The 57,671-nt window shown below is 64.0% G+C and carries 48 protein-coding genes (2 of these 48 only partly in view); 35 read left to right on the top strand and 13 right to left on the bottom strand.

The window, feature by feature from the left end; genetic code table 11:
* The 3 genes in view from AC5P74_RS14040 to AC5P74_RS14030 are tightly spaced (each overlapping or abutting the next) and all read left to right on the top strand, a layout consistent with a single transcriptional unit that may run on beyond the window.
* A protein-coding gene (locus AC5P74_RS14040; RefSeq protein ID WP_049411461.1) for an efflux RND transporter periplasmic adaptor subunit crosses the window boundary here: on the top strand, positions 1-971 show its 3' portion. It extends 175 nt beyond the left edge of the window; only the last 971 of its 1,146 coding nucleotides appear in the window; its start codon lies beyond the left edge, outside the window; its stop codon occupies positions 969-971.
* A complete protein-coding gene (locus tag AC5P74_RS14035; RefSeq protein WP_053499673.1) occupies positions 968-4,489 on the top strand; it encodes an efflux RND transporter permease subunit in 3,522 nt (1,173 codons plus the stop codon). The genes AC5P74_RS14040 and AC5P74_RS14035 overlap by 4 nt, the downstream gene beginning before the upstream one ends.
* Positions 4,486-7,566, top strand: coding sequence for an efflux RND transporter permease subunit (locus AC5P74_RS14030; RefSeq protein WP_495204980.1), 3,081 nt, complete (start codon positions 4,486-4,488; stop codon positions 7,564-7,566). The genes AC5P74_RS14035 and AC5P74_RS14030 overlap by 4 nt, the downstream gene beginning before the upstream one ends.
* Before the next feature lie 95 nt (positions 7,567-7,661).
* Here AC5P74_RS14030 and AC5P74_RS14025 read toward each other — a convergent pair whose 3' ends face one another.
* The 7 genes from AC5P74_RS14025 to ykgO form a co-directional block, all read right to left on the bottom strand.
* Positions 7,662-8,507 (bottom strand): phytanoyl-CoA dioxygenase family protein, encoded by an 846-nt coding sequence (locus tag AC5P74_RS14025; RefSeq protein ID WP_372486138.1) that lies wholly within the window; start codon positions 8,505-8,507, stop codon positions 7,662-7,664.
* A 49-nt stretch (positions 8,508-8,556) separates the two neighbouring features.
* Positions 8,557-9,777: a TraB/GumN family protein gene (locus AC5P74_RS14020; RefSeq protein WP_088123866.1), complete on the bottom strand. Its 1,221-nt coding sequence runs from the start codon at positions 9,775-9,777 to the stop codon at positions 8,557-8,559.
* Between the two features lie 4 nt (positions 9,778-9,781).
* Entirely contained in the window at positions 9,782-10,312 is a 531-nt protein-coding gene (locus AC5P74_RS14015; RefSeq protein WP_495204979.1) for a GNAT family N-acetyltransferase, read from the bottom strand.
* A 14-nt stretch (positions 10,313-10,326) separates the two neighbouring features.
* Positions 10,327-11,214 carry a carbon-nitrogen hydrolase gene (locus AC5P74_RS14010; protein WP_053499677.1) on the bottom strand — a complete coding sequence of 296 codons (888 nt, stop codon included), beginning with the start codon at positions 11,212-11,214 and terminating at the stop codon, positions 10,327-10,329.
* Between the two features lie 223 nt (positions 11,215-11,437).
* Entirely contained in the window at positions 11,438-12,475 is a 1,038-nt protein-coding gene (locus AC5P74_RS14005; RefSeq protein WP_053499679.1) for an agmatine deiminase family protein, read from the bottom strand.
* Between the two features lie 39 nt (positions 12,476-12,514).
* Positions 12,515-12,814, bottom strand: coding sequence for a hypothetical protein (locus AC5P74_RS14000; protein ID WP_227837998.1), 300 nt, complete (start codon positions 12,812-12,814; stop codon positions 12,515-12,517).
* Positions 12,815-12,989: 175 nt separating this feature from the next.
* Positions 12,990-13,115 carry a type B 50S ribosomal protein L36 gene (gene ykgO / locus AC5P74_RS13995; RefSeq protein WP_005409283.1) on the bottom strand — a complete coding sequence of 42 codons (126 nt, stop codon included), beginning with the start codon at positions 13,113-13,115 and terminating at the stop codon, positions 12,990-12,992.
* 197 nt (positions 13,116-13,312) lie between these two features.
* Here ykgO and cmk point away from each other — a divergent pair, with 197 nt between their 5' ends.
* The 8 genes from cmk to galU all read left to right on the top strand — a co-directional run bounded on the left by cmk (position 13,313) and on the right by galU (position 21,599).
* Positions 13,313-13,990, top strand: coding sequence for a (d)CMP kinase (gene cmk / locus AC5P74_RS13990; protein ID WP_206620125.1), 678 nt, complete (start codon positions 13,313-13,315; stop codon positions 13,988-13,990).
* 198 nt (positions 13,991-14,188) lie between these two features.
* Positions 14,189-15,874 (top strand): 30S ribosomal protein S1, encoded by a 1,686-nt coding sequence (rpsA, locus tag AC5P74_RS13985; RefSeq protein WP_005416230.1) that lies wholly within the window; start codon positions 14,189-14,191, stop codon positions 15,872-15,874.
* 87 nt (positions 15,875-15,961) lie between these two features.
* Positions 15,962-16,267, top strand: coding sequence for an integration host factor subunit beta (locus tag AC5P74_RS13980; protein WP_495222491.1), 306 nt, complete (start codon positions 15,962-15,964; stop codon positions 16,265-16,267).
* Positions 16,268-16,344: 77 nt separating this feature from the next.
* Entirely contained in the window at positions 16,345-16,629 is a 285-nt protein-coding gene (locus AC5P74_RS13975) for a lipopolysaccharide assembly protein LapA domain-containing protein (protein ID WP_005416231.1), read from the top strand.
* Between the two features lie 6 nt (positions 16,630-16,635).
* Positions 16,636-17,814: a lipopolysaccharide assembly protein LapB gene (gene lapB / locus AC5P74_RS13970; protein ID WP_005416232.1), complete on the top strand. Its 1,179-nt coding sequence runs from the start codon at positions 16,636-16,638 to the stop codon at positions 17,812-17,814.
* A 3-nt stretch (positions 17,815-17,817) separates the two neighbouring features.
* Positions 17,818-18,807 (top strand): MraY family glycosyltransferase, encoded by a 990-nt coding sequence (locus AC5P74_RS13965; protein ID WP_032954119.1) that lies wholly within the window; start codon positions 17,818-17,820, stop codon positions 18,805-18,807.
* Positions 18,808-18,810: 3 nt separating this feature from the next.
* A complete protein-coding gene (locus tag AC5P74_RS13960) occupies positions 18,811-20,724 on the top strand; it encodes a polysaccharide biosynthesis protein (RefSeq protein WP_032954120.1) in 1,914 nt (637 codons plus the stop codon).
* Positions 20,721-21,599 carry a UTP--glucose-1-phosphate uridylyltransferase GalU gene (galU, locus tag AC5P74_RS13955; protein WP_032954121.1) on the top strand — a complete coding sequence of 293 codons (879 nt, stop codon included), beginning with the start codon at positions 20,721-20,723 and terminating at the stop codon, positions 21,597-21,599. The genes AC5P74_RS13960 and galU overlap by 4 nt, the downstream gene beginning before the upstream one ends.
* A gap of 479 nt (positions 21,600-22,078) precedes the next feature.
* Here the strand turns inward: galU and AC5P74_RS13950 are convergent, their stop codons facing one another.
* The 3 genes from AC5P74_RS13950 to AC5P74_RS13940 all read right to left on the bottom strand — a co-directional run bounded on the left by AC5P74_RS13950 (position 22,079) and on the right by AC5P74_RS13940 (position 26,422).
* On the bottom strand, positions 22,079-23,287 hold the full coding sequence (locus AC5P74_RS13950; protein WP_053500881.1) for an acetyl-CoA C-acyltransferase: 1,209 nt from the start codon (positions 23,285-23,287) through the stop codon (positions 22,079-22,081).
* 69 nt (positions 23,288-23,356) lie between these two features.
* Positions 23,357-25,729, bottom strand: a complete 2,373-nt coding sequence (locus tag AC5P74_RS13945; RefSeq protein WP_206620124.1) for a 3-hydroxyacyl-CoA dehydrogenase/enoyl-CoA hydratase family protein — start codon at positions 25,727-25,729, stop codon at positions 23,357-23,359.
* 39 nt (positions 25,730-25,768) lie between these two features.
* Positions 25,769-26,422, bottom strand: a complete 654-nt coding sequence (locus AC5P74_RS13940) for a TetR/AcrR family transcriptional regulator (RefSeq protein ID WP_005409294.1) — start codon at positions 26,420-26,422, stop codon at positions 25,769-25,771.
* A 368-nt stretch (positions 26,423-26,790) separates the two neighbouring features.
* On the opposite strand from AC5P74_RS13940, the gene ndk reads away from it, so the two are divergent.
* The 19 genes from ndk to AC5P74_RS13845 all read left to right on the top strand — a co-directional run bounded on the left by ndk (position 26,791) and on the right by AC5P74_RS13845 (position 50,390).
* Positions 26,791-27,216: a nucleoside-diphosphate kinase gene (gene ndk, locus AC5P74_RS13935; RefSeq protein WP_005409295.1), complete on the top strand. Its 426-nt coding sequence runs from the start codon at positions 26,791-26,793 to the stop codon at positions 27,214-27,216.
* Between the two features lie 10 nt (positions 27,217-27,226).
* A complete protein-coding gene (gene rlmN / locus AC5P74_RS13930; protein WP_005409296.1) occupies positions 27,227-28,432 on the top strand; it encodes a dual-specificity RNA methyltransferase RlmN in 1,206 nt (401 codons plus the stop codon).
* Entirely contained in the window at positions 28,419-29,204 is a 786-nt protein-coding gene (gene pilW / locus AC5P74_RS13925) for a type IV pilus biogenesis/stability protein PilW (protein WP_069139968.1), read from the top strand. The genes rlmN and pilW overlap by 14 nt, the downstream gene beginning before the upstream one ends.
* 18 nt (positions 29,205-29,222) lie before the next feature.
* The gene (locus AC5P74_RS13920) at positions 29,223-30,092 is read left to right on the top strand and encodes a RodZ domain-containing protein (RefSeq protein WP_346608118.1); all 870 of its coding nucleotides are present in this window, start codon (positions 29,223-29,225) and stop codon (positions 30,090-30,092) included.
* A gap of 65 nt (positions 30,093-30,157) precedes the next feature.
* On the top strand, positions 30,158-30,796 hold the full coding sequence (locus AC5P74_RS13915) for a YfgM family protein (RefSeq protein WP_014036903.1): 639 nt from the start codon (positions 30,158-30,160) through the stop codon (positions 30,794-30,796).
* Positions 30,796-32,004 carry an outer membrane protein assembly factor BamB gene (bamB, locus tag AC5P74_RS13910; RefSeq protein ID WP_346608119.1) on the top strand — a complete coding sequence of 403 codons (1,209 nt, stop codon included), beginning with the start codon at positions 30,796-30,798 and terminating at the stop codon, positions 32,002-32,004. Before AC5P74_RS13915 ends, bamB begins: the two co-directional genes overlap by 1 nt.
* An 18-nt stretch (positions 32,005-32,022) precedes the next feature.
* Complete coding sequence (der, locus tag AC5P74_RS13905) at positions 32,023-33,420, top strand: ribosome biogenesis GTPase Der (RefSeq protein WP_005413118.1); 1,398 nt, start codon at positions 32,023-32,025, stop codon at positions 33,418-33,420.
* 185 nt (positions 33,421-33,605) lie between these two features.
* A complete protein-coding gene (gene moeB, locus AC5P74_RS13900) occupies positions 33,606-34,742 on the top strand; it encodes a molybdopterin-synthase adenylyltransferase MoeB (RefSeq protein WP_346608120.1) in 1,137 nt (378 codons plus the stop codon).
* Between the two features lie 275 nt (positions 34,743-35,017).
* Positions 35,018-36,850, top strand: coding sequence for a monovalent cation:proton antiporter-2 (CPA2) family protein (locus AC5P74_RS13895; protein ID WP_346608121.1), 1,833 nt, complete (start codon positions 35,018-35,020; stop codon positions 36,848-36,850).
* A gap of 168 nt (positions 36,851-37,018) precedes the next feature.
* On the top strand, positions 37,019-37,894 hold the full coding sequence (folD, locus tag AC5P74_RS13890; RefSeq protein ID WP_346607526.1) for a bifunctional methylenetetrahydrofolate dehydrogenase/methenyltetrahydrofolate cyclohydrolase FolD: 876 nt from the start codon (positions 37,019-37,021) through the stop codon (positions 37,892-37,894).
* 327 nt (positions 37,895-38,221) lie between these two features.
* Positions 38,222-39,679, top strand: a complete 1,458-nt coding sequence (gene guaB, locus AC5P74_RS13885) for an IMP dehydrogenase (protein ID WP_014036909.1) — start codon at positions 38,222-38,224, stop codon at positions 39,677-39,679.
* A gap of 161 nt (positions 39,680-39,840) precedes the next feature.
* Positions 39,841-40,269 (top strand): hypothetical protein, encoded by a 429-nt coding sequence (locus tag AC5P74_RS13880; protein WP_495204978.1) that lies wholly within the window; start codon positions 39,841-39,843, stop codon positions 40,267-40,269.
* Positions 40,266-41,831, top strand: coding sequence for a glutamine-hydrolyzing GMP synthase (gene guaA / locus AC5P74_RS13875; protein WP_188238470.1), 1,566 nt, complete (start codon positions 40,266-40,268; stop codon positions 41,829-41,831). The genes AC5P74_RS13880 and guaA overlap by 4 nt, the downstream gene beginning before the upstream one ends.
* 194 nt (positions 41,832-42,025) lie before the next feature.
* Positions 42,026-42,205: a helix-turn-helix domain-containing protein gene (locus AC5P74_RS13870; protein ID WP_346607524.1), complete on the top strand. Its 180-nt coding sequence runs from the start codon at positions 42,026-42,028 to the stop codon at positions 42,203-42,205.
* Between the two features lie 29 nt (positions 42,206-42,234).
* Positions 42,235-43,794, top strand: a complete 1,560-nt coding sequence (locus tag AC5P74_RS13865; protein WP_346607523.1) for a type I restriction-modification system subunit M — start codon at positions 42,235-42,237, stop codon at positions 43,792-43,794.
* The gene (locus AC5P74_RS13860) at positions 43,791-45,065 is read left to right on the top strand and encodes a restriction endonuclease subunit S (protein ID WP_346607522.1); all 1,275 of its coding nucleotides are present in this window, start codon (positions 43,791-43,793) and stop codon (positions 45,063-45,065) included. The genes AC5P74_RS13865 and AC5P74_RS13860 overlap by 4 nt, the downstream gene beginning before the upstream one ends.
* Position 45,066: 1 nt before the next feature.
* Positions 45,067-46,185, top strand: a complete 1,119-nt coding sequence (locus tag AC5P74_RS13855) for an ATP-binding protein (protein WP_154263290.1) — start codon at positions 45,067-45,069, stop codon at positions 46,183-46,185.
* 3 nt (positions 46,186-46,188) lie between these two features.
* Positions 46,189-49,287 carry a type I restriction endonuclease subunit R gene (locus AC5P74_RS13850; RefSeq protein ID WP_346607521.1) on the top strand — a complete coding sequence of 1,033 codons (3,099 nt, stop codon included), beginning with the start codon at positions 46,189-46,191 and terminating at the stop codon, positions 49,285-49,287.
* 182 nt (positions 49,288-49,469) lie between these two features.
* Positions 49,470-50,390, top strand: a complete 921-nt coding sequence (locus tag AC5P74_RS13845) for a restriction endonuclease (protein WP_346607520.1) — start codon at positions 49,470-49,472, stop codon at positions 50,388-50,390.
* 81 nt (positions 50,391-50,471) lie between these two features.
* Here AC5P74_RS13845 and AC5P74_RS13840 read toward each other — a convergent pair whose 3' ends face one another.
* Both AC5P74_RS13840 and AC5P74_RS13835 read right to left on the bottom strand, forming a co-directional pair.
* Positions 50,472-50,828, bottom strand: coding sequence for a hypothetical protein (locus AC5P74_RS13840; RefSeq protein ID WP_346607519.1), 357 nt, complete (start codon positions 50,826-50,828; stop codon positions 50,472-50,474).
* A gap of 543 nt (positions 50,829-51,371) precedes the next feature.
* Positions 51,372-52,289 carry a LysR family transcriptional regulator gene (locus AC5P74_RS13835; RefSeq protein ID WP_495204977.1) on the bottom strand — a complete coding sequence of 306 codons (918 nt, stop codon included), beginning with the start codon at positions 52,287-52,289 and terminating at the stop codon, positions 51,372-51,374.
* Between the two features lie 96 nt (positions 52,290-52,385).
* Here AC5P74_RS13835 and AC5P74_RS13830 point away from each other — a divergent pair, with 96 nt between their 5' ends.
* Entirely contained in the window at positions 52,386-53,225 is an 840-nt protein-coding gene (locus AC5P74_RS13830; RefSeq protein ID WP_495204976.1) for a type 1 glutamine amidotransferase domain-containing protein, read from the top strand.
* Between the two features lie 95 nt (positions 53,226-53,320).
* Here AC5P74_RS13830 and AC5P74_RS13825 read toward each other — a convergent pair whose 3' ends face one another.
* Positions 53,321-53,896, bottom strand: coding sequence for a 5' nucleotidase, NT5C type (locus tag AC5P74_RS13825; RefSeq protein WP_346607516.1), 576 nt, complete (start codon positions 53,894-53,896; stop codon positions 53,321-53,323).
* A 377-nt stretch (positions 53,897-54,273) separates the two neighbouring features.
* Between AC5P74_RS13825 and AC5P74_RS13820 the strand changes: the two genes are divergently transcribed.
* The 4 genes from AC5P74_RS13820 to AC5P74_RS13805 form a co-directional block, all read left to right on the top strand.
* The gene (locus tag AC5P74_RS13820; protein WP_346607515.1) at positions 54,274-55,647 is read left to right on the top strand and encodes a DUF1963 domain-containing protein; all 1,374 of its coding nucleotides are present in this window, start codon (positions 54,274-54,276) and stop codon (positions 55,645-55,647) included.
* 91 nt (positions 55,648-55,738) lie between these two features.
* Positions 55,739-56,470 (top strand): hypothetical protein, encoded by a 732-nt coding sequence (locus AC5P74_RS13815; protein WP_346607514.1) that lies wholly within the window; start codon positions 55,739-55,741, stop codon positions 56,468-56,470.
* Positions 56,471-56,548: 78 nt separating this feature from the next.
* On the top strand, positions 56,549-57,028 hold the full coding sequence (locus AC5P74_RS13810) for a hypothetical protein (protein ID WP_346607513.1): 480 nt from the start codon (positions 56,549-56,551) through the stop codon (positions 57,026-57,028).
* Positions 57,029-57,592: 564 nt separating this feature from the next.
* Positions 57,593-57,671, top strand: partial view of an alpha/beta hydrolase gene (locus AC5P74_RS13805; RefSeq protein WP_229766020.1) — the beginning only. Its footprint extends 1,208 nt past the window's final position; only the first 79 of its 1,287 coding nucleotides appear in the window; the start codon lies at positions 57,593-57,595; its stop codon lies off the right edge, out of view.

Raw genomic sequence — 57,671 nt, 5'->3', positions numbered from 1 at the left:
CCAGCCATCGTGCCGTCGCAGCCAGCTACACCGGCACCGCGGCGCTGGAGCCACGTGCAGAGTCGCAGGTGGTCGCCAAAACCTCCGGCGTGGCCTTGGCGGTGCTGGTCGAGGAAGGGCAGCGGGTCACCGCCGGCCAGCCGCTGGTGCGGCTGGACCCGGACCGTGCACGCCTGGCCGTGGCGCAGAGCGAAGCGCAGATGCGCAAGCTGGAAAACAACTACCAGCGCGCACAGAAGCTGGTCGGCCAGCAGATGGTCAGCGCTGCCGATGTCGACCAGCTGCGCTACGACCTGGAGAACGTCCGTGCGCAGTACCGCCTGGCTACGCTGGAGCTGTCCTACACCACGGTCGTGGCACCGATCTCGGGTGTGATCGCCTCACGCTCGATCAAGACCGGCAACTTCGTGCAGATCAATACACCGATCTTCCGCATCGTCGACAACTCGCGGCTGGAGGCCACGCTCAACGTACCCGAACGTGAGCTGGCCACCCTGCGTGCCGGCCAGCCGGTGACGCTGGCGGCCGACGCACTGCCGGGCCAGAGCTTCACCGGCACCGTTGACCGCATCGCGCCGGTGGTGGACTCGGGCAGCGGCACGTTTCGCGTGGTCAGTGCCTTCGATGGTGCCGCGCACGCGCTGCAGCCCGGCATGTTCGGGCGCATCCGCATCGATTACGACCAGCGTGCCGATGCGCTGGTGGTACCGCGCCTGGCGTTGCTCGACGACGGTGAGCCGGCGGTGTTCCGCGTGCGCGAAGGCAAGGTCGCACGCGTTCCGGTCAAGCTGGGTTACGCCGAGGGCCCGTGGGTGGAGATCCGTGATGGCCTGGCGGCCGGTGATCAGGTGGTCACCGCCGGCAAGGTCGCCCTGCGCGACGGCACCACGGTGCAGGTGATCGCCGATCCGAAGGCGAAGGCGGTCGCGGCGGCCGCCAAGCCCGCAGACAAGGCCGGGAGCAAGCAATGACTGCCCCGGGCCACGACCACGGTGCCTCGCCGGCGAGCGACGGCGCCGCCGCCGGCATGCGCGGCGGCCTGGTGGAATTCGCCACGCGTCGCCGTGTGACCATCGCCATGTGCACGGTCACGCTGCTGCTGTTCGGCCTGATCGCGCTCGGCAACCTCAAGGTCAACCTGCTGCCCGACCTGAGCTACCCGACGCTGACCGTGCGCACCGAATACACCGGTGCGGCGCCGACCGAAATCGAAACCCTGATCACCCAGCCGGTTGAAGAAGCGGTGGGCGTGGTCAAGAACCTGCGCAAGCTGAAGTCGGTCTCGCGCACCGGCCAGAGCGATGTGGTGCTGGAGTTCGCCTGGGGCACCAACATGGACCAGGCCAGCCTGGAGGTGCGTGACAAGATGGAAGCGCTGAACCTGCCGCTGGAGGCCAAGGCCCCGGTGCTGCTGCGCTTCAATCCGTCCACCGAGCCGATCATGCGCCTGGTGCTGTCGAACAAGACGGCGCCGACCAGCGATGCCGATGCGGTCCGCGAGCTGACCGGCCTGCGCCGCTATGCCGATGAAGACCTGAAGAAGAAGCTGGAGCCGGTCACCGGCGTGGCAGCAGTGAAGGTGGGCGGTGGCCTGGAAGATGAGATCCAGGTCGACATCGACCAGCAGAAGCTGGCGCAGCTGAACCTGCCGATCGACACCGTCATCAAGCGCCTCAAGGACGAGAACATCAACATCTCCGGCGGCCGCCTGGAGGAGGGCTCCCAGCGCTTCCTGGTGCGTACTGTCAACCAGTTCGCCGACCTCGAGGAAATCCGCAACCTGCTGGTGACCACCCAGGCCGCCAATGGCAGCGCAGCCGACTCGGCGTTGCAGCAGATGTTCAACATCGCCGCGTCGACCGGTTCGGCGGCAGCCATCGCCGCCGCGTCGGCGGCACAGAGCGCATCGTCCGGTGGTGGCTCCAGCGTGGTCGCCAATGGCGTGCCGGTACGCCTGAAGGACGTGGCCACGGTGCGGCAGGGCTACAAGGAGCGTGAAGCGATCATCCGCCTGGGCGGCAAGGAATCGGTCGAGCTGGCCATCTACAAGGAAGGCGACGCCAACACCGTGTCCACCGCCGAAGCGCTGCGCAAGCGCCTGGAGCAGATCAAGGGCACGTTCCCGTCCGATGTCGAGCTGACCACCATCGAGGACCAGTCGCGCTTCATCGAGCACGCCATCGCCGACGTCAAGAAGGACGCGGTGATCGGTGGCCTGCTGGCAATCCTGATCATCTTCCTGTTCCTGCGCGATGGCTGGAGCACGTTCGTGATCAGCCTGTCGTTGCCTGTATCGATCATCGCCACGTTCTTCTTCATGGGCCAGCTCGGCCTGAGCCTGAACGTGATGTCGCTGGGCGGCCTGGCATTGGCCACTGGCCTGGTGGTGGATGACTCGATCGTGGTGCTGGAGAGCATCGCCAAGGCCCGCGAGCGTGGCCTGGGCATCCTGCAGGCGGCGATTGCCGGCACCCGCGAAGTGAGCATGGCGGTGGTCGCCTCGACCCTGACCACCATCGCCGTGTTCCTGCCGCTGGTGTTCGTCGATGGCATCGCCGGGCAGCTGTTCCGCGACCAGGCGCTGACCGTGGCGATCGCCATCGCGATCTCGCTGCTGGTGTCGATGACCCTGATCCCGATGTTGAGCTCGCTGAAGGGGCGGCCGCCGCTGGCGTTCCCGGAAGAGGCGCCGAACGAAGCATGGCAGCCGCAGAAGCGCTGGCAGAAGCCGGTCGCGCTGGGCCGCCGTGGCGTGGTTGCCAGCGTGCGCTGGAGCTTCTATGCGCTGGCCTGGCTTGTCGTGCGCGTGTGGCGTGGCGTGGTGGCAGTGGTCGGCCCGGTGATGCGCAAGGCCAGCGACCTGGCGATGAAGCCCTATGCAGGCGCCGAGCGAGGCTACCTGCGCCTGCTGCCGAGTGCGCTGGCGCATCCCGGCAAGGTGCTGGGCGTGGCAGCCATCATCTTCGTGGCGACCATGGCGCTGGTACCGATGCTTGGCGCGGACCTGATTCCGCAGCTGGCGCAGGACCGGTTCGAAATGACGGTGAAGCTGCCGGCCGGCACGCCGCTGAAGCAGACCGATGCGCTGGTGCGCGAGCTGCAGCTGGCGCACGGCAAGGGGGAGGGCGTGGCCTCGCTGTATGGCGTCAGTGGCAGCGGCACCCGGCTGGATGCCAGTCCGACCGAAAGCGGCGAGAACATCGGCAAGCTGACTGTGGTGATGGAAGGCGGTGGCAACGCGCGCACTGAAGCGGCAATCACCGAACGCCTGCGCGGCACCATGAGCCAGCACCCGGGCGCCCAGGTCGACTTCGCGCGGCCGGCGTTGTTCAGCTTCTCCACGCCGTTGGAAATCGAACTGCGCGGGCAGGACATGGCGACCCTGGAAGTGGCCGGCCAGCGCTTGGCGGCGATGCTGCGCGGCAATGCGCACTACGCCGACGTGAAGTCGACGGTGGAAGAGGGCTTCCCGGAAATCCAGATCCGCTTCGACCAGGAGCGCGCGGGTGCGCTGGGCCTGACCACCCGCCAGATCGCCGACGTGGTGGTGAAGAAGGTGCGCGGCGACGTCGCCACCCGCTACAGCTTCCGTGATCGCAAGATCGACGTGCTGGTGCGTGCCCAGGAAGGTGACCGCGCCAGCGTCGAGAGCATCCGCCGGCTGATCGTCAATCCGGGCAGCACCCGCCCGGTCACCCTGGACGCGGTGGCCGACGTGGTCGCCACCACCGGCCCCAGCGAGATCCATCGTGCCGACCAGACCCGGGTGGCGGTGGTATCGGCCAACCTGCGCGACATCGACCTCGGCGCAGCCATGCGCGAAGTGCAGCAGATGGTGGCCGAGCAGCCGCTGGGTGCGGGCGTTGGCCTGCACATCGGTGGCCAGGGCGAAGAGCTGGCGCAGGCGGCGAAGTCGCTGATCTTCGCCTTTGGACTGGCGATCTTCCTGGTCTACCTGGTGATGGCCTCGCAGTTCGAGTCGCTGCTGCACCCGTTCGTGATCCTGTTCACCATCCCGCTGGCGCTGGTCGGCGCGATCCTGGCGCTGATGCTGACCGGCAAGCCCATCTCGGTGGTGGTGTTCATCGGCCTGATCCTGCTGGTCGGCCTGGTCACCAAGAACGCGATCATCCTGATCGACAAGGTCAACCAGCTGCGCGAAGCCGGCGTGGCCAAGCATGAGGCGCTGGTGGAAGGTGCGCGTTCGCGCCTGCGCCCGATCATCATGACCACGCTGTGCACGCTGTTCGGCTTCCTGCCGCTGGCGGTGGCCATGGGCGAGGGCGCCGAAGTGCGTGCACCGATGGCGATCACCGTGATCGGTGGCCTGCTGGTGTCGACGCTGCTGACGCTGCTGGTGATCCCGGTGGTGTACGACCTGATGGATCGTCGCGGCGACGCCTATTACCGTGAGCGCGGCCGCAAGCATGCCGGTGAAGGCCTGCATGGCGACGAGGGCGGCACGGCAGGTGTGGAGGAGCCGGCATGAGCGTTGCCGAGTTCTCCATCCGCCGCCCGGTCACCACCATCATGTGCTTCGTGTCGCTGGTGGTGATCGGCCTGATCGCTTCGTTCCGGCTGCCGTTGGAGGCGCTGCCGGACATCTCCGCGCCGTTCCTGTTCGTGCAGATCCCATACACCGGTTCGACGCCCGAGGAAGTGGAGCGGACCATCATCCGCCCGGTCGAGGAGTCGCTGGCGACGATGACCGGCATCAAGCGCATGCGCTCATCGGCCACCTCCGAGGCGGCGCTGATCTACATCGAGTTCAGCGACTGGGACCGCGACATCGCCATTGCCGCGTCCGACGCGCGCGAGCGTATCGATGCGATCCGCAGCGACCTGCCCGACGACCTGCAGCGCTACAACGTGTTCAAGTGGTCCAGCAGTGACCAGCCGGTACTGAAGGTACGCCTGGCCAGTACCACCGACCTGACCACTGCCTATGACATGCTCGACCGTGAGTTCAAACGGCGCATCGAGCGTATTCCCGGTGTGGCCCGCGTCGACATCACCGGTGCACCGCCGAACGAGGTGGAGATCGCCATCGATCCGAACCGGCTCAACGCGCATGGGTTGAGCATCAACGAGCTGAGCGAGCGCCTGCGCACGCTGAACTTCTCGATCTCGGCCGGGCAGATCGACGACAACGGCCAGCGCGTGCGCGTGCAGCCGGTGGGCGAGATCACCGACCTTCAGGAGATGCGCGACCTGGTGATCAACGCCAAGGGCCTGCGCCTGGGCGATATCGCCGACGTCCGCCTGAAGCCTGCACGGATGAACTACGGGCGTCGCCTGGACGGCAACCCGGCGGTCGGCCTGGACATCTTCAAGGAGCGCAGCGCCAATCTGGTGGACGTGTCGCGCGCGGCGCTGGCCGAGGTCGAGGCGATCCGTGCGCAGCCGTCGATGCGCGACGTGCAGATCAAGGTGATCGACAACCAGGGCAAGGCGGTGACCTCGTCGCTGCTGGAGCTGGCCGAAGCCGGTGCGGTCGGCCTGATCCTGTCGGTGACGGTGCTGTTCTTCTTCCTGCGCCATTGGCCGTCGACGCTGATGGTGACCCTGGCCATTCCTATCTGCTTCACCATCACCCTGGGCTTCATGTACTTCGTCGGGGTGACGCTGAACATCCTGACCATGATGGGCCTGCTGCTGGCCGTGGGCATGCTGGTCGACAACGCCGTGGTGGTGGTGGAGAGCATCTACCAGGAGCGCGAGCGCATGCCGGGGCAGCCACGGCTGGCCTCGATCATCGGCACCCGCAACGTGGCCATCGCGCTCAGCGCCGGTACGCTGTGCCACTGCATCGTGTTCGTGCCGAACCTGTTCGGCGAGACCAACAACATCAGCATCTTCATGGCGCAGATCGCGATCACCATCTCGGTCTCGCTGCTGGCCTCGTGGCTGGTCGCGGTCAGCCTGATTCCGATGCTGTCCGCACGCATGGCCACACCCAAGCTGGTGCACTCGCAGACCGGCCTGATCGCGCGCCTGCAGCGGCGCTATGCACAGCTGCTGGACTGGTCGCTGCACCACCGCGGCTGGAGCCTGCTCGGCATCCTGCTGGTGGTACTGGTCAGCCTGGTGCCGATGAAGCTGACCAAGGTCGACATGTTCGGGGGCGAGGGCGGCAAGGACATCTTCATCGGCTACATGTGGAAGGGCGCCTACACCTACCGGCAGATGTCCGAGGAAGTGGCGCGCGTGGAGAGCTGGATCGACCAGAACCGCGAGCGCCTGCACGTGAAGCAGGTGTACTCCTGGTACAGCGAGCAGGAAGGCAGCTCCACGGTGGTCACCCTGGACGAGAAGTACGCCAAGGACATCAAGGCGCTGCAGGAAGAGTTGCGCAAGGGCCTGCCGAAGTCCGCCCGCACCGACTATTTCGTCGGCAACCAGGGCGGCGATGGCGGGGGTGGCGGCAACCAGGGCGTGCAGGTGCAGCTGGTGGGCGATTCCAGCTCGATGCTGCAGGAGATCGGCCAGGAAGTGGTGCCGTTGCTGGCGCAGCGTGCCGAACTGCGGGACGTGCGCATCGACAACGGCGAGAAGGGCGGCGAGCTGAAGGTACGCGTCGACCGTGAGCGTGCCGCAGCGTTCGGCTTCAACGCCGAACAGGTGGCCAGCTTCGTCGGCCTGGCGCTGCGCGGCGCACCGATGCGCGAGTTCCGTCGCGGTGACAATGAAGTGCCGGTGTGGGTGCGCTTTGCCGGCGCCGAGCAGAGCAGCCCGGAAGACCTGGCCGGTTTCAGCGTGCGTACCGGCGATGGCCGCAGCGTGCCGCTGCTGAGCCTGGTCACCGTGGACGTTGGTTCGTCGGCCACCCAGATCGGCCGTACCAATCGTCAGACGACATTGACCATCAAGGCCAACCTGGCCGGGAAGGTCACCGCACCGGACGGGCGCAAGGCGATAGAGGCCGTGCTCAAGCCGATGAACTTCCCGGCCGGCTACGGCTTCACCTTCGATGGCGGCGACTACGGCAACGATGATGAAGCCATGCAGCAGATGGTGTTCAACCTGCTGATCGCGCTGGTGATGATCTACGTGGTGATGGCGGCGGTATTCGAGTCGCTGCTGTTCCCGGCGGCGATCATGAGCGGCGTGCTGTTCTCGATCTTCGGCGTGTTCTGGCTTTTCTGGATCACTGGCACCTCGTTCGGGATCATGTCCTTCATTGGCATCCTGGTGCTGATGGGCGTGGTGGTGAACAACGGCATCGTGATGATCGAGCACATCAACAACCTGCGGCGCAGCGGCATGGGCCGTACCCAGGCGCTGGTGGAAGGCTCACGCGAACGCCTGCGCCCGATCATGATGACCATGGGCACGGCGATCCTGGCGATGGTGCCGATCTCGCTGACCGACACGCAGATGTTCGGCAATGGCCCGGAGTACTCGCCGATGGCGCGCGCGATTGCCGGCGGCCTGGCGTTCTCGACCGTGGTCAGCCTGCTGTTCCTGCCGACGATCTACGCGGTGCTCGATGACCTGCGCAATACCGTGACGCGGCTGATCCGTCGCGCGCGAGGTGTGGAGGTCGTGGCGGGGACCGCGGTGTAGTGGTCGAGCTTGCTCGACCGTAATACGCGCCAACGTGTTGTGGTGTGGGGGAGGCCGGTCGTAGTGGGGCGGCCTCCCCCTTTTTTCGGCTTGGGTCAGGCCTTGCGCAGGAACCAGGTCCGGCGCGTGTACTCGTGACCGAAATCCACCTGCCCGAACCGTGCGATCTCACGCTGGCCACGCCGGTAATAACGCCACGGTGCTTTGGACAGCGGAGGAGTTTGCCCGTAGAAAACATCCATGTGGCCCACCGGCATCGACTTCGGCGTTACGTGCATGACCACGCTGCGACGCGTTCCGGCAGAGGGATGTGGCGCGCCGCCGTGGAACAGCTGCGGGTGCCAGACGATCACATCGCCAGGCTGCACGTGCACCGACTGCGGCTTCAGGCCAGCGTCTTCGCATTGACGCGCCACCGCATCCTGATAGGCGGTCCAGCCTTCCGGCGACATGGCGCTGATCGGGCCGTCGCCGAAGACAGTGCGTCGCAGCGCCTGCACGTCAATCGGCGGCAACAGGTGGCTGCCCGGAACCACGCGAAGGGGGCCATTGCTTTCATCAACCGCATCCAGTGCGGTCCACACTCCCATGTAGCGCTCGCCCGGAGAGGTGCAGAACACTGGCGTATCGCGATGCAAAGACTGTTCCGATCCGCGCTCGTAGTAGAGGCTGGTGTAGAGCGTGGTCGGTTCACCGAGGAAACGATCGCAGACGTCGATGGCCGGGTTGTCAGTGAGCAGGCGGGTCATCGCATCCACCGCCAGGTGCAGGTTGACGACCCGATACATGCGCTTGTGTTCGTCCAGGTTGCGCGCCACTGCCTTTGGATTGCGCTGCTTGAAGCGCACGATGCGCGCGTTGATGTCCTGGACCAGTGCGGGTGCAATCGCCTGGCGCACCACCACGAAACCATCGCGCATCAGCGCATCGTATGCATCCATTGAAGTGTTCCTTCCTAAAACGCTGAGTATAGGCACGAGCGCTGGGACGTCATCCCGCCACCTTTCCCCACACCTTGAACGTGGTCAGCCACAGGCCAAGCATGCTGCCGATGTTGGTCAGCATGAAGGTCAGCACCACGCGGGTAACGCGATTGCGGTACCAGCCCTTCAGGCTCTGCGCATCGTCGCGCAGCTTCAGGAAGTCCTCGTAGGCTGGCTTGCGCACACGCGCTTCCACCAGTGCCGAGAAGGCGCCGGTCGGGATGCTCAGGCGGAACGGCTTGAACGGGGCTACCGCGATCGCGGTGAGGATGCTCAGCGGGTGACCACCGGCCAGCAGGCAGCCCAGGCCGGCCAGGCCGCCGGTATACATCGCCCAGGTTGCCAGCAGCTCGGTGCCTACGCCCAGGCCGCCGCGGTAGAAGCCTACGCCGATGCCGGTCGCCACGATCGCCAGGATGCCCAGCGTGAACCATGGGATATTGCGCTTCTTCGGCACCGCCTCCAGCTCGGCGCGCAGCGGCGCCGGTGCCTCGGTGTCGGTTTCCAGGTGGCGTGCCAGACCCGCCAGGTGGCCGGCTCCGACCACTGCCAGCACTTCGCGCTGGCGCGGGTCGTGTTCTTCGCGCAGGCGGGTGGCCATGTAGCGGTCGCGCTCGCCGATGATGGTTTCGTACAGCGCCGGGCTCTCGCTTGCGAACTCACCGAAGCTCGATTCCAGCATGTCGCCCTGCTTGAGCTTCTCGATCTCGTTCTCGCCCACTTCCTCGGACGAGAACAGGCCGGCGCCGAGGCCGGCAACCAGCTTCAGCTTGCCGAAGAAGCCCAGCCGTTGCGACGCGCGGCGGAAGGTCAGGCCAACCTCGCGGTCGATCAGGTGCACCGGCAGGTTGCGTTCGCGGGCGAGTTCCACCGCACGTTTCAGCTCGGCGCCGGGCTCGATGTCGAGTTGCTCGGCCAGGCGGCGCTGATAGGCGGACAGAGCGAGGTTGGCGGCGAACAGGGCGACGCGGCCCTTGCGGATCACCTCGACCAGGTCGAGCTTGGCGAGCGTGTCGGGGTCGCTCAGCGCCTGCAGGCGCTGCGGGTCCAGCTCGACGGCAACGGCATCGAAGCGGCCGCTGTCGATGGCTTTTTCAACGGCCTCGACGCTGGCGCGGGAGACGTGGGCGGTGCCCAGCAGGGTATAGCGCACGCCGTCGCGTTCGACGACGCGCACCGGCTGGCCGGCGAACAGGTCGTCGCCGGTCTCGGGAAGGGTTTCGGTCATGGGTTCATTCATTGGAGGGTGCGGTGTCGGCGCCATCGCCGAGCGCGCGCTGCATCTGTACGGTGTCCAGCCAGCGGCCATGCTTGCGGCCGAGGCCACGGAACACGCCCACCAGCTCGAAGCCGAAGCGTTCGTGCAGCTTGATCGAGGCGGTGTTGGTCGGTTCGCCGATCACCGCCACCATCTGCCGGTAGCCACGTGCCACGCAGGCGTCGATCAAGGCCTTCAGCAGGCCGGTGCCGACACCCTTGCCCTGGAACGCGGCATCGACGTAGACCGAGTTCTCCACGGTCCACTGGTAGGCAATGCGGGTGCGATAGGTGTTGGCATAGGCATAGCCAGCCACCTGGCCGTCGATCTCGGCGACCAGGTAGGGGAAGCCACGATCAATGATGTCGCGCATGCGGCGCAGCATCTCGGTCGCGTCCGGGATGTCGTACTCGTAGGTGTTGACGAAATCGGTCACTTCCACCGCGTAGATGGCGGTGATTGCGTCGATGTCGGCCGGACCGGCATCACGGATGAGGACGGCCATGCGCGGGCTCCGGCTCAGTCGATGTAGCGCTTGAGCAGGTCGCCGTATGCATCGATGCGGCGATCACGCAGGAACGGCCAGATGCGGCGCACATGCTCGCTGCGCTGCAGGTCGACGTCGCACAGCAGCACGGTGGCCTCGGTGCCGGCCTCGGCCAGGAACTCGCCCTGCGGGCCGAGCACGTGGCTGTTGCCCCAGAACTGGATGCCCGACGCGCCCAGCGGCGACGCCTCGTGGCCGACGCGGTTGCAGCTCAGCACCGGCAGGCCGTTGGCCACGGCGTGGCCACGGTGGCTCAGCACCCAGGCGTCGCGCTGGCGGGTCTTCTCGTCCTGCACGTCGTCCGGGTCCCAGCCGATCGCGGTCGGGTACAGCAGCAGCTCGGCGCCGGCCAGCGCCATCAGGCGTGCCGCTTCCGGGTACCACTGGTCCCAGCACACCAGCACGCCCAGGCGGCCCACCGAAGTATCGATCGGCTTGAAGCCGATGTCGCCCGGGGTGAAGTAGAACTTCTCGTAGAAGCCCGGATCATCCGGGATGTGCATCTTGCGGTACTTGCCGAGCAGCGTACCGTCCTTCTCGAACACCACGGCGGTGTTGTGGTACAGGCCGGCAGCGCGGCGCTCGAACAGCGAGCCGACCAGCACCACGCCATGCTTCTTCGCCAGTGCGCCCAGGCGCTCGGTGCTCGGGCCCGGAATGGATTCGGCCAGGTCGAATTCGTCCACCGATTCGTGCTGGCAGAAATACGGGCCGTTGTGCAGTTCCTGCAGCAGCACCAGCTTGGCACCCTGCGCAGCCGCCTCGGCCACGCGTGCTTCGATCACCGCCAGGTTGGCGGCGGCATCACCGTGGTTGCGCTCCTGGATCAGGGCGACGGTAAGGGGGCTGCGCGAGTTCATGCGGGGCGTTCCTGCGGGGGAAAACCTGCATGTTAGCGCGGATGGGCGGCGACGGCGTGTTGCGCGCTGAATGGCCGGTGTTGTAGAGCCGAGCCCATGCTCGGCTGCGCTCTGCTTCGATCGCGCGAGCGGCCAGCCGAGCGTGGGCTCGGCTCTACATGAAGCCAGTCGAGCATGGCTCGACTCTACAAAAGCAGTGCCGGGCGGGGCCCGGCGTCATCCGTCAGGCCTTCAACAGCCCTTCCGGCAGCTGCATGGTGATGCAGTGCAGGCTGCCGTTCTGCCAGATCAGCGAGCGGCAAGGTACCTGCACGATCTCGCGACCCGGATGCGCCTGGGCCAGCACATCACGGGCCAGGTCGTCGGCCGGGTCGCCATAGGCCGGCATCAGCACCGCGCCGTTGACGATCAGGTAGTTGGCGTACGACGCAGCAAGACGGCGGCCTTCGTCGATCACCGGCCGCGCCCACGGCAGCGGGAACAGGCGATACGGCTGGCCGTCCTTGGTGCGCAGCGCGGCCAGCTCGTTGCCCATCGCCTGCAGCTCGGCGTAGTGCGAATCGCTCTCGTCGTCGCAGGCCTGATAGACGATGCTGTCAGCGGAGGCGAAGCGGGCGAGGGTATCGATGTGGGCGTCGGTGTCGTCGCCTTCCAGGTAGCCGTGGTCCAGCCACAGCACGCGGTCCTGCTGCAGCCAGTCGGCCAGGTCGGCGCTCAGGCTGGCGCGGTCGCGGTCCGGGTGGCGTTCGTGCAGGCACTTCCAGGTGGTCAGCAGGGTGCCTTCGCCGTCGGTCTCGATGCCACCGCCTTCCAACGCGAACGGAATGCTGCGTACCGGGGCGTCGTTGAACACGCCAGCCTGGTCGAGCACACCCACCAGCTGGTCATCCAGGGTGGCGTCGAACTTGCCGCCCCAGCCAGTGAAGCGGAAGTCCAGCAGCTGGAAACCGCCGTCGGCGCGGCGCAGGGTGATCGGGCCGGAGTCGCGCAGCCAGGTATCGTCGTAGGCGGCCGTGGTGAAGTGGACCTTGTCCATGTCGATGCGGTTGGAGCGCAGCCGCATTTCGGCATAGGTCTCCACATCGTCGTCGGCCACGCAGATCAGCACCGGCTGGAAGCGGGTGATGGCCGCGACCAGGGCGATGTAGGTCTCTTCCACCTGGCCCAGGCGGTCGGCCCAGTCGGTGTCGGCGGTAGGCCAGGCAATCAGGACGCCGCTCTGGGCTTCCCACTCGGCAGGAAAACGAAGGGTCTGGTTCATGGTCTCGCTACACAGGCCCGCCCAGGGCGGGAAAAGGGATCAACGGATCGGTGGTTTCGGGCCGATTTCGTTCGGGTCCGCCTGGTTGGCCACCACGTCGATCACCTTCTGCTTCTCGAAGTAGACGGTGAACTGCGGGTACACCCAGCGGTTGATGGTCGGCCATTGCCGCTTCTGCCCGCCACGCGGCTGCAGTTGTTCGCTGGGCGCGCCGAACTGCGCCTGCACCTGCTGCATGCTCTGGCCGCGCACGGGCAGGGCACCGGCCGGCTTCTCGCGGGCACGGTCGACAAGCAGGGTATCGGCCAGTGCCGGTGTGGCGGCGGCCAGGGTGGCCATCACGGCCAGGGCGGACAGGTAACGCTTCATCTCGATCTACTCCCCAGTGGTCAAGAAAGGCGATTACAGCAAAAACGGCAGGAAAAAGCCGCATAAACAAAAAACCGCCCGAAGGCGGTTTCTTGCATCGGGTCGGCCCCGCGTAGGGCCAGCCGCAGCCGGAGGGCTGTGAGGCTTAGCGCTGACGCGCCTTGAAACGCGGGTTCGACTTGCAGATGACGAAGATCTTGCCACGACGACGCACGACCTTGCAGTCACGGTGACGGGCCTTCGCCGACTTCAGGGAGGACAGGACTTTCATGGCATACCTCGGCGTAAACAGTAGTTGTTCGGGTGGAGCGTGGCCGCGATATGCGAAAGACAATCGGCAGTTGACGCTCGTTCAAGCCCGCCATTCTACCGGGCTTTTCCTCATGGTTTCAAGTGGTTGCACAAAAGATCCCGCTGGGGGCGTCTGGCAGAGGCTAGAATGGCCTCTTCACACGCTCTGGGACCCCCATGAATCCACTCGCTCCCGTCCTGACCATCGACGGCCCATCCGGGGCCGGCAAGGGTACCATCAGCCGCATCATCGCGCGCAGGATGGACTGGCATTATCTGGATTCGGGCGCGCTGTACCGGGCGGTGGGCGTGGCCGCAAGCTGGGCCGACATCGACACCTCCGACGCCTCCGCGCTGGTCCGTTGCACCTTTGACACCCACGTTCAGTTTGTCGAGCAGGGCGATGCCATGCGGGTCATGGTCAACGGCACCGATGCCACCGACGAGCTGCGCCTGGAGACCACCGGGGCGCTGGCCTCGGCCATTGCTGCCATCCCGGAGGTCCGGGCCGCCCTGAAGGAGCGCCAGCGCGCATTCAGGGAGCTGCCGGGCCTGGTCGCCGACGGCCGCGACATGGGCACGGTGATCTTTCCGGACGCCCCCTACAAGGTCTTCCTGACCGCCAGTGCCGAGGAGCGCGCAGAGCGCCGGCATAAGCAGTTGAAAGACAAGGGGGTTTCTGTTAACTTTGATGACCTCCTGCGCGAGATCATGGCCCGCGACGCCCGTGATGCTCAGCGTACCGTGGCGCCCCTGAAGCCGGCAGACGATGCTGTCCTCATCGACACCACAGGCATCGGCATCGATGATGTCGTTGCCCGAGTGATGGATCTGCTTCCGGTTCCGGCTGCCTGATCCGTTCGCGCGGGAGCACTGCCAGTCGCATCGGCAGTGGTCGCGCAAAGCAGTGCTGTACCCGCTCCGTCGCGCAATGATGCGTGGCGGTTTTCCTACTACACACGACCTGCGTTTCCGGGGTCGACCAACAGGCGGGCGGTCGCCATTCCCCTGAAGGGGACGCCACCGACCCATGTGTCCAACAGAGTAAATCTAATGACCGAATCATTTGCCGAACTGTTTGAAGCCAGCCAGGCCAACCTGGCCAAGCTGAAGCCGGGCGCCATCGTCAGCGGTACCGTTGTTGAAGTCCGCGGCGACGTCGTGGTGATCAACGCTGGCCTGAAGTCCGAAGGCATCGTGCCGATCGAACAGTTCCGTAACGACGCTGGCGAAATCGACGTCGCCGAAGGCGACATCGTCAAGGTCGCCCTCGACTCGATCGAGAACGGCTTCGGCGAAACCGTCCTGTCGCGCGAGAAGGCCAAGCGCGCGATGGTGTGGGACGAGCTGGAAGAAGCGTTGGAAAAGAACGAAACCATCACCGGCCGCATCAGCGGCAAGGTCAAGGGTGGTTTCACCGTGGACATCAAGGATGTCCGCGCCTTCCTGCCGGGTTCCCTGGTCGATGTGCGCCCGGTGCGCGATCCGGCCTACCTGGAAGGCAAGGAACTCGAGTTCAAGCTCATCAAGCTGGACCGCAAGCGTAACAACGTCGTGGTCTCGCGCCGCGCTGTCGTCGAAAGCGAGCACTCGGAAGAGCGCGAGCAGCTGATGGACAAGCTGCAGGAAGGCGCGATCCTGAAGGGTGTCGTCAAGAACCTGACCGATTACGGCGCGTTCGTGGACCTGGGCGGTATCGACGGCCTGCTGCACATCACCGACATGGCGTGGAAGCGCGTGCGTCACCCGTCGGAAGTCGTGAACGTCGGCGACGAGCTGGACGTCCGCGTGCTGAAGTTCGACCGCGAGCGCAACCGCGTTTCGCTGGGCCTGAAGCAGCTGGGCGAGGATCCGTGGGACAACATCGGCCGTCGTTACCCGGCCAACAGCCGCGTCTTCGGCAAGGTCTCCAACGTCACCGATTACGGTGCGTTCGTTGAGATCGAGCCGGGCGTCGAAGGCCTGGTGCACGTCTCCGAGATGGATTGGACCAACAAGAACGTCAACCCGTCCAAGGTTGTCCAGGTGGGTGATGAAGTCGAAGTGATGGTGCTGGACGTCGATGAAGAGCGTCGCCGCATCTCGCTGGGCATGAAGCAGGTTGCCGCCAATCCGTGGGAAACCTTCGCTGCCACCCACAAGAAGGGTGACAAGGTGTCGGGCCAGATCAAGTCGATCACCGACTTCGGCATCTTCATCGGCCTGGACGGCGGCATCGACGGCCTGGTCCACCTGTCCGACATCAGCTGGAACACCACCGGCGAAGACGTCGTTCGCAACTTCAAGAAGGGCGATACCCTGGACGCCGTCGTCCTGGCCGTCGATCCGGAGCGCGAGCGCATCTCCCTGGGCGTGAAGCAGCTGGAGCAGGATCCGTTCGGCCAGTACATGGCTGCCAATCCGAAGGGTTCCAAGGTCGAAGGCGTGGTGAAGGAAGTCGACGCCAAGGGCGCGATCATCGAGCTGGCTGACGGCATCGAAGGTTACGTCTCGGCCCGCGACATCGCCAACGAGCGCGTTGACGACGCCACCCAGCACCTGAAGGTCGGCGACAAGGTCGAAGCCAAGTTCGTGGGCATGGACCGCAAGGGCCGTACCCTGCAGCTGTCGATCAAGGCCAAGGACGACGCTGAAATGCGCGAAGTGCTGGAGGAATACCAGTCCTCTTCGGCTTCCAGCGGCACCACCCAGCTGGGCGCGCTGCTGCGTGCACAGCTGAACGGCAACAAGTCCGAGTAATCGGCCTTAGGCTGTTCGTTGTTTCCTGGACGGCCCGGGCATTGCCCGGGCCGTTTCAGGCTGAGATGCCCCTGATGTGAGCCGGCAATGACCAAATCCGAACTGATCGAAATCCTTGCGCGCCGCCAGGCGCACCTGAAGGCCGATGATGTCGATCTGGCGGTGAAGTCGTTGCTGGAAATGATGGGCGGATCGCTGTCCGCCGGGGATCGCATCGAAATCCGTGGATTTGGCAGCTTCTCGCTGCACTATCGTCCGCCGCGCCTGGGTCGCAACCCGAAGACCGGCGAATCGGATGCCCTGCCGGGCAAGCATGTTCCCCATTTCAAGCCGGGCAAGGAACTGCGCGAGCGGGTCAGCAGTGTGCTGCCGCTGGACGCCGATCCGGCCTGAGCCTGCCGTCGCGCCACCGCGTGCGAATCCAGCCGCGAGTCGGATAAGCTACGGACTCCTGCCACTGGAGCTGTCGCATGAAGGTTTTTCGTCTGCTGGTCCTGCTGGCGGTGCTGATCCTTGGATTGATCATCGGTGCGGTCAACATGACCGCAATGTCGATCAACCTGCTGTTTACCCAACTGCACACTTCGGTGGGCGTGGCCCTGATTGCCGCGCTGCTGGTCGGTGTCGTGGTCGGTGCCGGGCTGGTGCTGGTGAGCGTGGTCATTCCGCTCTACGGCCAGCTGCGTCGCGCCAACAAGTCCGCTGCCGCTTCGCCGGCACCGGTTGCTTCCCCCCAATCTTTTGATGGACGTTGATCGAAGATGGATTTCGTCACCGAGTGGTTCTGGTTCTTCCTGTTCGTACCGCTGGCCGCACTGGCCGGGTGGGTGATCGGGCGGCGTGGTGGCCAACGCCACGGTGACAGCCAGGTCAGCCGCCTGTCGAGCACCTATTTCCGTGGCCTGAACTACCTGCTCAACGAGCAGCCGGACAAGGCCATCGAGCTGTTCCTGCACATCGCCGAGCTGGACAAGGAAACCTTCGAGACCCAGGTCGCGCTGGGCCATCTGTTCCGCCGTCGTGGCGAAGTCGACCGCGCCATCCGCCTGCACCAGGGCCTGGTCAATCGCCATGACCTGAGTGACGCACAGCGCGTGCAGGCCCTGCTGGCCCTGGGCGAGGACTACATGAAGTCCGGCCTGCTGGATCGTGCCGAGACCGTGTTCACCGAGCTGGCCCAGCTGGATCAGCGCGCACCGCAGGCGCTCAAGCACCTGATCGGCATCTACCAGGCCGAGCGCGATTGGGAAAAGGCCATCGACAACGCCACCCGGTTCGAGGATGTCACCGGCGAGCCGATGGGCAAGCTGATCGGGCAGTTCGAGTGCGAACTGGCCGAGCGATTCCGTGGCGCCGGCAAGCTGGAAGAGGCGAGGGCAGCGATCGCCCGCGCCTACCAGGCCGATGCGATGTCGGTGCGCGCCGGCATCATCGAGGGCCGGTTGGAAACCGACGCGGGCAATCCTGAGGCCGCCGTGCGCGCCTTCGAGCGCGCCGCGCGCAACGACCCCGAATACCTGCCGGAACTGCTGCCGGCGTTGATGCAGAACTATCGCAAGGTGGGCGATCTGGCAGGTGCGCGCGCGTTCCTGTCGGAGATGACAGAGCATTACCGTGGCATTGCCCCGGTGCTGGCGCTGACCCGGTTGATGGAAGAGCAGGAAGGCGTGGCCCCGGCGCGTGCCTACCTGGGCCGCCAGCTGAAGGATCGCCCGTCGGTGCGTGGCGAGTCCGCGCTGATCGACCTCACCCTGGCCGAGGGCGCCGATTCCACAGCCACCCTGCATGACCTCAAGCACATCACTGACCAGTTGCTGGTGCGCAACCCGGCCTATCGCTGCACCCGCTGCGGCTTCGGGGCGCGTACCCACCACTGGCAGTGTCCGAGCTGCAAGGAGTGGGGGACGGTCAAGCCGCTGCTGAACTACGCGGTGCTCTGATCCATGCCCTGGCTTGTGATGGGCGCGCTGCTGGCGCTCGCCCTGCTGAGTGCGGTGCTGACCTGGGCGGCACGCGGCTATGCGCTGCGCCAGCAGTTGATGGATCAGCCCGGCGAACGCCGCAGCCATAGCGTCGCTACGCCGCGCGGTGGCGGCATCGCCATCGTCATCAGCCTGCTGGTGACTGCAGCCGTGGCCATCTGGGCCTGGCCCGAGAGCACGCCGACAGTACTGGTGGCCAGCCTTGGGCTGGTGCTGGTGGCCGGTATCGGCTGGTGGGACGACCACAAGCCCCTGCCAGCGATGCGTCGCCTGCTGGTCCATTTCATCGCCGCGACGCTGCTGGCCGGCCTGGTGAAGGTGAATGGCGGCAGCTGGCTGTTGGCGGCGCTGGTGCTGCTGTTCACCGCCTCACTGATCAACATCTGGAATTTCATGGACGGCATCAACGGCATTGCCGCCAGCCAGGCCGTCGTGGCAATGCTGGGGCTGGCGCCGGTGCTGCCGTGGCCGTACTCGCTGGCTGCCGTGGCCCTGGGCCTGGCCTGCCTTGGATTCCTGCCGTTCAACTTCCCTCGGGCCCGGATCTTCATGGGCGATGTCGGAAGTGGAGCGCTGGGGTATGCGGTCGCAGCGGTGCTGGCACTCGCCAGCGTGCGTACCGATATCAACTGGATCCTGCTGCTGGTCCCGGTTTCGCCGTTCCTCGTGGACGCGGGCTTCACACTGCTGGCGCGCATCATTTCAGGACAACGCTGGATGGAACCCCACACCCAGCACGTCTACCAGCGCGCGGTGCAGGCAGGAGCCAGTCACCCCCAGGTGACAGGGATGTACTTTGCTTTGGGCCTGTTCAGTATTACAGTGTTCAATGTCTGCTCCAATTTGCAGCCGAGGTGGGAGGCTGCCGTGGCGATCGCGTGGTTCACCGCGCTGAGCGTCCTCTGGCTCCTCCTGCGCAATGGAATGCGCTACCGACAAGGAAATACCTGACTTATGGCTTCACCCTGGCGGGACAGAATCCTCGGCCTGATGCCGCGTTCGGCCATCGTCTGCCACGACCTTTTCATGGTCTGGGCATGCTGGCAGTTGCTCCATGCAGGGCGTTACTCGATCCTGCCCAACGCTCCGGCGCTGCCCCTGTGGAACGTCGATACCACCCTGGTCCTGCTGCTGCAGGGCCTGGTGTTCTGGCGCGTGGGCCTGTATCGCGGGCTGTGGCGGTTCGCCAGCGTCAGCGACCTGCTGAACATCTTCAAGGCCAGCTTCATCGGCATGGTCGCCATCGTCCTGGTGCTGATGTGGAAGCGCTTCGACGGCGTGCCGATGTCGGTGCTGGTGATCTACCCGTTCGCGCTGTCGGCCCTGCTGGGCGCACCGCGCCTGCTGTACCGGGCCTGGAAGGACTATCAGGCCCTGCAGTCCGATTCCAGCGCCCGCCGCGTGCTGATCCTCGGCGCCGGCCAGGCGGCGGAAACACTGGTGCGCGACCTGCGTCGTTCCGGCAACTTCGAGCCGGTCGGCCTGCTCGACGATGCACCGCACCTGCGGGGTGCCAAGCTGCAGGGCCTGCCGATCCTCGGCACCCTGGATGACGCCCCGACAGTGGTCCGCGAGACCGCTGCCAAGCTGCTGGTCATTGCCATGCCGTCATTGGACGCCGCAGGCATGCAGCGCGTTGTCGCGATCTGCGAAAGCACCGGCGTTCCGTTCCGTACCGTGCCCAAGCTCAGCGACATCCTGCAGGGCCAGTCGCTGCCGGGCCAGCTGAAGGAAGTGGCGATCGAGGATCTGCTGGGCCGCAAGCCGATCATGCCGGACTGGAACCTGATCCGCGGCTGGTTGGGTGGGCGCACTGTGATGGTCACCGGCGCCGGTGGTTCGATCGGCTCGGAGCTTTGTCGCCAGTGCGCGCGGCACGGTGCAGGTCGCATCATCCTGCTGGAGATCAGCGAGCTGCTGCTGCTGACCATCGAGGGCGAGCTGCGGCGCAGCTTCCCCGATGTCGAGATCGAGGCGGTGCTGGGCGACTGCGGTGACCCGGCGGTGATTCGCCATGCATTGTCGCTGCACCCGGTCGATACCGCTTTCCATGCGGCCGCCTACAAGCACGTGCCGGTGCTGGAGCGCCAGCTGCGCGAAGCGGTGCGCAACAACATCCTGGCGACCGAGAACGTCGCCCGCGCGTGCCTGGAAGCCCGCGTGGAGCATTTCGTGTTCATTTCCACGGACAAGGCGGTCGACCCGGTCAATGCGCTGGGTGCGAGCAAGCGCTACGCCGAGATGATCTGCCAGAGCCTGGACCAGAAGTCCACGCACACCCGTTTCGTCACGGTGCGTTTCGGCAACGTGCTGGCGTCGGCCGGCAGCGTGGTGCCGCTGTTCCGCGAGCAGATCCTGCGCGGTGGTCCGGTCACGGTCACGGACCCGGAAGTCAGCCGTTACTTCATGACCATCCCCGAGGCCTGCCAGCTGATCCTGCAGGCGGCCGCGTCGGCGTCGCATGGTGCGATCTACACTCTGGACATGGGCGAGCCGGTGCCGATCCGCGTGCTGGCCGAACAGATGATCCGTTTGACCGGCAAGCAGCCGTACAAGGACATCCAGATCATCTATACCGGCCTGCGCCCGGGCGAGAAGCTGCACGAGACCCTGTTCTATTCGGACGAAGACTACCGTTCGACCGCGCACCCGAAGATTCTCGAGGCCGGCGTGCGTACGTTCTCGCGCGACCTGGTGCTGGGCAACGTTCCGCGCCTGCGTGAGGCGATTGCCAGCTACGACACTGCCAGCATCCAGGAAATCCTGTTTGCGACGATGCCGGAATTCTCGCCAATCGAACAGGATGCTTACATTTCATCCGCTAAAGTCGTGCCCTTTCCGGCACGTGAGGCGAACAGGCACCAATGAGCAAGCGAATTCGCAAGGCAGTTTTCCCGGTGGCAGGACTGGGAACGCGTTTTTTGCCAGCAACCAAGACTGTGCCGAAGGAGATGCTGCCGATCATTGATCGGCCGCTGATCCAGTACGCCGTTGATGAAGCCATCGAAGCCGGCTGCGACACGCTGGTGTTCATCACCAACCGCTACAAGCACGCGGTTGCCGATTATTTCGACAAGGCCTACGAGCTGGAGCAGAAGCTCGAGCGTGCCGGCAAGCAGGAGCAGCTGGAGCTGATCCGGCATGTGCTGCCCAACGGCGTGCGCGCGATCTTCGTGACCCAGGCCGAGGCGCTGGGCCTGGGGCACGCAGTGCTGTGTGCCAAGGCTGTGATCGGTGACGAGCCGTTCGCGGTGCTGCTGCCCGACGATCTGATCTGGAATCGCGGTGCCGGTGCGCTGAAGCAGATGGCCGACCTCAATGAGGCCAGCGGTGCCAGCGTGATCGCGGTCGAAGACGTGCCGCACGAAAAGACCGCCAGCTACGGCATCGTCGCCACTGAGGCGTTCGATGGCCGCAAGGGCCGCATTTCGCAGATCGTCGAGAAGCCGAAGCCGGAGGACGCGCCGAGTGACCTGGCGGTGGTCGGCCGCTACGTGCTGAGCCCGAAGATCTTCGAACTGCTGGAACAGACCCAGACCGGTGCCGGCGGCGAGATCCAGCTGACCGATGCGATTGCCGAGCTGCTGAAGACCGAAGAAGTCGATGCCTATCGTTTCGAGGGCACCCGCTTCGACTGCGGTACGCACCTGGGTCTGGTGGAGGCGACGATCCGCTTCGCGCTGGACAATCCGAAGCTGGCCGGCCCGGCGCGGGAGAAGCTGGCGGCGATGCTGGCGGAATAAGGGGTTTATCAAGCGCTCCGTCAGCGCTTTGATTGATACGTGGCGGAGGGGGCGGATGGCCCTCTCCAAAACACGCCAAAGCCCTTCCATGGTGCTCGGTGGCGCCATCCATGGCGCCAACGGTTTTGGAGAGGGCCATCCGCCCCCTCTCGACAGTTTCCGTGCAGCGCGGACGGGAAGGGCGGAATCAAGGGCAAGAGCAAAAGCAAAAGCAAAAAGGCAGCCGATGGCTGCCTTTTCTGCTTGTTGGGGTCAGAGCCCTTTGCGCAGCAAAGGGATCTGACCCCGGCCTTTGACCCTGCCTTTGCTCATCCCTCCGCCGCGGGGAGGCTGGAAGGGCCGGGTTGGCAGGGCTGCCCGGGACCGTTGGCGCCATGGATGGCGCCATCGAGCCCCCATGGAAGGGTTCACGGCGTGTCCCGGGCAGCCCTGCCAACCCGACCCACGCCATGAAGCCCATCGAGGCAACGCCTTGAACCTTACAGCGCCTCGAAAATACCCGCCGCGCCCATGCCGGTGCCGATGCACATCGTGACCATGCCGTACTTCTGCTGGCGACGACGCAGGCCGTGCAGCAGGGTGGCGGTACGGATCGCGCCGGTCGCGCCCAGCGGATGGCCCAGGGCGATGGCGCCGCCCAGCGGGTTGACCTTGCTCGGGTCCAGGCCGCAATCGCGGATCACCGCCAGCGACTGCGCGGCGAAGGCTTCGTTCAGTTCAATCCAGTCCAGCTGGTCCTGGGTCAGGCCGGCCTGCTTCAGGGCCTTCGGGATCGCGGCGATCGGGCCGATGCCCATCACTTCCGGGCGCACGCCGGCCACCGAGAAGCTGACGAAACGCGCCAGCGGGGTCAGGCCGTAATCCTTGATCGCCTGCTCCGAGGCCAGCAGCACGGCACCGGCGCCATCGCTCATCTGCGACGAGTTGCCGGCGGTGACGGTGCCGCCGAACTGGCCGTTGCGGAATACCGGGCGCAGCTTGGCCAGGCCTTCAGCGGAGGAGTCCGGGCGCGGGCCTTCGTCGGTGTCGGCCACCTTGTTGCGGGTGATGATGCGCTGGCCGTCGACCAGGTCCGGCAGGTGCGAGACGATCTCGTACGGGCTGATCTCATCCTTGAAGTCGCCGTTCTGGATCGCGGCCATCGCCTTCTGGTGCGAGGCCAGGGCGAAGGCGTCCTGGTCTTCGCGCGAGACCTTCCACTCTTCGGCGACCTTCTCGGCGGTGATGCCCATGCCGTAGGCGATGGCGACGTGGTCGTTGTCGAACACGCTCGGCGCCATGGCGATCTTGTTGCCCATCATCGGCACCATCGACATCGACTCGGTGCCGCCGGCCAGCATCAGGTCGGCGTTGCCCAGGCGGATCGCGTCGGCGGCCTGCGCCACGGCCTGCAGGCCGGAGGAGCAGAAGCGGTTCACGGTCTGCGCGGCGATGGTGTTCGGCAGGCCGGCCAGCAGCACGCCGATGCGCGCCACGTTCATGCCCTGCTCGGCCTCCGGCATGGCGCAGCCGATGATGGCGTCATCGATGCGGTTGACGTCCACGCCCGGGGCCTGGGCGACGACGCTGCGCAGCACGTGCGCAAGCATGTCGTCGGGGCGGGTGTTGCGGAACATGCCCTTGGGCGCCTTGCCCACCGGGGTACGGGTGGCGGCGACGATGTAGGCGTCCTGGATTTGCTTGGTCATTGCAATGATCTCTTGAATAGGGGTTGGAAGAGGTTGCCGGCCAGCGGCCGGCACTACCGATGTCTTCCGTCAGTTCCGCAGCGGCTTGCCGGTCTTCAGCATGTGCGCGATGCGGGCCTGGGTCTTTTCCTGCTGGGCCAGTTCGACGAAGTGCTTGCGCTCCAGGGTCAGCAGCCACTCTTCGTCCACCAGGGTGCCGCGGTCGACCTTGCCACCGCACAGCACGGTGGCGATGCGCTCGGCGATCTCGTAGTCGTACGGGCTGATGAAGCGGCCTTCCAGCATGTTGACCAGCATCATCTTGAAGGTGGCGATACCCACGTCACCGGCCACCTGGATGCGGCGTGCCGGCAGCGGCGGACGGTAGCCCGCTTCGGCCAGGGCGCGAGCTTCGGCCTTGGCGATGTGCAGCGCTTCGTAGCTGTTGAACACCACCTTGTCGGTGCTGCGCAGCAGGCCCAGTTCCTTGGCGTTGACCGCCGAGTTGGACACCTTGGCCATCGCTACGGTCTCGAAGGTCTTCTTCAGTTCGGCGAACACATCACCGCCCGGGCCTGCGGCCTGCGAGGCGCGCACGGCCAGTTCCTTCAGGCCACCGCCGGCCGGCAGCAGGCCGACGCCGGCCTCGACCAGGCCGATGTAGCTTTCCAGGAAGGCCACGGTCTTGGCGCTGTGCATCTGGAACTCGCAGCCACCACCCAGGGCCAGGCCGCGCACGGCGGCAACCACCGGCACCAGCGAGTACTTGATGCGCTGGCTGGTGCGCTGGAAGTTGGCAACCATTTCTTCGAACTGGTCGACCTTGCCGGCCTGCAGCAGGCCCAGTGCACCGGCCAGATCGGCACCGGCGGAGAAGGGCTCCTTCTGCTGCCAGATCACCAGGCCCTGGAAGTCCTTCTCGGCGCGGCTGACGCATTCCTGCAGGCCGTCCAGCACCTGGTCGGACACGGTGTTCATCTTGGTCTTGAAGCTGACCACGGCAATGCCATCACCGTCGTGCCACATGCGCAGGCCGTCGTTCTCGAACACGGTCTCGCCCGGCGCGAACTTCTCGCCCAACAGCGGATCGGGGAAGCGCTGGCGCTGGTACACCGGCAGCGACGAACGCGGCAGCTTGGCGTTGCGCGACGGGCTGTAGCTGCCTTCGGCGGCATGCACGCCGTCGCGGCCATCGAACACCCAGTCCGGCAGCGGCGCATTGCTCATGCTCTTGCCGGCCACGATGTCATCGGCGATCCACTGTGCGACCTGCTTCCAGCCGGCGGCCTGCCAGGTTTCGAACGGGCCCAGCGACCAGCCGTAGCCCCAGCGGATGGCCAGGTCGACGTCGCGCGCGGTTTCGGCGATGTCGGCCAGGTGGTAGGCGCTGTAGTGGAACAGGTCGCGGAAGGTCGCCCACAGGAACTGCGCCTGCGGATGCTGGCTCTCGCGCAGCTTGGCGAACTTCTCCGCCGGATTTTTGATCTTCAGGATCTCGACCACTTCCGGCGCGGCAGCGCGATCAGCCGGACGGTAGTCCTGCTTCTCCAGGTCCAGTACGACGATGTCCTTGCCGACCTTGCGGAAGATGCCGGCGCCGGTCTTCTGGCCCAACGCGCCCTTGGAAATCAGCGCATCCAGCCACTTCGGCGACTTGAAGAACTCATGCCACGGATCATTCGGCAGGGTGTCGCCCATGGTCTTGATGACGTGCGCCATGGTGTCCAGGCCGACCACGTCGGAGGTGCGGTAGGTGGCCGACTTCGGGCGGCCGACCAGCGGGCCGGTCAGGCCGTCCACTTCATCGAAGCCCAGGCCGAACTGCTGGGTGTGGTGGATGGTCGACAGGATCGAGAACACGCCGATGCGGTTGCCGATGAAGTTCGGGGTGTCCTTGGCGTACACCACGCCCTTGCCCAGGGTGGTGACCAGGAATTCTTCCAGGCCTTCCAGCACGGAGGCGTCGGTGGTGGTGGCCGGGATCAGTTCGGCCAGATGCATGTAGCGCGGCGGGTTGAAGAAGTGCACGCCGCAGAAGCGGTGACGCAGCTGCTCGGGCAGCACGTCGGCCAGCTTGTTGATGCCCAGGCCCGAGGTGTTGGAAGCCAGCACCGCGTGGTCAGCCACGAACGGGGCGATCTTCTTGTACAGGTCCTGCTTCCAGTCCATGCGCTCGGCGATGGCCTCGATGATCAGGTCGCAGTCCTTCAGCTGCTCCAGGCCGGACTCGTAGTTGGCCGGGGTGATGGCTTCGGCCAGCGACTTGCTGGCCAGCGGCGCCGGGCTCAGCTTGCCCAGGTTGGCGATCGCCTTCAGCACGATGCCGTCGGCCGGACCTTCCTTGGCAGGCAGGTCGAACAGCACGGTGTCGACGCCAGCGTTGGTGAGGTGGGCGGCGATCTGGGCACCCATGACGCCGGCACCCAGCACGGCGGCGCGGCGGACTAGCAGGGAATTGGACATGGTGTAGGGCCTTTGTTGGTCAGCAGTTACTGGGTGGAATCAAAGGGAAGCGGGCAGGGCGCTGGCGCGTGCGGCGGCGCGGAACCCGGCTTCGGCGAAATGGATCAGTTCGTGGGCGGCATGGGCACGATGCGCCGCTTCGGTGACACCGGCGGGACGCTTGATCAGCCCGAAATCGGCCATGGCATAGGTGAGCGAGCCGGCCAGGAAGTCGAGGCGCCAGTACAGCTCCTCCTTGCTCAGGTCCGGCACGCATTCGCCGATGGCCTTGCCGAACGCACGCAGCACGTGGCCGTAGTGGTCGGACAGGAACTTGCGCAGGTTGTCGTTCTTCTCGGCGTAGGCGCGGGCGATCACGCGCACGAAGGCGCCGCCGTTCTGGCGGTCCTGGGCCAGCGCCAGCGCCGGCTCGACGAAGGCGGCCAGCACCGGGCGCAGTTCGCCCGGGTGCTCGGCGCGGGCACGTTCGAGCTGTGACAGGCGGGCGCCGGTCATCTCGTCCATGCGGCGGCGGAACACCTCGTTGACCAGGTTTTCCTTGGAGCCGAAGTGGTAGTTGACCGCAGCGATGTTGACATCGGCCTGGCTGGTCACCTGGCGCAGCGAGGTGCCGGCGAAGCCGTGCTGGGCGAACAGCTCCTCGGCCGCGCCGAGGATCCGGTCCTTGGTCGAGAAGTGGGCGGGTTTGGCCATCGGCGGGCGGACCTTAATCAAACGATTGTTTGATACTAGGACCAGACGGTAGCGTATGGCATTTTGCATTGCAGCAAAATTGCCCGGGCCGGTCAGATTTCACTCAGGTGGGTGAATGCGATGGGGTGGGGTCGGATCCCCGAATGGGGCTCCGACCCCAACGGTGGGCCCCGGAATGGGTCAGAGCCCCTGCGGGAATCCGACCCTTGGCCGCGACGGGGTTGCCGGCCAGCGGCCGGCACTACCATGCCGCAGCTTTATCTTTTACAATTCGCCTACGTTTATCAGGCTAAGCCCGCGTCCCGACGCGGGTTTTTTTCATGTTACCCTTCGGGCCATCAGCGGCCCGATTCCATTGGAGACATCCCATGGCGCTGGAGCGCACCCTTTCGATCATCAAGCCGGACGCCGTTGCCAAGAACGTCATCGGCGAAATCTACGCCCGCTTCGAGAAGGCCGGCCTGAAGGTCGTGGCCGCCAAGTACAAGCAGCTGTCCCGTCGTGAAGCCGAAGGCTTCTACGCCGTGCACCGCGAGCGTCCGTTCTTCAACGCGCTGGTCGAGTTCATGATCTCCGGCCCGGTGATGATCCAGGCCCTGGAAGGCGAGAACGCCGTCCTGGCCCACCGCGACCTGCTGGGCGCCACCAACCCGAAGGAAGCCGCGCCGGGCACCATCCGCGCCGACTTCGCCGAATCCATCGATGCCAATGCCGCCCACGGCTCGGACTCGGTCGAGAATGCCGCGATTGAGATCGCCTACTTCTTCGCCGCCACCGAAGTCGTCTCGCGCTGAGAGTAATGCCGTGAACGAGGTCGTACAGTCCCCCGCCATCCAGCCGCTGCCGAAGTCGGCACCCACGGCTGGCAAGCAGAACCTGCTCGACCTTGATCGCGCGGGCCTGGAGAAGTTCTTCGTCGAGGTTCTCGGCGAGAAGAAGTTCCGTGCCCATCAGGTGATGAAGTGGATCCACCATCGCTACGTCACCGATTTCGATGAAATGACCGACCTCGGCAAGGTCCTGCGCGCCAAGCTGCAGGCCCATGCCGAGGTGCTGGTTCCCAACATCGTGTTCGACAAGCCCTCCGCCGACGGTACCCACAAGTGGCTGCTGGCGATGGGCGTGGATGGCAAGAACGCCATCGAGACCGTGTATATCCCGGACAAGACCCGCGGCACGCTGTGCGTGTCCTCGCAGGTCGGTTGCGGCCTGAACTGCACGTTCTGCTCCACCGCCACCCAGGGCTTCAACCGCAACCTGACCACCGCCGAGATCATCGGCCAGGTGTGGGTTGCCGCACGCCACCTGGGCAACGTGCCGCACCAGATGCGCCGCCTCACCAACGTGGTGATGATGGGCATGGGCGAGCCGCTGATGAACTTCGACAACGTCGTGCGCGCCATGAGCGTGATGCGCGACGACCTGGGCTACGGCCTGGCCAACAAGCGCGTGACCCTGTCGACCTCTGGCCTGGTGCCGCAGATCGACCGCCTGTCTGCCGAAAGCGACGTGTCGCTGGCGGTGTCGCTGCATGCGCCGAACGACGCGCTGCGCGAGACGCTGGTGCCGCTCAACAAGAAGTACCCGATCGCCGAGCTGATGGCCTCGTGCGCACGCTACCTGCGCGCCAACAAGCGCCGCGAGTCGGTCACCTTTGAATACACCCTGATGAAGGGCATCAACGACAAGCCCGAGCATGCCCGCGAGCTGGCCCGCCTGATGCGCCAGTTCGACAACGCGGTGCAGGCCAAGGATTCGGGCAAGGTCAACCTGATCCCGTTCAACCCGTTCCCGGGCACCCGCTACGAGCGTTCGGAAGAAGCGCACATCCGCGCCTTCCAGAAGATCCTGCTCGACAGCAACGTGCTGACCATGGTCCGCCGCACCCGTGGCGACGACATCGACGCCGCCTGTGGCCAGCTCAAGGGCCAGGTGATGGACCGCACCCGCCGCCAGGCGGAGTTCAACAAGACGCTGCAGGCGGGGAAGGGGAGTGATGCCGCGGCCTGACCGCCTCTGGCTGGTTCTGTTCGCAGGCGTGCTGGCCGTTGCGGTCGGCGGCTGCAAATCCCATCCCAAGGCCAAGCTCGGGCCGAGCCAGGCACCGGTCTATTCGGTGGGTGACCCGGAAAGCGTGCGGCGCGAAGTGCGCTGGCGCGACCTGTTGACCCTGGCGACCCGCGACATGCAGGTCGGCAATCTCGACGCCGCCGAGCGCAAGGTGCGCGAAGCGCTGAAGCTGGCGCCGGAGGCGCCCGATGCGCTGGTGCTGCAGGCTGGCATCGATGACCGTCGTGGCCGCACCCGCCAGGCGGGCGAGAATTTCCGCAAGGCCGCCGAGCTGGCGCCGCAGCGCGGAGACGTGCTCAACAACTACGGTGCCTGGTTGTGCCAGCAGGGCCAGCCGGCCGAATCGCTGGTCTGGTTCGACCGGGCGCTGCAGGCGCCGGGCTATGCCACCCCGGGCGAAGCGCAGGCCAATGCCGGCAGTTGCGCACTGGACGCTGGGCAGCTCGAACGTGCCGAGCGCGACCTGCGCGCGGCACTCGTCGCGGCGCCGGCCAACCCGGTTGCGCTGGAGTCGATGGCCCAGCTGAGCTTCCGCCAGGGCCGCTACATGGAGGCCCGGGCGTTCGCCGAACGTAGGATTGCGGCTGCACCCGCAACGCGTTCCGTGTTACAACTTGCGTCTCAAATCGAAGTGAAGCTGGGCGATCGGGCGGCATCTGATCGTTATCTGCAGCGGATTCGACAGGAATTTCCGCAGGAAGCGGGCTCCTAACTCCAGGGTTGATGCATTGTGATTGATGACCAGACTGTGAGCGCTCTCGAGACTGCGGCCGGCTGCGGCACCCGCCTGCGCCAGGCCCGTGAAGCGGCCGGACTGACCCTCGAAGATGTCGGCTCGCGCCTGCGCATGCCGGTCCAGGTGGTCAAGTCGCTGGAAGAGGAACAATGGCAGAAGCTGGGGGCGCCGGTGTTCGTGCGCGGCCAGCTGCGCAGCTATGCGCGCCTGCTCGACGTGGACGTGGGCGAGCTGCTGGAACAGGCCCAGGTCGGCCCGGTGGTTCCGCCCACCCTGGTCAGCCATACCCATACCCCCCGTGCGCGCCGCATTGCCGAGAACCTCGGCCGGCGCGTGCTGTATGTCGGCATCACCGCCGTGCTGGCGGTGCCGGTGTGGTTCGCCACCCGTGGCCACTTCGACGGCAGCGCGACCCCGTCGCCGAGCACCGCCTCGCTGGACGTGATCCCGGCCGCCGTGCCGGTCACGCCGTCCGCAACCGTCAGCGAGACGGCCGCCCCGGCCGAAGCGACCACGGCCCCGGCCAGCAAGCCGGCGGCCACCCCTTACGTCGCCTCGCTGGCCCCGGTGCCGCGCCCGGCGCCGGCCCCGGCTGCCGGCAATGCGCTGGAAATGCAGTTCAGCGGCGACAGCTGGGTCGACATCGGCGGCCCGGACGGCAGCACCGTCGAGAAGGCACTGATCAAGTCCGGCGAGACCCGCAGCTTCACGCCGGGCCAGGTGACCCGGGTGACCCTGGGCAACGCCTCGGCGGTCCAGGTTCAGCAGAACGGCGCTATCGTCGATCTGACCCCCTACCAGCGAGCCAACGTGGCACGCTTTCAGGTATCCTCTGAAGGCTCCGTAGTCCCGGTTTCGCACTGAGGCGCGGTTTCACCACCTTCGATTAAACCCAATGGTCCCTCCCGACGGGCGGGGCGAGAGTACGCATGGCGATCGACGATCTGCTCGACGAGCACGAACAAAGTGAACGCGTCCGCAGCTGGCTGCGGAAGAATGGCGCCAGCATCCTCGGTGGCGTAGTCATCGCCATCGGTGCCATTGCCGGCTGGCAGTGGTACCAGAAGGAGCAGGGCAGCAAGCTGGCCTCGGCCAATGTCGAGTACCAGAAGGCCCTGCAGGGCCTGCAGCAGAACAAGCTCGACGACGCCGCCAAGGCGGTCAAGGCGCTCGAAGCCGGTCCGTCCAGCATCTACGGCGACCTCGCGGCGCTGCAGCTGGCCAAGGCCCAGGTCGACGCCGGCAAGAACGAAGAGGCACTGGCCACCCTGCGCAACGTGAAGGTCGAAGGCGACCTGCAGCGCGTGGTCGACCAGCGTGTGGCCCGCCTGCTGGTGGCCACCGGCAAGAGCGACGAGGCCATCAAGCTGCTGGGCAGCGCCACCGACAGCAGCAGCCTGGAAATCCATGGCGATGCGCTGATGGCGCAGGGCAAGCGTGACGACGCCCGCGTACAGTACGAGAAGGCGCTGAAGACGCTGGACGTGGCAGCGCCGCAGCGGCGCCTGCTGGAAACCAAGGTTATGGACGCCGGCGGCACCGTTGCCGCCCCTGCGGAGTCGGTTTGATGAGTCAGAAGGTCATGATCACCCGCGTCGCCACCGTGCTCCTGATGGGCATGGCCCTGACCGGCTGCGGCACCATGAAGGGCTGGTTCGCTGGCAAGGACGCGGCGGCGAAGAAGGCACAGGAACCGGCTGAGCTGGTCAAGTTCGAGCCGACCGTGAAGGTCAGCAAGATCTGGTCGGTCAACCTCGGCAAGGGCGAGCGTCGCATCGGTGTGCGCCAGGGCCCGGCGGTGGCCAACGGCCACGTGTTCGCTGCGGCGATCACCGGTGGCGTGCACGCCATCGACCTGCAGACCGGCAAGAAGGTCTGGACCTGGGAGCCGAAGAAGGAAAAGAAGAAGGCCAAGCTGCGCCTGTCCGGCGGCCCGGGTGTCGGTGAGAACCTGGTCGTGATCGGCACGCTGGATGGCCAGGTCATCGCGCTGGACATCAACGACGGCAGCGAGAAGTGGCGCGCCCGTGTTCCGGGTGAAGTGATCGCCGCGCCGGCCGTTGCCCAGGGCATGGTCTACGTGCGCAGCAACGACGGTCGTGTGACCGCCTTCGATGTCGGCAACGGCACCCAGAAGTGGTTCAACCCGAGCGAGCTGCCGGCGCTGACCGTGCGCGGCAACGCGCCGGTGGTGACCGGCCCGGGCGTGTTGTTCATCGGCAAGGACGAGGGCGCGGTTGCGGCCCTGGCCCAGCAGGATGGCCGCACGCTGTGGGAACAGAACCTCGGCAACGGCGAAGGTCGCACCGAGCTGGAGCGCATGGCGGACGTCGACGGCGCACCGGTGCTCGATGGCAACACCCTGTACGTGAGCAGCTTCAAGAACCAGACCATGGCCATCGAAGGCCCGACCGGTCGCCCGCTGTGGGCGCGCGACCATGGCGGCGCAGGTGGCGTGGCGGTGTCGTCGGGCAATGTGTTCGTGACCGACAACAAGGGCGGCGTGTTCGGCCTGGACAAGGCCAGCGGCGCAGCCATGTGGTCGCAGACGGCACTGGCCCGTCGCTCCCTGACCGGCCCGGCACTGCACGGCGACTACGTCGTGGTCGGTGACTACAAGGGATACGTGCACTGGTTGCAGGCCTCCGATGGTGCGATGGCGGCACGGGCAAAAAGTGGCGGCGACGCCCTGCTGGCCCAGCCGGTCATCGTAGACGGTGTGCTGCTGGTGCAGAACGTGGATGGCAAGCTGACCGCCTTCCGGTTGGCAAACTAAAAAATTGGAGTAATCGCGATGCTGCCTCTGGTCGCCCTGGTTGGACGGCCGAATGTCGGCAAGTCGACTATTTTCAATGCGCTTACGCGCACCCGTGACGCGCTGGTCCACGACCAGCCCGGCGTCACCCGCGACCGCAACTACGGTGTCTGCCGCCTCGACGAGGACAATCATTTCCTCGTCGTGGATACCGGCGGTATCGCCGGGGAAGACGAAGGCCTGGCCGGCGCCACCACGCGCCAGGCCCGTGCGGCCGCGGCCGAAGCCGACCTGATCCTGTTCGTCGTCGATGCCCGCGAGGGCACCTCGGCGCTGGACGACGAGATCCTTGCCTGGCTGCGCAAGCTGTCGCGCCCGACGCTGCTGCTGATCAACAAGATCGACGGCACCGACGAGGACAGCGTGCGTTCCGAGTTCGCCCGTTATGGCTTCGGCGAGATGCTGACCGTCTCGGCCGCGCATCGCCAGGGCCTGGACGACCTGCTGGACGAAGTGATCCAGCGCCTGCCGGAAGAAGGCAGCGGCGAAGAGCTGGACAACGACCCGAACCGCATCCGCATCGCCTTCGTCGGCCGCCCGAACGTGGGCAAGTCGACCCTGGTCAATCGCATCCTCGGCGAGGAGCGCATGATCGCGTCCGACGTGCCGGGCACTACCCGCGACTCGATCGCGGTGGACCTGGAGCGCGACGGCCGTGAGTATCGCCTGATCGACACCGCCGGCCTGCGCCGCCGTTCGCGCGTGGATGAGGTCGTCGAGAAGTTCTCGGTGGTCAAGACCATGCAGTCGATCGAGCAGTGCCAGGTGGCCGTGCTGATGCTCGACGCCACCGAAGGCGTGACCGACCAGGACGCCACCGTGCTCGGTGCCGTGCTCGACGCCGGCCGCGCGCTGGTGATCGCCATCAACAAGTGGGATGGCCTGACCGAGTACCAGCGCGAGCAGGCGGAAACCATGCTGTCGCTGAAGCTGGGCTTCGTGCCGTGGGCCGAATCGGTGCGCATCTCGGCCAAGCATGGCTCGGGCCTGCGTGAGCTGTTCCGTGCGGTGCATCGTGCGCACGAATCGGCGAACAAGACCTTCACCACCAGCGAAGTGAACAAGGCGCTGGAAGTGGCCTACGAGACCAACCCGCCGCCGACCATCCGCGGCCATGTCTCCAAGCTGCGCTACGTGCACCCGGCCGGTTCCAACCCGCCGACCTTCATCGTGCACGGCACGCGCCTGAAGGAACTGCAGGAGTCGTACAAGCGCTACCTGGAGAACTTCTTCCGCAAGCGCTTCAAGCTGATCGGCACGCCGGTGAGCTTCATCTTCCGCGAGGGTACCAACCCGTACGAGGGCAAGAAGAACGTCCTCACCGAGCGGCAGGTCAAGGCCAAGCGGCGCTTGATGAAGCACGTCAAGGGCAAGTGATTCACGAAAAAGGCGGCCGCAGGGCCGCCTTTTTTGTTCGCGCCCCTACCGGTAGTGCCGGCCGCTGGCCGGCAACCTCGGGTCGTCCGGTGCGTTCATGGCCATGCCGGCCAGCGGCCGGCACTACCCCATGTTTGCAGGTATCGGTCAAGGCGGCTTGCCGCCGCGTGCGCGATAATGCGGCCATGAGCATCCAAGAGCTTTCCCCCGCGCAGGCACGCGAGCGCCTGGCCCACGGCGCCGTGCTGATCGATGTGCGCGAAGCGCACGAACGGGCCGGCGGGATGGCCGAGGGCGCGCGTGGCGTGGCGAAGGGCGAGCTGCAGGCAGACCCGGCCGCGCACCTGCCGCGGCACGACCAGGAAATCCTGTTGATCTGCCAGAGCGGCAAGCGCTCGGCAGATGCCGCACTTTTCCTGTTGGAGGCTGGCTACACAAACGTCGCTTCCGTGACGGGCGGCACCGTGGCCTGGCGCGAGCAGTCGCTGCCCTTGGTGCAGCCGCTGGCCAGCGCCGCCGACCGCGATTTCTTTGATCGCTATTCGCGGCATCTGCTGCTGCCACAGGTGGGCGAGGCCGGCCAGCGCCGGCTGCAGCAATCACGCGTGCTGGTGCTGGGCGCGGGCGGCCTGGGTGCTCCAGCCGGCTTCTATCTGGCCGCCGCCGGGGTAGGGCACCTGCGCTTTGCCGACCACGACCGCGTGGAGCGCAGCAACCTGCACCGGCAGATCGTGCATACCGAAGCCAGCGTCGGCCAGCTCAAGGTCGATTCCGCTCGCGAGCGCCTGCTGGCGCTGAATCCCTCCATCGAGGTCGAGGCGGTGCCGGAGCGGGTGACCTCTGAGAACGTGGATGCGCTGCTCGAGGGCGTGGACGTGGTGCTGGATGGCTCGGACAACTTCCCGCTGCGCTACCTGCTCAACGACGCCTGCATCAAGCACGCCAAACCGCTGGTGTATGCCGCCATCGAGCGCTTTGACGGCCAGGTAAGCGTGTTTGACGCCGGCCGCCAGCGCGGCGTGGCGCCGTGCTACCGCTGCCTGTTCCCGGAACCGCCGCCGCCGGAGTTTGCGCCGAACTGTTCCGAGGCCGGTGTGCTGGGCGTGCTGCCTGGCCTGGCCGGCGTGCTGCAGGCCACCGAGGTGCTGAAGCTGCTGCTGGGCATCGGCGAGCCGCTGGTGGGCCGCCTGCTGCGCTTCGATGCGCTGGGCATGCGCTTCCGCGAGACCGGCATCCGGCCGGACCCGCAGTGTCCGGTGTGCGCGCCGGGTGTGCCGTTCCCGGGATATATCGATTACGCCGCGTTCTGCCGGGGTGGGTAACCCCGGCCGGGGAATGCCTTGGTGGATGCCGACCTTGGTCGGCGCTCTCGTGCCAACCAAGGTTGGCACCTACCGAAGCGGGTGATGGTTGGCACCTACCGAAGCGGGTGATGGTTGGCACCCACCGACGCGGATGCATGGTTTCGGGATGATGCCGGGAGTCACTCCCTGCATCGTTCCACTTCCAAGACAATCCGGCGCAACATGCGTGCTATTGCCGTCATCGGCATTGCTCTATTGTTGAACCCGATTCTGGATCTTGGGGAACACACCGCATGGCGGTAGAAGCAGCGACCAGCGAGCTGGTCAAGGTCGTGGCCCTGTTGGGCGCGGCGGTGGTGATGGTGCCTTTGTTCCGCCGGGCCGGCCTGGGCTCGGTGCTGGGCTACTTCGCCGCTGGCCTGGCGATCGGACCGTTCGGGCTGGGCTGGTTCTCCGACCCGCAGGCGATCCTGCATACCGCCGAGCTCGGCGTGGTGATGTTCCTGTTCGTGATCGGCCTGGAAATGCGGCCCTCGCATCTGTGGAGCCTGCGCAAGGAAATCTTCGGGCTGGGCACGCTGCAGATCGTCACCTGCGCGCTGGTGCTGACCAGTATCGCCAAGCTGTTCGGGCTGCCGTGGCAGGTGGCCTTCATCGGCGCCACCGGCTTCGTGCTCACCTCCACCGCGGTGGTGATGCAGCTGCTGGCCGAGCGTGGTGACATCGCGCTGCCGTCGGGCCAGAAGATCGTCTCCATCCTGCTGTTCGAAGACCTGCTGATCGTGCCGTTGCTGGCGCTGGTGGCGTGGATGGCGCCGGGCGCGGGCAGCGCCGATGGCGAGGGCTCGCGCTGGCTGTCGGTGGCGATCGGCGTGGGTGCCATCGTCGGCCTGGTGCTGGTCGGCCGCTTCCTGCTCAACCCGCTGTTCCGCGTGCTGGCCGAATCGAAGGCGCGCGAGGTGATGACCGCCGCCGCGCTGCTGGTGGTGCTGGGCGCGGCGCTGCTGATGCAGCTGTCGGGCCTGTCGATGGCGATGGGCGCGTTCCTGGCCGGCGTGCTGCTGAGCGAGTCGACCTTCCGCCACCAGATCGAAGCGGACATCGAGCCGTTCCGCGGCATCCTGCTGGGCCTGTTCTTCCTCAGCGTGGGCATGGCGCTGGACCTGGGCGTGGTGGCGGGCAACTGGCAGCTGATCCTCGGCCTGGTGCTGGCGTTGATGGCGGCCAAGGCGCTGTGCATCTACGTGGTCGCGCGCATCATGGGCAGCGACCACGCGCAGGCGCTGGATCGTGGGGTGCTGATGGCGCAGGGCGGCGAGTTCGCCTTCGTGCTGTTCTCCGCCGCCGCATCGGCCGGCGTGATCAACATGGAGATCAATGCCAACTTCACCGCCGTGGTGGTGCTGTCGATGGCGCTGACGCCGCTTGTAGTGCTGCTCTACAAGCGCATCGCGCCGAAGCCGACGGTGAACATGGACGGCGTGGACGAGGCCGATGGCCTGTCCGGCAGCGTGCTGCTGATCGGCTTCGGCCGCTTCGGCCAGGTCGCCAGCCAGTCGCTGCTGGCGCGCGACGTGGACGTGACCATCATCGACAACGATGTGGAGATGATCCAGAGCGCGGCGCGCTTCGGTTTCAAGATCTACTACGGCGACGGTACGCGACTGGACGTGCTGCATGCCTCGGGCGCGGCCACCGCACGTGCGATTGCGGTGTGCGTGGACAAGGCGGAAGCGGCTGATCGCATCGTTGAACTGGTGTCGCACGAGTTCCCGCAGGCAAAGCTGATGGTGCGCTCGTTCGACCGCGAGCATTCGCTGCGGTTGATCCATGCCGGTGTTGATTTCCAGATCCGCGAGACGTTTGAATCGGCGGTGCTGTTCGGCCAAGCCGCACTGGTGGAGCTGGGTGCGGATGAAGACGATGCGGTGGAGATTGCCGAGCAGATCCGTCGCCGCGACGCCGAGCGCTTCGAGCTGGAGATTGCCGGTGGTGGTTTGAATGCCGGCGCCAAGATGGTGTTCGGCAACTCCGGCCAGGGCGTGCCGACGCCGACGCCGTTCACCGCGCCGAAGCGGGCAAGCAAGACGTTGAACCCGCAGGACGTGCCGGAAGAGGAAGAATGAGGTGCCGCGCACCGCGCTCGCCGGGCATGGCCCGGCGCTACCGTGGTGCGTACGGGTGGGGTAGCGCCGGGCCATGCCCGGCGAGCGCAGCGGCCGCCCGGATTGGCGGTGGGCGAGGGGGCCTGAATCGGGGACAATAGCGTCCCCGCCGCCCCACGCCCGCTCCCGATGATCGATTCCGCCCCCCAGCATCCTGCCCGCATCCTTGATGGCCGCCGTATCGCCGAGGACCTGCTCGACAGCCTGAAGGTGCGCGTCGACGCCCGCGTGGCCGCCGGCGGCAGCCGTCCGGGCCTTGCCGTGGTGCTGGTCGGTGGCGACCCGGCCTCGACCGTGTACGTGCGCAACAAGCGCCGTGCCGCCGAGAAGGTCGGCATCGAGGCGCATGACTACGATCTGCCGGCCGGGACCAGCGAAGCCGAGCTGCTCGACCTGATCGACCAGCTCAATGCCGACCCGAAGATCAACGGCATCCTGATCCAGCTGCCGCTGCCGGGCATCCCCGATGCGCGCCGGCTGATCCAGCGCATCGATCCGCGCAAGGACGTGGACGGCTTCCACCCGGAAAACGTCGGCCACCTGGCCCTGCGTGAGTTCGGCCTGCGCCCGTGCACCCCGCGCGGCATCACCACGCTGCTGGGCCACACCGACCAGCCGGTGCGTGGCCGCAACGCCACCATCGTGGGCGTGAGCAACCACGTCGGCCGGCCGATGGGCCTGGAGCTGCTGATTGCCGGCTGCACCGTGACCAGCTGCCACAAGTTCACGCCCAAGGACGTGCTGGAACAGGCCGTGCGCAACGCCGACATCCTGGTGGTGGCGGTGGGCCGCCCGGGCATCGTGCCGGGCGAGTGGGTGAAGCCGGGCGCGGTGGTGATCGATGTGGGTATCAACCGCTTGGATGACGGCCGGTTGGTGGGCGACGTCGGGTTTGAGGCTGCGGCCCAGCGGGCCAGCTGGATCACCCCGGTGCCGGGTGGTGTCGGCCCGATGACCGTGGCCACGCTGATGCAGAACACCCTGGAAGCGGCGGAAGCCTCCTGAGGGTAGCGCCGGGCCATGCCCGGCGGATGTTTGCGGCGCCGCTGCGCTCGCCGGGCATGGCCCGGCGCTACCGGGGTTGCATTGATGCCCCGCGATTCCCACCGACCCGCTCCTGGTAGGTGCCACCCTTGGTTGGCACACATTCATCGGGGCCATCGGCCCATCTGGGGTCCAGGTGCCGGACGGATCGTGCCAACCAAGGTTGGCACCCACCCAAGCCCTCCTGAACCGATCGCCGCCCGCGCGACACTGCGTCGCATCTACCCCCTGCCACGCGACGCGAAAACAGGGTAAAATGTCGCGCTTCCCCACATCTCGGGTATGCCGATGCTGCGCATCCAGGCTGAAGCACTCACTTACGACGACGTCTCGCTCGTCCCCGCCCACTCGACCATCCTGCCCAAGGACGTCAACCTCGAAACGCGGTTGACCCGAGACCTGAAGCTGAAGCTTCCGATCCTGTCCGCCGCCATGGATACCGTCACCGAAGCCCGCCTGGCCATCGCCATGGCCCAGCTCGGCGGCATGGGCATCATCCACAAGAATCTCAGCCTGGAACAGCAGGCCGCGGAAGTGGCCAAGGTCAAGAAGTTCGAGGCCGGTGTCATCCGCGACCCGATCACCGTCGGCCCGGAAACCACCATCCGCGACGTGCTGGCCCTGACCCAGGCGCACAACATCTCCGGCGTGCCGGTGGTGGGCAGCGACGGCCTGCTGGCCGGCATCGTGACCCATCGCGACATGCGCTTCGAGACCGAGCTGGACGATCCGGTCCGCCACATCATGACCAAGAAGGATCGCCTGATCACGGTCAAGGAAGGCGCCGCGTCTGACGAAGTGCTGCAGCTGCTGCACCGTAACCGCATCGAGAAGGTGCTGGTGGTCAACGACTCGTTCGAACTGCGTGGCCTGATCACCGTCAAGGACATCCAGAAGAACACCGACTTCCCCAACGCTGCCAAGGACCTGTCGACCCGCCTGCTGGTCGGCGCTGCCGTCGGCGTGGGGGGTGATACCGATCGCCGCGTGGAAGCGCTGGTCGCCGCCGGTGTGGACGTGATCGTGGTCGACACCGCGCACGGCCACTCGCAGGGCGTGCTGGACCGCGTCAGCTGGGTCAAGAAGAACTTCCCGAACGTGCAGGTGATCGGTGGCAACATCTGCACCGGCGAAGCCGCACTGGCGCTGCTGGACAGCGGCGCGGATGCAGTGAAGGTCGGCATCGGCCCGGGCTCGATCTGCACCACCCGCGTCGTTGCCGGCGTCGGCGTGCCGCAGGTCACCGCGATCGACCTGGTGGCCGAAGCGCTGCAGGACCGTATCCCGCTGATCGCCGACGGTGGCATCCGCTACTCGGGCGACATCGGCAAGGCGCTGGCCGCCGGTGCCTCGACCATCATGGTCGGCGGCCTGCTGGCCGGTACCGAGGAATCGCCGGGTGAGACCGAGCTGTACCAGGGCCGTTCGTACAAGAGCTACCGCGGCATGGGTTCGCTGGCAGCCATGGAGAAGGGGTCGAAGGACCGCTACTTCCAGGACGCCGCCACCGCCGACAAGCTGGTGCCGGAAGGCATCGAAGGCCGCGTGCCGTACCGCGGCCCGGTGGGCGGCATCATCCACCAGCTGATGGGCGGCCTGCGCGCCACCATGGGCTACGTGGGCTGCGCCACCATCGACGAGATGCGCAGCAAGCCCAAGTTCGTCAAGATCAGCGGCGCCGGCCAGCGTGAGAGCCACGTCCACGACGTGACCATCACCAAAGAGCCGCCGAATTACCGCGCCTGATGCGCTTGCGAACTGCTCTTGCGATCACGGGCAGCCTGCTGATGGCAGGCTGTTCGTTGTCCGAACCGCCGCCGCGCTCCGGGTCTCCGGGCGCGGCGGTTTCGCAAGTGAAGGACGTGCAGGCGTGCCAGAACGCGTTCTCACTGCCGAAGGGCTGGCAGGTGCAGGCCGCCGCTGGCGCGCAGCGCTGGCTGCTGAAGGGTACCGGCGAGCGCCCGCTGCAGGTCATCCTGCGGTGCGTTACCGATCTGGGTGACAGGCTTGAAGATCCTGTGGTCACCGCCGAGCTTGGGCCGCTGGAGCCGAAACGGATGAGCGCGCAGTCCGCGTTCTGGGGCAACGCTGTGGATTCCGGTTACCCGATGCACACCATGCAACGGCGCATCGTGCCTGGCACCGAAGTGCAGGAAATCGCCGAGCTGCCGCGCGCCGACCGCTCCAACCCCAACGCACCGCACGGCCTGCTGATGCTGCGCTGGGACGAGGAAGACCCCTCACATATTCAACAACGCGAGGCGTTCATCGCCACGCTGACGCAGAGCCTTGAAGCGCCGGGCGCTGCGAAAAACACCACTGGAACGGCACCATGACCAACATCCATAACGACAAGATCCTCATCCTCGATTTCGGCGCGCAGTACACGCAGCTGATCGCCCGCCGCATCCGCGAGCTGGGCGTCTACTGCGAAATCTGGGCGTGGGACCACAACCCGGCCGAGATCGCCGCGTTCGGCGCCAAGGGCATCATCCTGTCCGGTGGGCCGGAGTCGACCACGCTGCCGGGCGCCCCGGCCGCGCCGCAGGAAGTGTTCGACAGCGGCCTGCCGATCTTCGGCATCTGCTACGGCATGCAGACCCTGGCCGCGCAGCTGGGCGGTGCCACCGAAGCGGCGGACCAGCGCGAGTTCGGCCACGCCGAAGTGAACGTGATCAACCCCGATGCGCTGTTCAAGGGCCTGAGCGACCACGGCGGCGAGCCGAAGCTGAATGTCTGGATGAGCCACGGCGACCACGTCTCCGTCGCACCGCCGGGCTTCACCATCACCGCCACCACCGACCGCATTCCGGTGGCTGCCATGGCCAACGAAGAAAAGCGCTGGTACGGCGTGCAGTTCCACCCGGAAGTGACCCACACCCTGCAGGGCCAGGCGCTGCTGCGCCGCTTCGTGGTGGATGTGTGCGGCTGCCAGACCCTGTGGACCGCCGCCAACATCATCGAAGACCAGATCGCCCGCGTGCGCGAACAGGTGGGCGATGACGAAGTGATCCTGGGCCTGTCCGGCGGCGTCGATTCGTCCGTGGTGGCCGCACTGCTGCACAAGGCGATCGGCGAGAAGCTGACCTGTGTGTTCGTGGATACCGGCCTGCTGCGCTGGCAGGAAGGCGACCAGGTGATGGCGATGTTCGCCGAGCACATGGGCGTGAAGGTGGTGCGCGTGAATGCCGCCGACCGTTACTTCGCCGCGCTGGAAGGCGTGAGCGACCCGGAGGCCAAGCGCAAGATCATCGGCAACCTGTTCGTTGAGATCTTCGACGAAGAGTCCAACAAGCTGAAGAACGCCAAGTGGCTGGCGCAGGGCACCATCTACCCGGACGTGATCGAGTCGGCCGGCAGCAAGACCGGCAAGGCGCATGTGATCAAGAGCCACCACAACGTGGGTGGCCTGCCGGAGCACATGAAGCTGGGCCTGGTGGAGCCGCTGCGCGAGCTGTTCAAGGACGAAGTGCGCCGCCTGGGCGTCGAGCTGGGCCTGCCGCGCACCATGGTCTACCGCCATCCGTTCCCGGGCCCGGGCCTGGGCGTGCGCATTCTGGGTGAAGTGAAGCGCGAATACGCCGAGCTGCTGGCCAAGGCCGATGCCATCTTCATTGATGAACTGCGCAAGGCGGATCTGTACGACAAGACCAGCCAGGCGTTTGCCGTGTTCCTGCCGGTGAAGTCGGTGGGCGTGGTGGGCGACGCGCGGGCATATGAGTGGGTGATTGCGCTGCGTGCGGTGGAGACGATTGATTTCATGACCGCGCATTGGGCGCATCTGCCGTATGAGTTCCTGGGGACGGTGAGCAACCGGATCATCAATGAGTTGCGGGGGGTGTCGCGGGTGGTTTATGACATCTCGGGGAAGCCGCCGGCTACTATTGAGTGGGAATGAGTTGGAAGAACGAGGGCGCCGAGAGGCGCCCTTGTTGCATATGGAGCCTTCCCTCGTCTTTCAGTTCGGTCAGAAACTGCTGGATCCCTTTAGGGAAGGTATAAGGCTCCACTCCTGATTCAGCTCCGCCCGGCTCTGATAGACTTTCAACGACTCTCATCGACTTTGATGCATGCCAATGGTGCGTAATTGCCATGACCACTGAGCCGTGGGTAACCGCTGGTCAGGTCGCCCAGCATCTGGGCGTGGCCAAGGACACCGTTTATCGTTGGCGGGAGCGTAAAGACCTGCCAGAGCACCGTGTGGGACGACTTTGGAAATTCCAGCTGTCCGAGGTGGATGAACGGGTGCGTGAGGGCGGAGCAGATGAGTAACAATTGAACGATTCGACAGGAAATAAGTCATGACCGGTGCTCAGCAGCGCGCTGCGCTGCAAAACCAGATTTGGAAGATTGCCAACGAAGTTCGCGGTGCGGTCGATGGTTGGGACTTCAAGCAATACGTGCTCGGCGCCCTGTTCTATCGGTTCATCAGCGAGAACTTTGTCGACTACATCACAGGGGGCGATTCCAGCGTTGATTACGCCGGCATGGCTGATGATGACAAGAACATCGCCGCAGCCAAAGACGATGCCATCAAGACCAAGGGCTACTTCATCTACCCCAGCCAGCTGTTCGTCAACGTAGCGGCCAGCGCCGGCGCCAACAGAAGTCTGAACACTGATCTGGCCAGGATTTTCTCGTCCATCGAAGCGTCTGCGAGTGGCTACCCGTCAGAGCAAGATATCAGCGGTCTGTTTGCCGACTTTGATACCACCAGCAACCGGCTTGGTAACACTGTAAAGGACAAGAATGCTCGCCTGGCTGCCGTCCTCAAGGGCGTTGCTGGTCTGGATTTGGGTAGCTTTGACGACAGCCATATTGATCTCTTTGGCGATGCTTACGAGTTCCTGATTTCAAACTACGCCGCCAATGCCGGAAAATCAGGCGGCGAGTTCTTTACGCCACAGCAGGTCTCCAAACTCATCGCGCAGCTGGCAATGCACGGCCAGGCCAGCATCAACAAGATCTATGACCCCGCGTGCGGCTCGGGCTCGCTGCTGTTGCAGGCAAAAAAACAATTCGACGACCACCTCATCGAAGATGGCTTCTTTGGGCAAGAAATCAACCACACCACGTACAACCTGGCGCGGATGAACATGTTCTTGCACAACATCAACTATGACAAGTTCCATATCCAGCTGGGCAACACTCTGATTGCCCCGCACTTCGGTGACGACAAACCTTTCGATGCTATCGTTTCCAATCCGCCCTACTCGGTGAAGTGGATCGGAAGCGATGACCCAACGCTGATCAACGATGACCGCTTTGCACCAGCTGGCGTACTCGCGCCCAAGTCCAAAGCCGACTTTGCTTTTGTGCTGCATGCGCTGAGCTACCTCTCGGCGAAGGGTCGCGCGGCCATCGTGTGCTTCCCCGGCATCTTCTACCGGGGAGGCGCCGAGCAGAAGATTCGCCAGTACCTGGTGGAAAACAACTATGTGGAGAGCGTGATCTCGCTCGCGCCCAATCTGTTCTACGGCACTGCCATCGCAGTCAACATTCTGGTGCTGAGCAAGAACAAGCAAGACACCGCTATCCAGTTCATCGATGCCAGTGGTTTGTTTAAGAAGGGCGTCAACAACAACATACTGCTGGATGATCACATTAAGGAGATCATGGCGGTATTCGGCAATAAGACGAACGTCGAGCACTTTGCGTTATCGGTACCGTTTGAGAAGGTAGCGGTCAATGACTTCAACCTGTCGGTCAGTAGCTATGTGGACCTTAAAGATACTCGCGATGCGGTGGATATTGCCCAACTCAATGTTGAATTGAAAGCTACAGTGGCAAGAATCGACCAACTGCGCAAGGAAATTGATGCCATCGTTGCGGAGATTGAGGGTGGGGAGCTGGAGGCATGAACTACCCACGCTTCCTGGAGGCGCTGCTAGGTGGAGAGGGAGTGGAGTGGAAGGCTCTGGGCAGCCTTGGCGAGTTGATTCGTGGGAATGGATTGCAGAAGAAGGACTTCACCGAAAAGGGAGTTCCAGCCATTCACTACGGCCAAATTTATACCCGCTACGGGCTTTCCACCACAAAGACGATATCCTTCGTTTCCCCCGCATTGGCAAAGCAGCTCCGAAAAGTTGACAAGGGTGATGTTGTCATCACAAATACAAGCGAAAACCTTGAGGACGTTGGGAAGGCTCTGGTCTATCTCGGTGAGGCCCAGGCAGTCACAGGTGGGCACGCGACCATCTTAAAGCCTGGGAAGTGCTTGCTAGGCAAGTACTTTGCATACTTTTCGCAGACGGATGAATTTTCTGTCGAAAAGAGAAAATATGCCAAAGGCACAAAGGTGATTGATGTTTCTGCTGCGGATATGGCAAAGATTTCTATTCCAATTCCCTGCCCCAATAATCCTGAGAAATCTCTTGAAATCCAAGCCGAAGTCGTTCGTATCCTTGATTCGTTCGCCGAGCTGACCGCCGAGCTGACCGCAGAGCTGACCGCAGAGCTGTCCGCTCGCAAAAAACAGTACAACTACTATCGGGATCGGTTGTTGAGTTTTGATGAGGGAGAGGTGGAGTGGAAGACGTTGGGAGATGTCGCGAAGATCCAGCGTGGCGCCTCGCCTCGTCCAATCGCCAAGTTCATCACCGATGACGAGCTTGGCGTTCCGTGGATCAAGATTGGAGATACATCACCAGGGTCAAAGTACGTTAACGAAACAGCTCAAAGAATCACTCCAGAAGGGGCAAGAAGCTCTCGTATTCTGGATAAGGGTGACTTCATCTTGTCCAATTCGATGAGTTTCGGTAGGCCGTACATTCTTGGTATCAGAGGGGCGATACACGACGGCTGGGCGTCGATTAGCGAATTCTCCGCGGTCTTGAATGCAGATTTTCTGTATCACTATCTATCGTCAGATGCGGTTAAGAGTTACTGGTCCGGGAAAATAAATAGCGGCTCAGTGAGCAATTTGAATGCGGATATCATCAAGGCCTTGCCGGTGCCGGTTCCAAGTCTTGCTCAACAGAAAGAAATTTCGGTACTTCTGGATAGATTCGATGGGCTGACCAGTTCTATTAATGGCGACTTGCCGCGAGAAATCGAAATGCGCCAGAAGCAATATAGGTACTACCTCAATCTGCTGTTGAGCTTCCCAAAGGAAGAAGGGTTAAAGGCATAGCATGAGAAGGACACTCGCGGAGGTCGCGCAGCAGCTGAAGGACACTGGCAAGAAGGTGCAGCTAATCTACGCCTTTAACGGCACAGGCAAGACGCGTCTGTCGCGGGCGTTCAAGCAGCTGATCGCGCCCAATGGCGAGGTCGATGAGGCCGCACCGTCGGCATTGGCCGATAAGAGGATTCTCTACTACAGCGCCTTCACCGAGGATCTCTTCTATTGGGATAATGACCTGAGGCGGGATGCTGAGCCCAAGCTTATGATCCAGCCCAACGCGTTCACCAAGTGGGTGTTGGAGGAGCAAGGTCAGGACCAAAGTATCATTACCACCTTTCAACGCTACACCAGCGACAAGTTGACGCCGCATTTCGGTACAGATTTTGCCTCTGTTAGCTTTTCGTTCGCACGCGGTAACGAGGCACATGAGCCTCACGTAAAAATCTCCAAAGGTGAAGAAAGTAACTTCATCTGGAGCGTCTTCAATGCCTTGCTGGAACAGGTGATTGCCGAGCTCAACATCCCGGAAGTGGCCTACCGTTCCACCGATGTCTTCAACAAGCTGACCCACGTCTTCGTGGATGACCCAGTGAGCTCACTGGACGAGAACCATTTGATCGAGCTCGCGGTCAACCTGGCTACGCTAATCAAATCCAGTGAATCGCCCGACCTCAAGTTCATCATCACCACGCACAACCCGCTGTTCTATAACGTTCTGTTCAATGAGCTCAATGCAAAGACGTGTTACATGCTTGAGCGTTTCGAGGACGGCAGCTACTCGCTAAGGGAAAAGCATGGCGATTCCAACAAGAGCTTCTCATACCACCTACACCTCCTGCAGACCATCGAGCAGGCCATAGCGGACGGCAAAATCGAGCGTTATCATTTCACTCTGCTGCGCAACCTCTACGAGAAAACCGCTGGCTTCTTGGGTTACCCGAAGTGGTCTGAGCTTCTGCCAGACGACAAACAGCTGTATTACGGCCGTATCATCAATTTCACAAGCCACAGCACGCTGTCCAACGAGGCCGTTGCACAGCCATCGCCGGCCGAGAGCGCCACAGTCAAGCTGTTGCTGGACCACCTGAAGAACAGTCATGCCTTTTGGCAGCCACAGAGCGCCTGACCAATGAACGACTACAAGGTGATTGCCGAGTCCAAGACCTTCATCGTCCTCGACCAGTACACCCGCGAGTGGAACGTTGCCGAGAACTACCAGAGCGAGGGTGATCTGGAGCGGGAGCTGATCCAGGATCTGGTCAATCAGGGCTATGAGTTCTCTTTGTCCATCAAGACCCAAGCCGACCTGCTGGCCAACGTGCGCGTGCAGTTGCAAGCGCTCAACGAGGTTCAGTTCGCCGAAGGTGAGTGGCTGCGATTCGTCGAGTCCTGGCTCGACAAGCCCAGCGATGGCATTGTCGAGAAGGCCCGCAAGATTCACGATGACCACGTTCATGACTTTGTCTTTGACGACGGGCGCATTCAGAACATCTATCTACTCGATAAGAAGAACATCCTCCGGAACAAGGTGCAGGTGATCAAGCAGTTCGAGCAGGCGGGCGCGCACGCCAATCGCTATGACGTGACTATTTTGGTCAATGGCTTGCCTTTGGTGCAGGTGGAGCTCAAGAAGCGCGGCGTAGCGATTCGTGAAGCTTTCAACCAAGTGCACCGCTACAGCAAGGAGAGCTTTAACAGCGAGCAGTCTCTGTTCAAGTACCTGCAACTGTTTGTGATCTCCAACGGCACTGACAGCCGCTATTTCGCCAACACCACGCAGCGCAACAAGAACAGCTTCGACTTCACCATGAACTGGGCGAAGGCGGACAATACGCTTATCAAGGATTTGAAGGACTTCACGGCCACCTTTTTCCAGAAGCACACGCTACTCAACGTGCTGCTGCGTTACTCGGTGTTCGATGTCAGTAATACGCTACTGGTGATGCGGCCCTATCAGATAGCAGCCACAGAACGCGTCCTGTGGAAAATCAACAGCAGCCATCAGGGCAAGAACTGGAGCGGGAAGGAGAGCGGTGGCTTCATCTGGCATACCACGGGCTCAGGCAAGACGCTGACCAGTTTCAAGGCGGCGCGTCTGGCCACGGAGCTGAACTTCATCGACAAGGTGTTCTTCGTGGTGGATCGTAAGGATCTGGACTACCAGACCATGAAGGAATACCAGCGTTTCTCGCCGGACAGCGTGAATGGCTCGGACAGTACGGCTGGCTTGAAGCGCAACCTAGCGAAGGACGACAACAAAATAGTCGTGACCACCATCCAGAAGCTCAACAACCTGATGAAGAGCGAGGTTGACTTGCCCATCTACGGCAAGAAAGTGGTGCTCATCTTTGATGAGTGTCACCGCAGCCAGTTTGGTGAAGCACAAAAGAATCTGAAGAAAAGGTTCAAAAAGTTCATCCAGTTTGGCTTCACCGGCACGCCCATCTTCCCGGAGAACGCTTTGGGCGCCGAGACCACGGCAAGCGTGTTCGGTCGGCAGCTGCACTCGTATGTGATCACCGACGCCATCCGCGACGAGAAGGTGTTGAAGTTTAAGGTGGATTACAACGATGTACGGCCGCAGTTCAAGGCCATCGAGACCGAGAAGGATGAAAAGAAGCTGAGTGCGGCAGAGAACAGGCAGGCCCTGCTGCACCCGGACCGCATCCGTGAGGTCACCCAGTACATCCTGACCCACTTCCGGCAGAAGACCCACCGCCTGCATGCCGGCAATAAGGGCTTTAACGCCATGTTTGCGGTCAGTAGCGTGGATGCCGCCAAGCTTTACTACGAGTGCTTCAGGCAGTTGCAGAAGGCCAACGACAAGCCGCTGAGGGTGGCCACCATCTTCTCGTTCGCGGCCAACGAGGAGCAGGACGCGATTGGCGACATCCAGGACGAGAGCTTTGACGTGTCGGCTCTGAACAGCAGTGCCAAGGAGTTCTTGAGCGCAGCTATCGCCGACTACAACGCGTTGTTCAAGACCAACTTCAGCGTGGATAGCAACGGCTTCCAGAATTACTATCGAGACTTGGCCAAACAAGTGAAGGCCAAGGAGATCGACCTGCTCATCGTGGTGGGCATGTTCCTGACGGGCTTTGACGCCCCTACGCTCAACACGCTGTTTGTCGATAAGAACCTTCGCTTCCACGGGTTGATGCAGGCCTACTCGCGCACTAATCGGATCTTCGACGCAACCAAGACCTTTGGCAACATCATCACCTTCCGCGACTTGGAGCAGGCGACCATCGACGCCATCACCCTGTTCGGTGGCAGGAACACGAAGAACGTGGTGCTGGAGAAGAGCTACTCCGAGTACATGGAGGGCTTCACCGACGCGGCCACCGGTGAGGCACGGCGCGGCTTCAAGGATGTGCTGCAGGAGCTCGAGGCACGCTTTCCGGATCCCGCAGCGATTGAAAGAGAGGCCGACAAGAAGGCCTTCGTCAAGCTGTTTGGCGAGTACCTACGCGTAGAGAACATCCTGCAGAACTACGACGAGTTCGCCAGCTTGAAGGAGCTTCAGAGTGTCGACCTAGCGGATGCCGCTGCGGTAGAGTCCTTCAAGGCCAAGCACTACTTGAGCGATGACGATCTGACTGCTCTGCAGGCCATCACACTCCCCGCGGAGCGGAAGATCCAGGACTACCGCTCAACGTACAACGATGTGCGCGATTGGCTGCGGCGGGAGAGGGCCGGGGCCGAGAAGGAGCAGTCGACCATTGACTGGAATGACGTGGTTTTTGAGGTGGATCTTCTCAAGTCGCAGGAAATCAATCTGGACTACATTCTGGAGCTGCTTTTCGAGCACAACAAGAAGATCAAGAGCAAGTCGGAATTGGTTGAGGAAATGCGACGCGTGATACGTGCAAGCCTCGGGCAGCGCGCAAAAGAAAGTCTGGTGGTTGACTTCATCAATCAGACCGACTTGGACAAGATTGACGAAAAGGCGAGCGTGATTGAAGCGTTCTACACTTTCGCCCAGGCGGAACAGCACCGTGAGGCGCACGAGTTGATCGTTGCTGAGAACCTCAACGCTGATGCCGCCATACGCTATATCACTACCTCACTCAGGCGCGAGTTCGCCAGTGAGAACGGAACAGAACTCAACGCCGTGCTGCCCAAGATGAGTCCTTTGAATCCGCAGTACCTGACCAAGAAGCAGAGCGTATTCCAGCAAATCGCCACGTTTGTCGATAAATTCAAGGGAATAGGTGGGCGCGTCTGACGATCGGCGAATGTGGCGGGCGCAGAATCGTGTACGGTGTTCTGTTGCTGGACATCGTTGATCAACGCCTTACGTCAGTTGTTGGCCTGATCCTCAGATATTTCCTGGGTTAGAAGCGAACCCAGGGCCATTGTCTGGAAGAGGCTGCAGTTGCGGAAAATACACCGTAAGGGGCAAACTTAATGATTCCAACTTACGATAAGTTCATCGATCCCGTATTGCGCTTCTTGGAGCGAAATCCTGGAGGCGCTGCCGCCGCCTTGGCATATGATGCCGCGGCCAATGCCCTAGGGTTGACCGAGGAACAGAAGCTCAGGGTATTGGATAGCGGTGCGCAGATCTATAAGAATCGAGCGGCTTGGGCGCATGATCGGCTGAAGCGCGCTGGCCTTTCGTCCAGCCCGAGGCGCGGCGTCTGGCAGTTGACGGAGGCCGGGAGAAGTTACGTCGGCGATCATCCGTTCCCGCTGGACGATGAAGAGGTTGGGAGAATCGCAACTGGCTATCTCGCGGTTAAGCTTCGATCCGCAGTAGATGCTGCGGCGCTAGATGGCCCTGTCTCCAGTGAACTAGCTCCTGGGTCTCCCGTTTTGAGCCCTGATGATCGACTTGATAGTGCGCTTGCTGAATTGAAATCGGCCACAGCGGCGGAGCTTCTGGACTGTCTGTTGCGCGTTTCTCCCGGGCGGTTTGAAATCATCGTTCTCGATATCCTGCATCGACTGGGGTACGGCGCCAGCCGCTCTGACTTGCTGCGCGTCGGAGGAGCTGGAGATGGTGGAATCGATGGCGTGATCTCTTTGGATAAGCTCGGTCTGGACAAGGTCTATGTGCAAGCGAAGCGCTGGAAGAGTACAGTTGGTAGGCCCGAGCTTCAGGCCTTCTATGGGGCGCTTGCTGGACAGAAGGCCAAACGCGGAGTTTTCATAACCACGTCTGGCTTCACGCCTCAGGCAGTTGACTTTGTCGGCTCTGTTGAAGGCATTGTGATCGTGGATGGAAATCGATTGGTTGGTCTCATGATCGACAATGAGGTAGGCGTGAGCTCACGTATTCTTCGGGTCCCGTCCGTGGATAGCGATTATTTCGACGAAGATGCTTGATTTGCAATGAGGGGACGTTTTCGAGGAATCAGACGCGAGCCCTGTTTGGGCTAATTTCGGGCCTTGTGAGCGGATGCCGCCTCATTCCGGCCTCACCTCATGACAAGCCCACTCTACCAACCCCCGGCAAGCCAGAAACAACCCATCCACCACGCCCTCATCCAAATGCCGCTCCGGCTCCGCTGCCACCCGGCAGCGGTCTGCCGAGTGCAGCAACTCCAGCACCGTCAGCGCTCCGACCATCGCACGCTCGCTCCTTGCCAGACTCACGCGGCGGCCAGGTGACACATCGGTCTCTGGCCAGGGGTGCCCATCTGCACCCTCGCAGCCGCGCATGCGCTTGAGGATGCCGAGCAGGGAGTTCAGGTCGGGCAGGGGAGTGTCGTCGTTGATGGGCTCAACAACGGTGTACGAAGAGAAGGTGTCGGATTCGTTCATGGCGTCGGCTTCCGTGGCTGTGCTTAACAGCGCCACCGCGAAGGGGTGGCGGACGGTGCGGGTTCCAAACCGGGACAGACAGTTGTCAATAACCGGCGGGTCCGAAGACCCCCACGCACCGCCCGCCATAAAGGCCGACGGATTGCCCGCCGGCACCGGTTAAGGACGGTGCCGACGGGCAAGCGTAAACAACTATCTGTCTCGGGTTTGGACGCCCGCTGCCACCCGTTGTCGGTGGCGCGCCATGGTGTTTACGTAGCCGCTTCGAATGCCAATAGAAATTCGCGAACGAATCGCCGAATCCGAGAGCGAAGAACTATTGTTGCACGCGCCAATCGTGCAGCACGCGACGCCAGCAGACGCATTCGCGTAGCTGCTCTGCTGATGGCGAATCAAAGTGGCGCAATCGCCCATGCCACAAGCGAATAGCGCGACGGCCTTCTTTGCAATAGTTCTTACTCCACCTCGGGAGGCAACGGTGCCCGATCTACCGCACACCTTGAAAAGCGGTTCAATCCCGACACCGTTAACAAGCCCCCGGCTTCAGCCGACGCCATCCTCAGCCGCATTCCCCACCAGCAACTCAATCATTGCCCGCGCCGCCGCCGACTGCCGCCGGTGCGGCGCATAGATCACCGAGAACGGCCGCGACCGCCCGCGCAGCTGCGGCAGCACTTCCACCAGCTGCCCGCGCCGCAACCGCTCGCGCACGATGAACGCATAGCTCTGGCAGATGCCGATGCCCTGTTCGGCCAGCGACACCACGCCCAGTACATCGTCGGAGGTCTCGATGGACGAACGCGGCAGCCAGTCCACGTCGCGCCCGCCGTCGCGGAAGATCCACGGCGCCAGCCGCCCAGTACGCGGCATCACAAACGGCAGGCACAGGTGCTGCTGCAGGTCGTCCAGCGTCTGCGGCGTGCCATGGCGCTGCAGATAGTCCGGCGAAGCCACCAGCAGCAGCGGCGCATCTTCCAGCTTCCGACCCACCAGCCCGCTGTCCGGCAGCTGGCCCAGGCGGATGGCCAGGTCGAAGCCCTCAGCCACCAAATCCACATTGCGGTTGGTGATGTTCAGTTCCACCTGCACCTGCGGGTACTGCTGCACAAAGCGCGCCAGCACGGGCGGCAGCCGGTAGTGTCCATAGGTGGTGGGCACGCTCAGGCGCACGCGGCCGGCCAGCGCACCGTCCTGGGCCAGTACGTCGCGCTCGGCGTCGTCCAGCAGGCCGAAGGCGGTGCGTACCTGTTCCAGATACAGCCGCCCGGCGTCGGTCAGGCCCACGCGGCGGGTGGGCCGCTGCAGCAGCTGCCGGCCCAGCCGCGCTTCCAAGCGGCTGACCGCGCGGCTCAGCACCGAGGGCGTGGTGGACAGCGCCACCGCGCCAGCGGTGAACGAGCCGTGCTCGACCACCGCCAGGAACACCTCCACATCGCCCAGGTAGTCGAACTTGCGACTCATTTAGCTCTCCGGGGAACAGATGTTTTGCGATGGGGCTAATTTATCGCCGCTGGGGCGATGAATAAAGTGGCCGCCATTCCCCGATAGGAGCTCCGCATGAACCTGATGACCCGGCTGGCCGCAGCGCTGGCCCTGACCCTGGCCGCCACCGGCGCGCATGCCGCCAACGTGCTGGTGGTGCTGTCCGACGAAAACCACCTGGACCTGAAGGACGGCAAGGTGCTGTCCACCGGCTTCTATCTCAACGAGTTGATGCAGCCGGTCAAGCTGCTGCTGGACGCGGGCCACGAGGTGACCTTCGCTACGCCACAGGGGCGGGCGCCGACGGTGGATGCGTCCTCGGTGACGCCGGCCTACTTCGGCAACGACGCCGCGCAGCTGACGCTGCACAAGGATCTGCTGGAGAAACTGGCGCTGACCTCGCCGACGGCCTCGCCGGTGGTCAGCCTGGCGCGCATCGAGCAGCAGGGCTACGCGCGTTTCGATGCGGTCTACATTCCCGGTGGCCACGCACCGATGCAGGACCTGCTGAAGAGCCCGGCGCTGGGCCGGCTGCTGGCCGACTTCCACCAGCGCAACAAGACCACCGCGCTGGTCTGCCATGGGCCGATCGCACTGCTGTCCACACTGCCCGATGCCGGTGGTTTCGTGGCAAAGCTGGAAGCGGGCGCGACGCCGGCAACGCCGAAGTGGATCTACAGCGGCTACCAGATGACGGTGATCAGCAACCAGGAAGAAGAGCAGGCCAAGCCGCTGCTGGGCGGCGGTGAGATGAAGTTCTACCCGCAGACGGCGTTGCAGCGGGCGGGGGCCAAGTTCAGCAGTAATGCTGCGCCGTGGACCGGGCATGTGGTGGTGGACCGCGAGCTGATTACCGGGCAGAACCCGGCCTCGGCGCTGGAGGTGGGGCAGCGGTTGGTGGAGCGGTTGAAGTAGGGCGGGGCTGCGCAGCAGGTTGCCAGCCTTGGGGGCCGAGGGGCCAGCGCCTCGGCCTGTCTATGGAAGTGCCAACGTGGTCGGCAGAGAGGGCATCAGCCCTTTGCGAGCGCTGCCCCTGACAGATCTTCAATCTGGGAAAGCGCGTGACGCGTCGCAGTCCAATCGCCGGCGTGCTTGATCGCCACGCCCCCGGCCGCTGTCCAGGCATCACAGTTCGCTTCGAAATCGTCGATCAGAACATCGCCTGGCTGGTGCATGAAAAGAGGCTTGTGCCTGCCGCCGAGCACAGGCAACACCAGGCAGGTTGCTGACAGGTGCTCGCGGACCCACTGCCGCTTCTGCATGGCAGCGAGTGGGTAGTTCGATTTCGGGCAGGCCGTGAGAATCACCGGGTTCAAGTGGTGGATGCTGTGGAAGAACTCCACTGCGCCTTGCATCGGCGGAAGGTCGCGGAAGAATGACGGGTGGCTGTTGATGTGCCCCCACATTTCATCATCGGCAAGCACGCGGTGGTCCAGGCCAAACAGGGCGGGAAATGCCGCGTCGAAGTCGGCCATTACGCCATCAAGATCTACGTAGATGGTGCGTCTGGATGCACTCGATCCACCGGTGTGCTGGTTCGCGAGCGGGTCCATCATCGGTATTGACTTCACATCATCAGCGTTCATTTACGCGCTCTCCTTTCAAGAGTGGGCTTTCTTCTTCATCGGTTCCCCAGTAACGGGGCAAAGTGTTTGGCGATTGCGACAGACGTGGCGGCAATCGCGATGCCGACTGCGCCGGCACGGCTGAAGGGGGCGGCGACCCACGGATGCCGCAATCGGCATGCTGGAAATGCGGCTTATGTCGCGGCGCTTCTTCAAAGGCCTGCCGGGTGGCTGACCTGGCCCTTGGCCAAGACGCACGGCCCGCAGCCGCTGGCTCATTTCGCCAACCAACACGCAGTCTGGCGCGCTGGTGAGTGGATCATCACCGGGCGGTACTGGCAGACCGGGTGGTGATATACCTGTGGTGCTCGATCCAGACTCAAAAGGAGGTCATCGAAATGGATGCTCAGGCCGATTCAATGTACCACGCCGACCAGCGCGACCACCATGCTGAAGCCGTGCTTGAGGCCTTCTTCGCCAAGCACCGCACCCCGGCCCTGGTGCTGCAGCGTTTCTACCCGCCGGCGGCATTCCCCAGGGTTCGCAGCCGTCTAGGCGGTCTGCCGCAATTGCCCGATGGGATGGATTGGCCGGTTGGCGAGAGTTACGGCAAAGCGGCGCCGATGCACTTCCTGGCGCAGATCGATTGCGCCGAGCTGCCAGGCGTGGATCCCGATATGCCCTCGCAAGGCATGCTGTTCTTCTTCGCCATGAACGACGAAGAGCAGATATGGGACACGGACGAACCGCAGCAACGTGTGCGAGTGCTGTACGCATCCGAGGTCGCGGTCGATCAGCACGTGCGTGCGCTGCCGGTCGGCGTGCGCCCGATTCTGGATGAAGGTCCTTCGGACCATGCGCACCGCAATCCTGCATGGCTGCTGCCTGACGAAGATGGCCCATGCGTGCATGTTCAATGGCCCTTGGTGGCGCGGCACATGGATACCTGGCCGGATGAGCTGGAGTTGCCGCCGGGTGAGGAGGATCGGCCGTATTGCGAGATCTACCCCTCGCGCCGGGACGAAATGCGGCTGGGTGCGGTGGTGGCGGCCACGGGCCTGTTTCCGCGCGCGGACGCCGCCACGGAATGGGAGCGCCCGCAGTCACCTGCGTGGACCTTTCCGGTGCAATGGTTGCGTTACCAGACCGATTTTCCCCAGGTTGGCATCATTATTGACCGCCTTTCACGGGTGATCGGCAATGAACGGCGTGCAGGCAAGCGCGGGAAAATCGATTACGCCGACGTACGCGCGTGGGTGAAGCGCGCCGCCGCCATTGGTCTGGATGAAGCCCCGGATGATGCAACGCGGGAGGCATTCCGTGAGTGGGTTATCGGACAGATCAGCGACGACTTCGAGCGTATGACGCTGACCGACCTGGGCATGGGCCGGGCGTTCACCAAGGGACTGCTGGCGGCAGTTGCCTACGCGGCGGGCTCGCCGGCTGCGGCCGCGCGCATACCCGCACTGATGTACCGCCACCTGCAGGACGAACATCTGCCGTTTGATGAAAGCCTGGGCACGTTGCCTGATGGCCGCAAGCGCTGCGCCGAGACGCGGGTGCACCAGATGCTGGGACACGTACCGCGCTTGCACGGCATCGTGCCCGACGTGGAAGGCGAGGGCGACGCGGTCTGCCTGCTGCAGTTGGCGTGTGACCCGGCGATTGACCTGGTCTTTGGTGATTGTGGCCATGCCACGTTCTGGCTGAGTCGTGAGGACCTGCGCAACTGCAGGTTTGACCGCGTCGTGGGTGTGGTGGAGTCGCACTGATTGGGCATGGCAAGCCCGGCATGGCACCATGACGGGCTGGCCTCGTTCCTTCGGGCGGGGCCGTTTTCCCAGGGAAGCCCTCGAACACGACATGCGAACGTCCTTCTTCATCCTCTCCGCCCTGTGCCTTGGCCTGCTGTCCGGCTGTGCCAGTGGCCCGGAAGAGCACGCCTCAAGCCGCGAGATCACCAGTGCGTTCGTGGCCGACGACGGCAAGCTGTACCTGTTGCCGCGCTATGACGAGCCGATGCGCTTCAATGCCGCGCCGTTCCGCGAGTACCGGGCGCTGATGGACAGCCCGCTGCGCGAGGCGGTGGCCTGCGCGCAGATGTACTTCCATGAGGATTGGCGCGACCCGGCCAACAAGGCCAAGGTGCAGGGCAGCTATGCGCTGCTGCTGCGGCCGGAGCAGGTGACGGCGGAACAGGCCGCGCAGTTCAAGCTGGAGCGGATTGAGGTCACCCCGCGTGAGGCCAAGGCCGTGGAGGAGCGGGCGCGCTACTACCTGCCGATGGACAGGACCCGTTACGCGCTGGCGTTTGACCGGGCCTGCAATCTTTCAAGAAAGGGCGGCAGCTATTACAGCGCGCTGTTCGAGGGCGACGGCGAGCGGGTGAAGTTGCCGGATGCTGCGGCGCTGGCAGAGAAGGGGAAGCTGGCACAGCCGATCAATGCGCGGGCGCAGCGGATCCTGCCGGAGAGGGAGGACAAGCCGGGTGTGGGTTCGGCGGCCGGCAAGGTGCTCGGCGCGGCGCTGATCCCTGTGGCGGTTCCGGTGTTTGTGTTGAGCCTGCCGTTCCTGGGGCCGGATCATTGGAAGTGATGGGGCGCTGAGGGAGAGCATCCACGCATGGCGTGGATCTACTTGGGCATCGCCTGAACGTTCATCCTGGAGATCTGTGTGCCCAGCACGCTGGAAACTTTTTTGAAGACCGCAGGTTTCATTGTCCTTGCGGCACTTCCGTTGGTGATCCTCTGGTTCACCCTTCGGCGAATGGCAGCAACTGCTCGCTCGTCCGTAGAGACGGGGCTGCGTTTGCATGCTCCGCGCCGGATTTCCGGCAGGTCCATGACCTTGGTGATGGTGGATGGGAAAGAAGATCGGGAGCACTACTTCTTTGATGCGGCGTCCTTTTACCTGCGGCGTGGGCCAGTGCCCACGGCGGTTCCGCTCTCGCAGATCACCTCAGTCACACGAACGTCCGACAAGATCTACGGGCGCTATGTCTGGCGGGTGTGCTTCAGCAAAGCGTCGGGCAGAAAGTGCGTGACGTTCACCAACAACCTGACGCTGTTCAACCGCGATTTCCTACTGTTCCTGGAGGCGGTGCGGAAGGCTAATCCGCTCGCGACCGTTGATCGAGCGAGCGTTCTCTTCTAGAGCGTGTTTGAAGTTCGGTATGAACAGTGTCACTGCAATGGCATCACAGCGCGCAGCCCATGTTCGACCGATGTGATCGATGAGAAATGGGCGTTTGTTGCGCAATCGACGTGCGGGGGTGGCCCGCGCGCAGGCTATGACGACAATAAACGCAAGAATGGAAGCAAGTTTCACATTGCCGTGGACACGCTCGGCCATATATTGCCCGTGCTGGCGAATGAGCAGGAGCGCGCGCAGGTTGGCACTCTGGCTCGGAAGGTCCAGCATGTGACCGGTCAGGCTGTGAAGCCGGCCTGTGTCAGCGAGGGGTATATCTGCTTCAAAGTTCGTAGCGCGCTCTAGACGAATATCCCCGCTTGCTTGCGACCCATCTCCAACCAAGAATCGCAGCCACCTCTAGCAAACGTTGACCTCCGTACCCGCATGCATCCATGATGGCGTCATTCAGGATGAACTGCGTATGCGCTGCCTCGACTCAACGAATCCGCCAGAACTGGGTTGGTGAGCGCTATCACGTCGACGCTGACTACCTCTGTTGGGCAGCGTCAAGATGGAGCTATAACATTGAAGAAGCGCATTGGGATGTTGATCTTGTCGCTAACGATGCTTGTTCATTCAGCGGTCGCAGCAGAGCCTGAGCAAG

The organism is Stenotrophomonas sp. YJH_SMC_94-11, assembly GCF_059370435.1.
Note: the sequence above shows the minus strand (reverse complement) of the source record. Positions and strands in the feature narration are given on the sequence as shown.

Bases quoted from the DNA above. Each gene is read 5' to 3' on its own strand.
- AC5P74_RS14035 (WP_053499673.1), top strand. From the start codon at position 968: ATGACTGCCCCGGGCCACGACCACGGTGCCTCGCCGGCGAGCGACGGC.
- AC5P74_RS14030 (WP_495204980.1), top strand. From the start codon at position 4,486: ATGAGCGTTGCCGAGTTCTCCATCCGCCGCCCGGTCACCACCATCATG.
- AC5P74_RS14025 (WP_372486138.1), bottom strand. From the start codon at position 8,507: ATGGATGCATACGATGCGCTGATGCGCGATGGTTTCGTGGTGGTGCGC.
- AC5P74_RS14020 (WP_088123866.1), bottom strand. From the start codon at position 9,777: ATGACCGAAACCCTTCCCGAGACCGGCGACGACCTGTTCGCCGGCCAG.
- AC5P74_RS14015 (WP_495204979.1), bottom strand. From the start codon at position 10,312: ATGGCCGTCCTCATCCGTGATGCCGGTCCGGCCGACATCGACGCAATC.
- AC5P74_RS14010 (WP_053499677.1), bottom strand. From the start codon at position 11,214: ATGAACTCGCGCAGCCCCCTTACCGTCGCCCTGATCCAGGAGCGCAAC.
- AC5P74_RS14005 (WP_053499679.1), bottom strand. From the start codon at position 12,475: ATGAACCAGACCCTTCGTTTTCCTGCCGAGTGGGAAGCCCAGAGCGGC.
- AC5P74_RS14000 (WP_227837998.1), bottom strand. From the start codon at position 12,814: ATGGCCACCCTGGCCGCCGCCACACCGGCACTGGCCGATACCCTGCTT.
- ykgO (WP_005409283.1), bottom strand. From the start codon at position 13,115: ATGAAAGTCCTGTCCTCCCTGAAGTCGGCGAAGGCCCGTCACCGTGAC.
- cmk (WP_206620125.1), top strand. From the start codon at position 13,313: ATGAATCCACTCGCTCCCGTCCTGACCATCGACGGCCCATCCGGGGCC.
- rpsA (WP_005416230.1), top strand. From the start codon at position 14,189: ATGACCGAATCATTTGCCGAACTGTTTGAAGCCAGCCAGGCCAACCTG.
- AC5P74_RS13980 (WP_495222491.1), top strand. From the start codon at position 15,962: ATGACCAAATCCGAACTGATCGAAATCCTTGCGCGCCGCCAGGCGCAC.
- AC5P74_RS13975 (WP_005416231.1), top strand. From the start codon at position 16,345: ATGAAGGTTTTTCGTCTGCTGGTCCTGCTGGCGGTGCTGATCCTTGGA.
- lapB (WP_005416232.1), top strand. From the start codon at position 16,636: ATGGATTTCGTCACCGAGTGGTTCTGGTTCTTCCTGTTCGTACCGCTG.
- AC5P74_RS13965 (WP_032954119.1), top strand. From the start codon at position 17,818: ATGCCCTGGCTTGTGATGGGCGCGCTGCTGGCGCTCGCCCTGCTGAGT.
- AC5P74_RS13960 (WP_032954120.1), top strand. From the start codon at position 18,811: ATGGCTTCACCCTGGCGGGACAGAATCCTCGGCCTGATGCCGCGTTCG.
- galU (WP_032954121.1), top strand. From the start codon at position 20,721: ATGAGCAAGCGAATTCGCAAGGCAGTTTTCCCGGTGGCAGGACTGGGA.
- AC5P74_RS13950 (WP_053500881.1), bottom strand. From the start codon at position 23,287: ATGACCAAGCAAATCCAGGACGCCTACATCGTCGCCGCCACCCGTACC.
- AC5P74_RS13945 (WP_206620124.1), bottom strand. From the start codon at position 25,729: ATGTCCAATTCCCTGCTAGTCCGCCGCGCCGCCGTGCTGGGTGCCGGC.
- AC5P74_RS13940 (WP_005409294.1), bottom strand. From the start codon at position 26,422: ATGGCCAAACCCGCCCACTTCTCGACCAAGGACCGGATCCTCGGCGCG.
- ndk (WP_005409295.1), top strand. From the start codon at position 26,791: ATGGCGCTGGAGCGCACCCTTTCGATCATCAAGCCGGACGCCGTTGCC.
- pilW (WP_069139968.1), top strand. From the start codon at position 28,419: ATGCCGCGGCCTGACCGCCTCTGGCTGGTTCTGTTCGCAGGCGTGCTG.
- AC5P74_RS13915 (WP_014036903.1), top strand. From the start codon at position 30,158: ATGGCGATCGACGATCTGCTCGACGAGCACGAACAAAGTGAACGCGTC.
- bamB (WP_346608119.1), top strand. From the start codon at position 30,796: ATGAGTCAGAAGGTCATGATCACCCGCGTCGCCACCGTGCTCCTGATG.
- der (WP_005413118.1), top strand. From the start codon at position 32,023: ATGCTGCCTCTGGTCGCCCTGGTTGGACGGCCGAATGTCGGCAAGTCG.
- moeB (WP_346608120.1), top strand. From the start codon at position 33,606: ATGAGCATCCAAGAGCTTTCCCCCGCGCAGGCACGCGAGCGCCTGGCC.
- AC5P74_RS13895 (WP_346608121.1), top strand. From the start codon at position 35,018: ATGGCGGTAGAAGCAGCGACCAGCGAGCTGGTCAAGGTCGTGGCCCTG.
- folD (WP_346607526.1), top strand. From the start codon at position 37,019: ATGATCGATTCCGCCCCCCAGCATCCTGCCCGCATCCTTGATGGCCGC.
- guaB (WP_014036909.1), top strand. From the start codon at position 38,222: ATGCTGCGCATCCAGGCTGAAGCACTCACTTACGACGACGTCTCGCTC.
- guaA (WP_188238470.1), top strand. From the start codon at position 40,266: ATGACCAACATCCATAACGACAAGATCCTCATCCTCGATTTCGGCGCG.
- AC5P74_RS13870 (WP_346607524.1), top strand. From the start codon at position 42,026: ATGACCACTGAGCCGTGGGTAACCGCTGGTCAGGTCGCCCAGCATCTG.
- AC5P74_RS13865 (WP_346607523.1), top strand. From the start codon at position 42,235: ATGACCGGTGCTCAGCAGCGCGCTGCGCTGCAAAACCAGATTTGGAAG.
- AC5P74_RS13860 (WP_346607522.1), top strand. From the start codon at position 43,791: ATGAACTACCCACGCTTCCTGGAGGCGCTGCTAGGTGGAGAGGGAGTG.
- AC5P74_RS13855 (WP_154263290.1), top strand. From the start codon at position 45,067: ATGAGAAGGACACTCGCGGAGGTCGCGCAGCAGCTGAAGGACACTGGC.
- AC5P74_RS13850 (WP_346607521.1), top strand. From the start codon at position 46,189: ATGAACGACTACAAGGTGATTGCCGAGTCCAAGACCTTCATCGTCCTC.
- AC5P74_RS13845 (WP_346607520.1), top strand. From the start codon at position 49,470: ATGATTCCAACTTACGATAAGTTCATCGATCCCGTATTGCGCTTCTTG.
- AC5P74_RS13840 (WP_346607519.1), bottom strand. From the start codon at position 50,828: ATGAACGAATCCGACACCTTCTCTTCGTACACCGTTGTTGAGCCCATC.
- AC5P74_RS13835 (WP_495204977.1), bottom strand. From the start codon at position 52,289: ATGAGTCGCAAGTTCGACTACCTGGGCGATGTGGAGGTGTTCCTGGCG.
- AC5P74_RS13830 (WP_495204976.1), top strand. From the start codon at position 52,386: ATGAACCTGATGACCCGGCTGGCCGCAGCGCTGGCCCTGACCCTGGCC.
- AC5P74_RS13825 (WP_346607516.1), bottom strand. From the start codon at position 53,896: ATGAACGCTGATGATGTGAAGTCAATACCGATGATGGACCCGCTCGCG.
- AC5P74_RS13820 (WP_346607515.1), top strand. From the start codon at position 54,274: ATGGATGCTCAGGCCGATTCAATGTACCACGCCGACCAGCGCGACCAC.
- AC5P74_RS13815 (WP_346607514.1), top strand. From the start codon at position 55,739: ATGCGAACGTCCTTCTTCATCCTCTCCGCCCTGTGCCTTGGCCTGCTG.